The sequence below is a fragment of the Aquibacillus halophilus genome (genome assembly GCF_009649745.1).
GTDB lineage: Bacteria > Bacillota > Bacilli > Bacillales > Amphibacillaceae > Aquibacillus > Aquibacillus halophilus.
The window spans coordinates 1-57,671 of sequence record NZ_WJNG01000003.1 but is presented as its reverse complement, the minus strand read 5'-3'; the positions used below and the strand labels follow the sequence as shown (position 1 = coordinate 57,671).

Below are 57,671 nucleotides of genomic sequence, written 5' to 3'. Positions count from 1 at the left end.
TTGAGATCACCACGTATCTGGTTAAGCGAATTGGATAAGTAATTGAAAGTCTCAGCTACTGCTATTCCCCGTTGTTTTACTACCGAACGCGCACCAGAATCCTCCGGGTTAACAGATAAGTCCTGCAACGATTGCCAGAACTGGTCCATCGTTTTGGACAAGCCTTGTTCAGATGGTTCATTCATAATACTTTCCATCTGCTTCATAGCTTCTGCCCGTGATTGGTAATAGCCCAATTTGCTATTTTCATTTCGATACTGTACATCGAGAAACTTATCTCTGATTCGTTCGATTGATCCAGCTTGAACGCCGCCACCAATTTGTGAATTAACTCTCTCTGTATTACGTGAGCCTGTTAAGGTCGAAACCTGTTCAAAATTAACCCGCTGTCTCGAGTAGCCTTCTGTATTCGCATTGGAAATATTATGCGAGGTTGTATAAAGAGCAGCTTGTTGTGTACTCAGCGCTCTTTTAGCAACCTCTAATCCATGAAATGTCGATGTCATACTGGGTGACCTCCTTTCTTAAGCCTTAGAATCGAATACAGAACGCTTAGTTATTTGATCCGCTCGGTTTTCTGTTTTATTACCGTAGTTTATATTTTTAATTGTTGGGGCAATCATGTCCATTGATAGTTGGATGAACTGAAGGGATTGTTGTGTTAATTGCTTGTTTAATTCTTCTTGTTGCTTCAATTGTAATAGTGTTTCTGCCAATACTGTTGTAACCTTTTCCAAAGATTCTTTTTCAACGCCCTGAAGGTAGTTATCCAACATGACAGAAACAGTAATGGAATCATTATCCAATCCTTGTGATTCAGACCATTTATTAATCATTTCAATTCGCTTTACTTCTAATTGATTAATGGCTTTCACATGCTTTCGTTCCTGTACTAATAAATCCTGGAGTTGCTCCATATTTCCTTGTTTCAAGGCTTCTGTTTTATTTTTTGATACCGTAAATAAGCTGTCGTGAAGTTGAGTCATAGTTGTTAATACTTCGACAATCGATTGAATGGACATATAACGTCCCCCTTATACTTGGTTGCTCCAAAACTCTAACATTTTCTGAGATGTCTTTTTCGGGTCAATGCTATAGTCACCAGATTGAACAGATTGCTTTATCTGATCGACTTGCTTTTGTCTTAGATCGCTTGGTTTATCACTGCCCTGCAGCTGTTTCGCTTGATCAGATATTTGAAGTTGATCCGCTTTAGCTGCTTGTTGTTTCATATCAGCTTGCTTCTGTAATTGTTTTTGATAGGGATTAAAATTCGAATGATTTGGACCTTGTATTTTCAAGATCTATCACCTCTTTCTAGAAAAATTCGCGTTTTACTCTACTATTTATATCGGTTAAAACCTATAAATGTTTAACTATTTATTTTTAAATTTGTTATAGGATACATATGTATGTGACTCTTTTTGTTTATTTTTCTCTGCAACCTGATCTATTTCCTCCTGTTTTTGAAGGTCGCCAACTAACTCGGAGGAACAATCCTTACACAATACCCCTTCATCAATTCCTTTTCCACACTTTTCACATGGATAGTTTAGGTTTGGAAACTGAGAAGCACGTAGACGTTTTTCTTTAACGAACTTCAAAATAAATTGTTCATCAATACCAGTCGCATCAACTATCTGAAGAACGGTAGCTTGTCTGTTTTTGCGTTGCTTGATAAAGTCATAAACAGTTTGAAATGCATGCTCCTCTTCTTTAAAACACTGCTGGCAAAAATCACGTACCCCTTTTACAAATAAATCATTACAACGTGGACAGTTTGCTAACTCACCCATCAGTAGTCCTCCTCAACCCATTTTGGTATCATTATAGCATATCGGTGTTTCGTTGGGGACAACCCTTAAAAAGACATCACCCCCTTGCCAGTGTGAAAGCAAACACCTCGGGGCAGCCTTGGTTTTTCAGTAGCTTAGCTGCATGGCGCAATGTCATTCCAGTCGTATATATATCATCGATTAAAATTACTGGATGGCTTACCTGTACCTTAATCTCAAATGGATTTTTTGAATCAATCCTCTCTTTCCTCGTCTTTTTCGATTGTTTTTCCCCATGAACCCGGCTTAATGGTTTTTGGTAAGGGAGCTTTAGTAACTGAGCTAATGACTCTGCTTGATTAAAACCTCGCTCTAGCATCCGTTCTTCGCTTAATGGGATAGGAACGATAATCGCTTCTTTTTCCCATTTTACGAATCGGTCATCAAAGACATCCTTAAACGTATATTGAAAGATATCCCGCAACAGATAATCACCACGGTACTTCCATTTGGTTACAACGTCACGCAGCATTGGATTGTAGGAGTAGACGGATTGATTAAAGGAAAGAACACCCTGCCATGTGGGATCGTTTTCCCATTTCACACAATCTGAACAAATTGTTTCATCGGATAGTCTACTGCACTTTAGACAATGTTTCCCGTTTAATAATAGAAATCCATTTTCACAGCTTTCACAAATGTTGCGAGTACGTTCCGGTAACAAAAGGTTTGTCCAACTCAATTGAGGAATTACTTCTTGATCACACCATAGGCAATACACTATAGCTTTCCCCCTCGTTTGTTCATTAGATTAATCGACTTAACAGCTTGAACAATCGCATTCGTTTTTCCTTCATGAAAAAAAATTACTTCTCCCGTTGGGTCATTGGGACTTCTTCCTGCCCGTCCAGCAATCTGCACAAGCGCCGCTTCATCAAAAACAGAATGTCCAGCATCGATAACGACAACATCGACAGACGGAAAAGTAACACCACGCTCTAAGATTGTTGTCGTAATTAAAATGGAGAACTCCTTATCACGAAACTGTTGAACTCTTTCTTCGCGATTTGAATCAGAGGCATGAACATGATATATCGGGTTATTTTCAGTTAGATTAAGTGAGAAACTGAGTGTCTCTACCATTTCCTCAGCTAATTTAATTGTTGGGACAAATATTAATAATTGCCGTTTAGGGTTGGACCGATTTTTATACCAAGTGAAAAATGTTTTGGGAGGGTTGTATTTTTTAAGTGAAGATTTTAATTGAAAATCCATTTGTAGAGTGGGGACTGGCAAGGGATGACCGTGAAATCGGACTGGAACAAAAACGGCATTAAGTTTCTTGGATTCAACTCGTTGTCGTTGCTTTTGTCTAGGGGTAGCAGTTAGGTAAATCCGTGCGGCGTCCGGTTTAGCCGCTCTGTTAGCCGCAAAGATTAATGACGGATCGGAATGGAACGGAAAAGCATCAATCTCGTCAATAATCACGATATCAAACGCATGAGCAAATCGGAATAGCTGGTGTGTTGTTGAAATAACTAACTGGCCTGTTCCGTCTTTGTCCTCACTACCACCGTACAGTCCAGAAATATCCGTATCAGGAAATGCAGAGCGAAACCGTGGTAGTATTTCTCGAACAACATCTGTTCTTGGAGTGGCTAAACAAACTCGTTTTCCTTCTTCAATCGATTTGCCAATACCGTCAAACAACATCTCCGTTTTTCCGGCTCCACACACCGCCCAAACTAATAGTTCATCATTTCCACGCTTCATTGTAGTGACTATTTGCTCGGAAGCAGTTTGTTGATAGCGAGATAGTTCTCCTTGCCATTGACAGGCTTTAACTTGCTTCGTCCAACTCGGCAAAGGTCCTGTCCAATAATACAAAGGCTCACAGCTAGTTATTCGGCCCATTTCAATACAGTTTCGGCAATACAAATGAGTTTTTCCGCACTTTGCACAAGGCATGAAAGCTAGCATTCGCTTTTTGTGGACACCACATCGCCTGCAACGATGTCCCCACGGGGTTTTTTCAATTGCAATAACTGGTGTCAGATAATTAATGGATACTAAATGAGTGAAGGTAGATGGTTCAAGAGGGATTTCAGATTGAAGTAATAGCTTACCTGAAAAACGAAGGGAGAAAGTGTCATCAGTAGTGGTATTAGTATTTTTCGAGGTTGGGATCCAGTCATAAGTGGGGGTAAATAAAGACCGAACCGAAGTAAATAAATCATTCATATTCAATTATCATCTCCTAGGGTAGCTAGGTGCCAAGCGTAAGTGGATGACACCTAATAGATAAAAAATAAAAGATAATCCGACGCTAACTAGCACCGGATTAAAGTTTTCGGAATATAGAAGGCTGCTAAAGCTTCTAACCTATAATACTTCTACCCAGCCATTACGTATTGCTGAAACGACAGCCTGTGTACGGTCATTAACACTCATTTTTTGCAGAATATTACTTACATGATTTTTTACTGTTTTTTCACTAATAAAGAGAGTTTCCGCTACGCCTCTATTACTTTTTCCATCAGCTAGTAGTTGTAACACTTCACATTCACGTCTTGTTAATAAATGAAGTGGCTTACGATAGTCGACCATTCTTTCCGATAGTTTATTAGAATTTTCCTCAGACAAGCGACGATACTCTTGCACTAGGTTATGGGTAACCTTCGGGTGCAGGTACGATCCACCGTCACTTACTACCTTAATTGCTTCAATTAAAGAATTCGAGTCCATTTCTTTAAGTAAATAGCCTTGAGCACCGGATTTTAGTGCATGAGTAACGTAATTTTCATCATCGTGGATAGATAAGATAATCACGTTCACATTTGGATGGTGTTTTATTAATTCAGCTGTTGCTTCCACACCATTAATATGAGGCATATTTATATCCATTAACACGACATCTGGGTTAAATTCTTCAACTAGACCTAATGCAGATGAACCATCATCACCTTCTGCAACAACTTCGAAGCCTTGTTCGAATTCCAGAATCCGTTTAACTCCTTCTCGAAACAACTTGTGATCATCAATTAAAACTATTTGGGTTGTCATTTTTGTTCCTCCTATACACCAATGCTTTTCTGTTTTTCGGGTCTATACTTTATGTGAATTTGTTTAGTCTCCTTAAACATGAACTGTTTTACATTATCAGACTTTGTTAATCGATTGATAGTACGACGACCTGAATGTTTTCTAATCGCCATTTTTCTTTATTATACATCATTCGCTAAAAGTTGTATTTATCCTTTAATTTTCAGTTAATGGAACTTGAATTAGAATACTCGTCCCTTTTTTTAACTCGGATTTAATCGTCAGCTTTCCATCAAGCATTTCTACTCGTTCTCTCATCCCCAATAAACCAAAGGATTTCTCCTTTTTCTGATTTATATCAAAACCTTTTCCATTATCTTTAATAATAATTAGAACAATATTATTTTTCATTTCTAGCTTTACTTCAATGTTTGTTGCTGCAGCATGTTTGACTGCATTTTGAACTGACTCTTGAACGAGACGAAACAAGGCAACTTCATATTTAGTGTTTAATCTCTTTTCCTTGCCTAAAGCATTAAAATCAATATTTATGTGATCGTATTCTTCAATATTAGCTAAATATTTTTTTATCGTTGGAATCAAACCTAAATCATCAAGTGCCATCGGACGAAGATCGTAAATTATTCGACGTACTTCATAAAGGGAAGACCTAACCATTGTTCGTACACTTTTAATCTCCTTAATAGCTTCTTCTGGACCTCGTTCTCGGAACGTACGATCAACTATCTCAGAACGGAGTAGTATATTTGCTAACATCTGAGCTGGACCATCATGCATTTCCCTTGATAGTCTCCTTCGTTCTTCCTCCTGGGCTTCAATAATTTTCAGACCAAACTCTTGCTTTTCATGGGCATCTTGAATCAATTCGCTGACCTGGCGGAAATCCTCATTTAAATAGTTTAACACAATCGATATTTTACCTGATAACCCTTCCGCGCGGGTGACTGTATGCCCTAGTGCATTAATTCTACGTTCAATTTCATCTCTTTTTTCCCGGAGATTTTTTTCTTTTTCTCGTTTCATGGTTAAATCTGTCTGCATTTTATGCGTTTGATCATAGATAGCACGAATCTGTTCCTCAGAATAATCATTAAAATGCTTACTAACTTCAGACAAGCGAATACGAGATGATTTTACCTTTTTATCTAGCTCATCACCCTCATCGATTACAACTACAACTTCATTCTTTATTTGATTTAGTTCGTTTTGTAATTTTTCATATTCTTTTCGCGACTCTTCACCTATGTAAAAGATTTCATCCTTGCTATTTTCTACTGCTTCTACCATTTCCTTAATGATTAAATCTAATGCTTTCTCATCTGTTTTTTTCACCATAATATATTCCGCCCATCTAAAAGTCATTGTGGTTATTCCCAGTTTTTAGGGGGTGATTCTGCAAGTCTATTATTTGAGTCTATTAATTAGTTATATGTAATTTAATTATACGCCATCTTAACATTTGCGGCACACCTTTTCTCTCTATATAATAATCTCCTAGGAGGTCTGCTAAAAATGTTAAGCCACTATTACACAGTCAATCTTGAAGGAACAGATGAAATCGTTATACAGAAATCGCGTTTTATCGGTCATGTGAAGCGTGTTGAGACAGAAGAAGATGCCCAGGAATTCATTAAGGAAATAAAGAAAAAACATCACGATGCTAATCATAATTGTTCTGCCTATATGATTGGAGAACATGATCTAATTCAAAAAGCCAATGATGATGGTGAGCCCACTGGTACAGCTGGAGTTCCAATCCTAGAAGTGCTAAAGAAAAAAGAATTAAAAGACACTGCCGTGGTAATCACGCGTTACTTTGGCGGGATAAAATTAGGAGCTGGTGGCTTAATTCGTGCCTATTCAAGTGCCACATCTCAAGCTATTGATACAACTGGTATCGTTATTCGCAAACAGGTGATAGAAATGATTGTCACAGCTGACTACTCTTTATTAGGAAAATTAGAAAATAACCTAAGAAACTCATCAGATTACATCCTTGAAAAGATTGATTATACTGAAAATGTTATACTGACAATTGCTGTTGGGAGCAATCAAGAAGATAACTTCCGTGAATGGATTGTCGATTTATCTAGTGATCAGGTAATGATTGAAAAAGGAAAAACTAAATACATAGAAAATGAAATATAACGTATTGCTTGGATTGTTTATTAAACATTTCAATATTCGTTTTTATTTCCCAGGAAATTTAAATTAGACATCGGAAAATTTCACGTTTAGGTTTCAGAGGCGAGGCACTCGGTATACATCAACGCTTCGCTTAAGCAATTGTTGGTAGTTACCACTACAGTTTAGGTAATTGATGATAGTTTAATTCTTTAATTAGCCGTTGAATAAGTTCTTCTGCATCATCAATTTGTAAGGATTCGGATTGATCAACCAATCTTTTCAGTACACTTTTATATATTTCCTGTTCCTTCAAAATCATCACCTCACTAACACAATTCAAACAATACGCCCAATATATAATATGATATTTTCTCAGTTAAGTTCATCAGGGTACTCCCTAGTTAGAATTCCGTTTAAATCGAATCAACAATATGATTCCTAACCCGATGATTGCTCCAAATGTATCTAACAGCACATCCCCAAAGAATGGTGTTCGATTTGGTGTAAATCCTTGATGAATTTCATCAAAAACTGCATAAGCGATAGTAATAAATAATGAAATAATTAGTAATTCATTTTTTGACATTGACACGGTTTTTATAAAAGCAAAGTAAAGGAGGATCATTAACACCAAAAACACGGTGACATGCGCACCTTTACGAATAAAAAACTCAAGCAAGCCGTTAACGCCGAGGCTTGCAACACTAACTTCTGATTGATGATATGTAAATTTAATCCAATTTAGGTACCTGTCCAAAAAGGATAAATCAATTATATTAGATAAAAAGGGTTTTATATCTTGTTCCTGATATGGTTGTGATGAAGAGTGAAAAATGACTCCCATCCAAATCAAAGGAAAAATCCAATGAATCCACTTACTCATGCTGCACCACCTTATAATCTTTTCTAATATACAACGCTTTTTAAAATGTCATTCTTTATAAGAGATTTTATAAATCATAAGATTTTCAGGATAATCTTTTACAATCACGTGAAATAGCTTGTCCCATCTTTATAAGTATATAAAAAAGCCAAAGAATCTAATTCATTAGCTTCTTTGGCTTTTTCCCGGAAATACTCTGACATATTACATGAACAATCAAATTCATTCGCCGTCTTGATTTTTTCTCCAACGATTAAACTCTAAGAATTCTTTGAATTGTTGTTTAGATACACCAGATTCCATGGCCTCCTGAGCTAGTGTTAACCAATCACCATCTAACTGTTTCTTTAACTCCTCATTACTCTCACTAATTAGAAGCTCATTAACAGTTACCCCTAATACTCTTCCTACTTTTTCTATGAATTGTATTGATGGATTTGATTGAAGATTACGCTCAATTGAACTTAAGTATGATTTGGCTACACCTGCTTTTTCTGCCAATTCTGTTAAAGACATTCTCTTTTCCTGCCGTAATTGTTTTATTTTGTCCCCGATCAAGGCCATTCACCTACTTTCCACGTTATTATATCATAAAATAGGCAAATGGTTCTATATAAAGCACAATTACGACATTTTTTTTATTTTTTGTTTTCTAGCAAAAATAATTTCACTTCTTCTATTGATAATCCCAACTGTTTTGCTTCTTCCATCATCTCAATCCAATCCCTGTCTAAAAGTCTCTTATATAGTAGTTTCATATAAGACTTCCTCCCCAATACTCCTAACGAGGTAGCACGGCTATCTTAGCATTTTACCTTAGACCCGTATCTTTGCGTCCTTATTTTTCAATAAGTTTGCCTTTTACTGAAGAAGCTAATTTCGTATACTAAATATACTATAGTTTTTCAAGCTTTTGGGCGTCTTATTTTGTCGGTTTCTAACTAGTTTTGTAATATTCAGATAAATGCATTTTTCGAAAACCTATTTCTTATTTATTATTAAAAAATCAGTAACGATACTTACAGATTATCAGACTTCTGGCAGTTGAGTTTTTGATAGTGGAATGGTAAAGTTTTATAAAGATATTGTTTTTAACAATTACATTCGAATGGGGTCAATTTAAATGAAAAAGCTTGCTTTCCTCCTTATTATTGTTGGTCTTATTTTTGTTGGATTTGGTGGTTACCAGTATGTAAAGACACAAGCTGCTGAAAAACAGAGTTTAAATCAAGCGAAAGCCATGTTAGGAAAAGATACAACTAAAAAAGATACAGCTGACTTGACTGCTAAGTCGTATGCTCCTAATCAAGGGGAAACTATTGGAATATTAACAATTCCAAGTATTAATGCTGAGTTGCCTATTGTAGAAGGAACAGATCCGGATGAATTAGAAAAAGGTGTTGGGCACTATAATGGAAGTGCATTCCCTCTCCAAAATGACCAAATTGTATTATCAGGACACCGAGATACAGTCTTTAGAGGGTTAGGAGATGTTAAAATTGGAGACAAACTAATTGTTACGCTTCCGTATGGAGAATTCACATATGAAATGGTTGATTCGCAGATTGTTGATGCTGAGGATCGAACGATTATTAAATCTACTGCCCCAAATGAAGAATTAATTCTTACAACTTGTTATCCTTTTTCGTTTATAGGTGACGCACCAGAACGATACATCATTACCGCTATACCTATTAATTAAAAGCTCAAACTCCTTTATTATTCATACTTTATATGGCCTAAACTTTTCTGTTTGTAAAAATTCCCACTACTTACTTTTCTTTGAAAATTTATATAGACTAATTAATTGTTTTTAAGCTATAATTACTTGATTGTTTAGAAATCAGGCTAATAGAAAAGGTGATAAAATGGCAAGTCGAATTGATAACAGACAAATGAAGAAAAAACGCCGCTGGCCGTATTGGGTTGGAGGAATTTTATTAGCAATTATCCTATCAGTTGTAGGTTACGGTTTATATATATTTAATCAGTTGGATAATGCAGTTGAGACAATGCATCAACCATTAGAAAGAGATACCGAACGAGAGAAAGAAATGGAAGGCATTTTCACTAACAAGGAAGCATTTAATGTCCTTCTGTTGGGTGTCGATGAACGTACTAATGATGCCGGTCGGTCTGATACCATGGTATTTTTATCACTGAATCCTAACACAGATTCAATGCTAATGATGAGTATCCCTCGTGATACTTATACAAATATTCCAGGTCGAGGCGATGATAAAATAAATCATGCTTATGCGTTTGGTGGAGCTGATTTAGCTTTAACTACAGTAGAAGAAATGTTAGATGTCCCTATCCACTATTATTCTAAAGTAAACATGGAAGGCTTTGTTCAGGGTGTAAACGCCATAGGTGGTGTGACAGTAAACAATAGCCTAGCTTTTACAGAGGGTGGAACGAATTTCCCTGAAGGTGAGATTCATTTAACAGGTGAAGAAGCCTTATCATTTACTCGAATGAGAAAGCAAGACCCTCGTGGTGATTTCGGTCGTAATGATCGTCAACGTCAAGTTATTCAAGCAGCTATCAGCGAAGCAGCCAGTTTCTCTAGTTTTACAAAAGTTGGAGATATATTTGATATCCTTGGTGAAAATGTAAGAACGAATTTAGACATGAACGATATGCAAACTGTTTTTTCTAACTATCGCAGTACACGTAACAATGTTAAAAATATCCAAGTCAACGGAAATGGTAGCACGATGGGTGGCGTTTGGTACTACGTTGTGCCAGATGAAGAAATGTCACGAATTAAGACCGAGATCAAAGACCATATGGAAGCAACTTAGTAAACTATTATAATGGAAAGAATAGCCACTCATCAATATATGATGAGTGGTTTTTCTGACATATATGGATTCTTTTTTGTATAGGATAGTATCATAGTATTTTGAATTAATAGATTCAGTTTTCTAGATAGATATTAATGGAGGTTAAATATATGCGCAAAATAAGCTTAATGATTTTTATCCTACTACTTGTTATCCTCTCCGCTTGTTCTGAAGAAGAGGTTAAACCTGAAGATAGATTGACAGAATACATACAACAATGGAATGAACTAAATTATTCTTCCATGTATGAGATGATTTTCTCATCATCAAAAGAGGAATATTCGACAGAGCAATTTGTTGACAGGTATCAAAAAATTTACAATGACCTTAATGTAACTAATTTAAACGTAACTTTTGATATCCCTGCAGAAGATGAAGAAGAAGAGAAATCAAGTGAAGAAGATTTAACCAAGACGTTTCCAATCCATGTAGAAATGGATACGTTGGCTGGACCAATTACTTTTGATTATCAGGCCACCATGGTTCAACAAGAGCTTTCAGAGGATGAAATAACCTGGTTTGTTGAATGGGACCCCGGCTTCATTTTTCCGGAACTTAAAGCTGGAGGCGATATCGAAATTATAAATGAATCACCAATAAGAGGACAAATTTTTGATCGATTTCATAATGGGCTTGCCGTTAATGAATCTGTTTTCAACTTAGGTGTGGTACCAGAAAGATTCGCAGATAATCCTGACCAGGAAAAACAGGCCATTGCAGATGCTCTAGATATAGATGTTGAGACGATAGATTCTGCTATCGGCGCTAGTTGGGTTGAACCTCAGCATTTTGTCCCATTAAAAATGATGCCGACAATAACTGAGGAACAAGCAGACCAACTTCATGCTAAAATTGAGCCACTTACTTACCAAGCAACTACTGGTCGTATTTATCCTTATGGGAAAGCAACAGCCCACCTTACCGGATATATTGGGAAAATCACAGCCGAAGAATTAGAAGAGCTTGATCCAACCATTTATTCCGCTAACGATGTAATTGGAAAATCCGGACTAGAGTCCATTTTTGAAGAAAGACTTAAAGGTGAAAAGGGTATAAAGATAGTTGTAAAACAAGAAGGTGAAGAAGACCATGTCATAGCAGAAAAACCAGTGAAAAATGGTGAAACCATCAATCTAACTATTGATGCAGAACTTCAAACAGAAATCTATACATCTTATCAAGATAACGCTGGAACAGCTGCCGCAATTCACCCCAAAACTGGTGAAACCCTAGCACTCGTTAGTAGTCCTTCCTATGACCCAAACGAATTTGCATATGGAATAAGTTCAGCTAATTGGGAAGCAATACAAAATGACCCTCAATTGCCACTGTTGAATCGTTTCAGTTCGACTTTTTCACCAGGTTCAACGATTAAACCAGTTACAGGTGCAATAGGACTTCAATCGGGGACAATCGTCCCAGGGGAAGGAATAGAGATTAATGGGTTAACATGGAGTAATGGGGATTCATGGGGTAATAATCAGGTCAGAAGAGTATCGGAATCAACTGGTCCCGTTGATTTAACCGACGCCCTAGTAAGGTCGGACAATATTTTCTTTGCCAGAAAAGCAATTGAGATGGGAAATGAAACATTTGTCTCAGGCTTAAATCATTTTGGTTTCGGAGAAGATATACAATTTCCTTATCCAATTCAGCAAAGTAAAGTATCTTCATCTGGAGAAATTGATAGAGAAATTTTACTAGCAGATACAAGTTATGGCCAAGGTGAAATGCAAATTAGTGCGCTGCATTTAGCGCTAACTTACACACCATTCCTAAACAATGGAACGATGCTAAATCCTGTTCTTGAAATGGATCAACCTACTGGTGAGGCATGGAAAACGGATCTTGTATCTGGCGAGCATGCTCTGCTGATACAGGAAGCATTGCGAATGGTTGTAACTAGTAGCAAAGGTACTGCTCAAGGTGCTAACATAGCTAATGCAAAATTATCAGGAAAAACTGGTACAGCAGAACTAAAAACATCTCTGGATGATGACAACGGTAAAGAGAATGGCTGGTTTGTTGCTTACCCTGAGGAGCATGATTTACTGATTGCTATGATGGTTGAAGAACAGAATAGCGGTTATGTTGTTAACACCTTGGCTGATATATTTAGATAAACAAGATAGTAAATAAAACAAGAAGAACCAATCCCATTTGGATTAGCTCTTCTTGTTTTATTCTTAGGTTCTTTTCGTAAGTTTTGTTGTTTTTTTATTCGTATTCGATATAAAAAGCGTCGTAACTTTGTCGTGGCTTACCCTCATCCTGTATAGGATGAAGGTTAGCCATCGCTTCGGAAAAACACTTCCTTTCCATGGGGAACGCTTTAGCCTTCTCACGAGAAAAAACGCTCGTTGCGGGGTCTTCAGACTGTTCCTTTCCCATAGGACCAGAAATGACATCCGTGAATTTGCAACACACGAAGAAAATTGCTTTATATTTTCGAGGAGTGTCGCATTTTTTCCAAAGCTTAAAGTAGCTTTCTGTTCAAATGAATTGAACTATAAGAAAACCGTTTATACCATAAAATATGACTACCCTCACGAAGGGGAATTGGTTATATTTTTGAGGATTATTCATGTATATTTTACGTAATTTATTCCTGTTTTTGATAATTACAATAACCAAACAACTAAATATTTACTCTTATATAGTGGTTGATTGAAGCGCAGGGCAGTCGACTCCAGCGGGAAAAGCGACGGCTGAAAATCCCCCAGGAAGTGGTATTCTTCCGAGGAAGTTGAAGCGTTGCCCGCGGAAAGCGACTGCCCGGAGCGCAAGTCAACATAGCAGCCGATTAAGGAAAAGTGAAAAAATCATCAAAAATTTATGTCGCAGTCTATGGATTTTGCGTCAAAACAACAATCTTTTTAAAAAATATCGTATTATTATTTTATTCGAACACTATTTCCTGTTTCAATCGCTTTAAAACAAGCATCAATAACTTTCATATTGTTAGTAATTTTTTCATTAGAATAGCTAGGTTCTTTATTTTCTAGAACGCACTCGGAAAAATGCTCCACTTGCAGCTTATACTGATCACCTGCAACACTAAATTCTTCTACCTCACCGTTATCCTTAGTTACTCGGATAACTCCTTCTCCATTTTCACTAGTATCTGGGCGATAGGCTGAATTTACTTCTATTTTACCAGTTGAACCAAGGACCTCATATAAATTTCTAAAAGTTGCCTCAAAGCTACAATCAAATAATGCTTCTACCCCATTTTCAAAGGATAAAACTCCGGCTACTGTCGTATCAACTTTATACTTTGGATCGGTTTTAGCACTTGCATAAACCTTAACAGGCTCGGCATCCATAATATAACGAATCGAATGGGTTGCATAGCTGCCAATATCATACAATGCACCTCCACCTAAATCTGAGGACATTCGGATATTTGTCTCAGGGTCACCTAAGAAATAAGAGAAAGCTCCTCGCATAGAAGCAACTTCACCAATTACTCCGGACTGAATTAATTGTTTAACCTTTTCATGCTGTGGATGGAATTGATACATGAAGGCTTCCATAAACTGCACCTGGTGATGTTCACATACGTCAATCATCTCTTTTAGTTCAGCTCCATTTAATGCTGCAGGCTTCTCACATAAAACATGTTTTCCATGCTCTGCCGCTTTAATTACCCATTCCTTATGCAAACTATTTGGAAGTGGGATATAAACCGCTTCAATTTCTGGGTCCTCCAATAACTGCTCATAACTAGTATAAGCTTTAGGAATATTTAGTTCTTTAGCAACCTCTTTTGCCTTATCTCCTCTGCTTGCAATTGCTATTACTTCACCGTTTCCTGATCGCTGAATGGCAGGAATAAGTTGTTCTTGTCCAATCCCAGCGGTACTTAAAACTCCCCATTTTACTTGTTTCATAGAATTAGCCACCTTCATTTTTTAATATAGAAAAACTACTAGCTCATCATTAAACATCCTGTTAACTTATAAAGTATATGATAAATGATAGCGTATCCATTTATTATCTTACACTAGTTGGTGATACTTTTACAGAAATTGATAATAGCCTTCACATAATCAGTCGATTGTAGTTAATCACTATAGTGCTTTGACTAGTCCACCATCGACGATAAGCGACTGACCAGTTATATATGTATTTGCTCCTGAACCAAAAAATACAATTGCTTTAGCAAATTCTTCAGGACGACCTAATCGTTTCATCGGAACTGATTGCTCCATTTGAGAATGAAGCTCTTCGAAGCTAATACCAGATTGTTTGGCACGAAGACTATTTAGTTCAACAATACGATCTGTTTCAATTGTACCTGGCCCAACTGTGTTGATTAGTATATTGTCCACAGACAACTCCTGAGATAAGCTTTTTGCTAACCCTACTATCCCTGGTCGGAACGTATTGGACAACATTAAATTATCTAATGATTGTTTAATTGAAGAAGATGCAATATTAACAATATGACCGCTATGCTGACTTTTCATATGTGGTAGCACTTCACGTATCGTTCTTATGAAACTTAGTAAATTGAGTTCAAATGCATGCTGCCAATCCTCATCACTAAATTGATCAAAAGTACCTGCAGGGGGTCCACCAGCATTATTTATTAATACATCGACCGTACCATTCCAATCGACACACTTTTGGACCATTTGTTTAATCTGTTCTGGATTAGTCACGTCACAAACAGCGAAATCTATATGACTATTTCCTGTCTCTTCTTTAATTTCTTCAACTGTCTTCATTAATTCTTTTTTATTCCGACTAGCAATAAGAACACGCGAGCCTTCTTTTGCATATTCTAGTGCAGTTGCTTTTCCGAGGCCTTTGCTTGCTGCAGTAACCAAAACTGACTTTCCAGATAAGTTTAAATCCATTCTTCTCTCCCCTTTAAAGCTAGTTTATTTATATTTTACTAACACTCTCTTTATCTAGCCACTCAAATGAACCGAAAAAATGCAAAAGGGCAGAAACCTCTGGCTTCTGCCCTTTTGCAAATCAGCTTTTTAAATCAGCAATATTGGCCATTTTAATGCTTACATTTCATTAAGCTTATCCGTATATTTTTTAAAATCTTTATAATCCTTATCCTCTAAAGCCATATCTATTAAACGCTTTAAGTTTTCTCGTTCTAACGCAATAATTACTTGATCAATTTCATCTGTCTCAATTGGAGTCGTATCACCATTCAGATAAGGTTGGAGGATCGAATTTAAATGGGTTAAAAAATCCGACAGTTTTAGTAATTCTGACAAGGCTACACGACTGTATTCTTTTCCTTTTTGAAAGACGAAAACATCTTGTTCATTTTCCACTTTTTGAGTTTCTCGATTAATACGTATTTCTCTTGATTCTAGCGGAACAAATTGATATACCTTGTCATCTAATAATAGTGAAAAGTATTGATAAGCTAAAACAACTCGAATGCAATCTGATTCTTCCTTCACATAATAAGGTTTTAACATTTTAACAGACAGCATTCCTTCACCCCCTTTTCAGAAAACGTGCAAGTCAATATTTTTCTTAACCTATCCGAACGAAAAATTAATTCAAAGCCATTAATTGATTTACTGTAGTATATGACAGTAGTTCCTTAGAGGTTAACAATTTAGTGATTTTTGTTATGTTTTTTTGTTTTTCATCTTTTCTACAACGAACAACTATTGAGGGAAAGCAGAAAAAACAACAGGTAATGTTTTTATCATACCAAACTATGATAACGTTTACATTACTAATTTTCAGACAAATTGTGGCAATATTTGCAGAAAGTTTAAAAAAATTGGTAATTAAGTGTTATAAAGCCTTATAGTTCGTTATAATTTACTTATTAGGAATCTGAAGGTGAATTCGATGAAAAAATATAAATTTATTGGTAGTAGAGTTGTTAAAACAGGAGTAGCAGTACTGGTAACGTCATTCATTTGTCAATGGATGGGGTGGCCTGCGGTTTTTGCTGTCATCACTGCAATTGTCACGATTGAACCAACTGTATCTGACTCAATAAAAAAAGGAATTATCCGACTGCCCGCCTCTGCGATAGGATCAGCGTACGCAGTTTTTTTCATTTCCGTATTTGGAAACTCGCCAATAACGTACACAGCTGCAGCAGTCTTCACAATTATTACCTGTTATAAACTGAAGCTACATTCAGGTTTACTTGTAGCGACATTGACCTCTGTTGCAATGATCGAGGTTATTCATGGGAATTTTTTAATAGCTTTCTTTATCAGACTTGGAACAACCTCAATAGGTTTATTAGTGTCTACTGCGGTCAATATGTTTATATTACCCCCTAACTATTCCAATAGCATTCTGATGAATATTCACTCCTTGTTAAAAGCAACTGGTGAAGAATTATTAGATGTTTCCACAAAAATGGTACATGAAGCTTCTACCTATACAAATGAGGCCACCTTGCAGAAATCTTTTTCCCAAGTGAAAAGAAATCTAGATAAGACGGACGTGCTCATTCAATTTCAAAATGAGGAAGGAAAATATCATCGTCTAAATGAGAAAGAAAAAAAGCTTTTTGAAGAGGAAAAAGAAAAAATATCGGCTCTGCGCTTGATTCACTATCATATTGGGAACTTGATTAATACTCCTTTGGTTGATTTATCTTGGACCAAAGAAGAAAGTGCTAATATTTTAGCTACAGTTGAAGCATTAGCTGAATCAATGATTTACCCAGATCGATACAATAAAATCAAACATCAAGAAGAAATCCATAAGTTAATGGAACACTTCTGGATTAGTAAAAGAAATGCAACTAATGAAAAAGAAAATGAGAACCCCACCTTTTTCACGGCCGAGATTATTATTTTATATGAACTTCTATCTATTTATAAATTAGTAGAGAAATTACTAGGAGAAAGTAACACCTTTAAAAAATAAACAAAAAGTAGACTCTTACAGTTTAGACAAAAACTGTAAGAGTCTACTTTTTTTAGTATTATTATTTTCTAATCGAAGACCGTTGTTGCTTGTTTTTATGTAAATAAAGAATCATACCAACGAAGGAAATACACGGAGACTCCTGCGGGATGGAAAGGCATAGATGAGACCCCACAGTGCGGGAGCACGAGGAGGCTCAACAGCCGCCCGCGGAAAGCGAAGTGTATTTCCGGAGTGGTAGTTTCGTCGCAATCATAGGTCTTATGTTTTAAAAAAGCTATTATAAAACAGCTTTAAACTAAACTATTAAGTAACAGAAGACTTTTTCACTTTACTTCTAATCACTATAACTCGTTGGAACACAATAAATAACAACAGTAAAGCACCAATCGCTATTTTAGTCCACCAGGAGCTTAGCGTACCCTCAAAAACAATAATGGTTTGGATAATCCCTAAAATTAGTACCCCAACGACACTTCCCGCGACATATCCTGCTCCACCGGTTAACAATGTTCCACCTATAACAACAGCAGCTATTGCATCTAATTCTAATCCATTAGCATGTAGCCCATACCCAGATAGCATATAAAAGGTGAATACTAAACCAGCAAGTGAAGCACAAAAACCACTTATTACATAAATCATAATTTTCGTTTTACCAACTGGCAGACCCATTAAAACGGCTGATTGCTCATTACCTCCAAGTGCATAAACATTTCGTCCAAACTTTGAGTAATGTCCCACAAAAACTGCAAGGACAACTACAACCAAAGCAATTACAACACTAATAGAAATAAAACTATCCCCTAATGGAATTCTCGAACTGGCCATAAAATCGAAAAATGGATTGTTAATTGCTATGGTTTCAACACTAATTAAATAACTAAGTCCCCTTGCAAGAAACATACCAGCTAGTGTCACTATGAACGGCTGTAAATTAAAGAAATGAATTAAACATCCTTGTCCAAGTCCTATTAGAGAGCCAACTAGTAAACAAATTGGAATTACAATCCATGGTGAAAGCTGAGCATTCATTACCAAGCTTGCTGCCACCATGCTAGTTAGGGCAATTACCGATCCAACCGAAAGATCAATTCCTCCTGATAAGATAACAAATGTCATCCCTACAGCAACAATAATTAGAAATGCATTATCTATAAATAGATTTAAAAATACTTGCGTTGACAAAAATCCAGTATATCTAGTTGATCCAAAAGCGTACATCATAATAAACAACGCAAATGTTGCAAGTAAGGGGAGCTGTCTATAATCTAGCTTTAAGCTTTTCATGATAAAGTCACTCCCTTATCCTTGGTATCCTTTATACCTTTCCTAGTAAATGCTCCAAATACTTTATTCCTGAATTCAGGTGATTGGAGTAGACATACAATCAATACAACTACTGCTTTTACCACAAGGTTTGTTTCAGCCGGTACACCAATCGAATAAATAGTAGTAGTCAAACTTTGAATAATCAATGCTCCAATAATTGTACCCGTCAAAAAAAATCTGCCGCCCATTAATGAAGTACCACCAATTACTACTGCCAAAATTGCATCTAGTTCATACCATAAACCAGCGTTATTCCCATCTGCACTCGCTACATTGGAACTCAAAATTAATCCACCGATGCCAGCACAAAGTCCAGAAAACATATAGACCATTAGAATAATGTTCTTCGAGTTAATTCCAGACAAACGACTAGCACTTGGATTCGCACCAACAGATTCTATAAACAAACCAATTGATGTTTTTCGGGTTAAGTACAAGGCAATCAGGAAAACAAATGCTACTATGAAAATAGACAGTGGAAGCATCAGCAAATATCCACCACCGATAAATTTGTACGGTTCGTAATAAACAGTAGTTATTTGTCCATTCGTTATTAACTGGGCAACACCCCTACCTGCTACCATAAGAATTAATGTAGCTACAATCGGTTGAACCCCAATCCGAGAAACAAGTACACCATTCCATACACCTGTCAAAACAGAAACTCCTAAAGCAAGTACAATGGCTAAAAATAATGGCGTAAGGCTTCCTTCTGGTGAACCTGTAACTGTCATCGCACCTACAGCACCTGACATAGCAATAACTGAACCTACCCCAAGATCAATTCCCTTAGTAGCAATGACAAGCGTCATCCCAATTGAAATCAGCATGAGTGGAGCACCACGGTTTAATATATCTATCAGACTACCAGTAAAACGACCATTTCTTATTTCAACTGTAAAAAAACTAGGGTCAAAGAATAAGTTGAATACTAAGATAAAAACCAATACCATTATTGGCCAAAAAAGTTTTGATTTAGCCATGTCATACCACTCCCCCAGCCATCTGCTTCATAATATCCTGTTGTGTGACTTGTTTACCATTGTCTATCTCGGAAACTTTTTCGCGATCTCTCATCACAACTATTTTGTTGCATGTTCGAAGTACTTCTTCTAATTCCGAGGATATGAATAAAATAGACATGCCATCTTTGCTCAACGAAATCATTAGCTTCATTATTTCTGCTTTTGCTCCAATATCAATTCCTCTTGTCGGTTCATCAAGAATTAACAATTCCGGATTAGTAATTAACCACCTTGCTAACATAACCTTTTGCTGATTTCCACCACTTAAATTTTTAATTAGTTGTTCTGGATTTCGAGGATTAATATTGAGTAACTTGATATATTCATCTGCAATTTCAATTTGTCTCTTCTTAGGAATGTAGTTAAACACTCCATTTATGCCTTGCATTGCTAAAATAATATTCTCGCGAATGGTTAAGTCTGGAATAATTCCTTCAGCTTTTCTGTCTTCAGAACAAAAAGCGATCCCCTTAGAAATTGCTTGTTTTGGTATGTTAAGTTTAGTTTTACTTCCATTTATTTTAATTTCACCTGAGTCTGCTTTATCTGCACCAAATAAAAGTCTAGCCAGTTCTGTTCTTCCTGAACCAAGTAGACCTGCTAGACCGACAATTTCTCCTTTATGTAGGTCTAAATTAAATGGTTCAACACTACCTTTTCGTGCTAATTGCTCAACCTCTAAGAGCACCTCTCCCCTTTCCTTCTTAGCTACTTCATCCCTGTTTGAACTAACAGCATCTAGTTCTTTACCAATCATTTTTGAGACTAATTCAATTCTAGGAAGGTCTTTTGTCATGTATTCGCCAACCAACTCACCATTCCTTAATACTGTAATTCTGTCGGAAATCTCATAAATCTGATCAAGAAAATGACTAATAAATACAATGGCTAATCCTTCATCTTTCAATTTTCGTATCACGCCAAACAACTGATTTACTTCATCTGTATCAAGACTAGATGTTGGTTCATCAAGAATTAGAACTCTGGCAGATACGTTTAGGGCACGACCGATTGCTACCATCTGTTGAATGGCAACTGAGTACGATGAAAGTAATTTAGTCACATCAATCGTTAGGTTTAAACGAGCCAAAACCTCTTCCGCACGTGATTTCATTTCCTTCCAATCAATCCGACCTTTTTTCATTATTTGTCTTCCGATAAAAATATTTTCAACTACTGATAAATTGCTGCATAAATTTACTTCCTGGTACACCGTACTAATTCCTAAATCCTGTGCTTCAAGTGGATTTGCTACATGGATAGGGCTACCTTCAAGTTTAACGGTGCCTTCGTCATTAGAATACACTCCAGTTAATACTTTAATAAGCGTCGATTTGCCCGCACCATTTTCACCCATCAATGAATGAACTTCTCCCGGAAATAACTGAAAGCTCACATTTGACAATGCTTTAACTCCCGGGAATTCTTTGGTAATGCCTTCCATAACGAGTCTTGGTGTTTTCTGTTCTTGCACTATGTTTACCCCCTATTGTAATAAAGCCACTCAAGCCGAAGCACATAAGTCATGTAAAACATAACTTTGCTAAAGACTTAGTGGCTTTGATTACTAGTCGTTATATTTTTTAATATTGACGAGTTGGAAGAAGTTCTTCCGCTTGGTCCATTGTGTACATGCTTTCTTCAACAGCAATACGCTTCGGTACTTCTTCCCCTGCAAGATACTGCTCAATGATTTCAACCATTTGCGGACCAAATAGTGGGTTACATTCAATTGTTACGTTCATTTTCCCAGCAGCCATTGCTTCAAAAGCACCTTTAACTGCGTCTACTCCAATAATAACTATATCTTCAGCGGGCTTTAGGCCATATTCTTCAATAGCTTGGATAGCCCCAATCGCCATATCATCGTTATGAGCATATAAAACATCAATATTGTCACCATCAGATTTTAAGAACGCTTCCATTACTTCTTTTCCTTTTGCACGAGTGAAATCACCAGTTTGAGACTTAGTAATTTCAAAGTTCGGGTATTCACTGATTATTTGTTCAAATCCTTCTTTACGGTCAATTGCCGGAGCAGAACCAACTGTACCTTGTAGTTCAACAATATTTACTTCACCTTCTCCTTCCATTTCTTCAACTAACCAGTTACCTGCTTTTTTACCTTCTTCAATGAAATCAGAACCTAAAAATGTTACCCAAAGTGAATCGTCTTCTATATCAACAGCACGGTCAGAAAGGAATACCGGAATCTTTGCGTCTTTCGCTTCCTGTAAAACCGTTTCAAATCCAGTTTCAACTACTGGAGAGAATACAATTGCATCTACTTTTTGAGCGATAAAAGAACGAATCGCTTTAATTTGATTTTCTTGTTTTTGCTGTGCGTCGGAGAACTTTAGTTCATGACCAGCGTCTGTGATTGCGTCCTGCATAGATGTAGTATTAGCAGTTCTCCACTCACTTTCAGCACCAACCTGTGAGAAGCCAATTACAAGTTTTTCACTAGCTTCTTTGCTGTCGCCTTCTTCTGTGTCTGAACCTGTATCTTCTGTCTCAGTTGCATCCGAGTCAGCACCTGTATCTCCATCTGTTCCTGCCGCTTCCTCATCTGATCCACACGCTGCCAACACAAGTACAAACATCAGCATCAATAACAATAATAGTTTTGCGCTAAGTAATTTTTTCAAACTAATTACCTCCCCTTTTTTATCACCATTCCAGTTACGATTTTCTGAATTGGCGTACCTCAATTATAAAGCGCTTTCAACACCTAAAGAATAGAATCATTTTAGAGAAAATGGGAATTAATTTTTGAATTCCAATTCATTAAATGTAAAAATTGTAATATTATTTTGAAAAATTGCAATTTTTTTTTAATTTAGATATATTCAATACAGAAACATCGATAATAGGATAAAATTATTAGAAAGTAGTAGAGAAAGATGGGAGAATGACAAAATGAATCTGTTTTCAAAGTTGTCCGATCTTTCTTTGCGGGCGAGATTAATTATTATTTTTATAACCCTTCTTCTATGGCTTGCTATTGCAAATATTGTGCAGATTTATCTATTCGTTGGTTATGTTCGTGAATATAATGAGATGATGAAAACAATTACCTTAACCAATTCAATTAATGGGGAATTAAAGGAACAGTTAGATGATGAAATACGAGAAATCGTTTATGGAAAAGTATCCTTTGAGGAAGGTTCTCAATATAACCTTTTATCAACTATGAACAGCAATTTAGATCAAATTGAAGCGGACGACACCCAAGAACGATTTACAGAAGAAATTGCGGACGTTAGACAAATATTAGCTACTAACAAAGAATATATCGATAAACTAGGCGAAGAGATAAAATTTAATCTTCCAGCAGATCAGCGAAACATAACTTATGAATATATTACCATTATTACAGATATTGTGGATGATGAAGTTCAGCAATTACTCCATGCAACACTTCAAGTTAGTGAAGAAGCTAAAACGAATATAGTTGATAATATTAAAAGAGATATTATCCTTTATGCAATTGCCTTTGCAGCAGTAATTTTACTAGCTATTATCTTTGCCTGGTATATTTCGGGTAATATTGTCAAACCTATCCACCGCCTACGGGAAAATGCAAATGAAATTGCCCAAGGTAACCTCACAGTTGATGCAGTTGTTATCCCTTCTAAAAATGAGATTGGGGACTTGTGCCGCTCGTATAACCGGATGTCTAACAATCTTAAAGATATCATTCTCAGTGTTAGAAGTACAAATGATTTGGTGATGCTATCATCCAAAGATATTCATCAGAGTATTTTAGAAAATAGGCTTGCTGGTGAAGAAGTAGCTAACGCAACCCAAACGATTTCTATGAACCTTCACGAACAAGACGAGTTGGTAAAGCAAGCGGTATCTACCTTTGATGAGCTGACCCATAAATACGAAGAGATATTAAGTAAGTCAGTCCAAATTCACCGACACTCAAACAAGTCACTTGAACTAGCAAACCAGGGAGAAATAGAAACTGAAGACTTAATAAAACAAAGGCAAAAAAACGAAATGATAGTTAAGCAAGTAAAGAACGATGCTGTAGATCTTTATGAGACAGTTAACCAGATGGATCGAAACATAAACCTCACTAATCAGATTACAAGAGAAGCAAAACTTTTGTCTACTGTGATTAACACCGGAAAAGGGGATATTGACACAATTTTGGAACGAATTGAACAACTAGCCAAAGAAGCAGAGTTAACATCTCTACAGTATGAGGAAAAGGTAACTCTTGTCCAAAATTTCGCCAAATCGATTACCGAACAAATAGACATCGTCCATAATGAATTAAGTTATAAAAACTCAACAGATAAAATTAGAAATAGTTTTTCATCTATTAATTCAGTTAATAGCAATATACAGTTAGAGATTAATAACTTCACGCGAGAAATGCAGAAGGTTTTTGATCAAATGAATGACATTAACCTTATGATAGGGGATATCGAGCAAAGTTCTAAACTTAGCAAATCCGAGGTAATTAGTATTGCTTCTATGGGTGAAGAACAATTGGCTACATTAGAAGAAGTATCTGAAGCTTCCTATAAATTGGTTGAAAAAATTCAAAAAATGAAGGATAACATTAGACAATTCAAAGTCTAATCACCCTAATGAAAGCGTGTTCAGCTGTGTTATAATAAAACCGACTGGTTGGTATTGAACTATGAATCTAAAAAAGTGGATTTTCTTCAGTTTACGTACAAAAATGCTCGTTATGTTCGTTATATTAACGGTTACCCCGCTTATTTTTGTTGGAATCGTGTCGTACGTAAAATCCTATAATATAGTCTCTGAAAAGTCACATACATTAGCACAGCTTAAAACAGATCAATTAAGCCGGGATATTGATATATTATTTCAAGACATTAAACGATTTACTGAAATTGGCGAGCAAGCTAACACGGTACAATTCTTAATCAATCAGGATGATACTGCTGATGAAGCTAATACCATCTTAAATACGTTGCAATTCTATCGTGAAAGCTATCCATCGAGTGATAGAATCTTTGACATTAGCATTAGTAATAATAATGGGAAAGTGATTAGTGAAAGCAGAGGTGTCTATCTGTTAGAAGAGCCTCCTAGTCAAAGTCCAGAAATAAGACAGCTGATGGATGACCCTACTAAAGTATTATTCGAACCTGTTGTTAGGAATGGCTTTCCAGCAATATCGATGACAACTACAATATTGGGAGATCAGACAAATAAAACAATTGGATTCATTAAAATACTCATTGATGCCTCAGCTATTAAAACCATCCTTGACCAAGGGCTGATTGGCGACTCCGGTTCTTTTCATATTGAGTCTGAAACAGGAGAGGTTTTGTTTCATTCGCCTAATATAGAAGAGGCCATACCTAAGACGGATTGGAATAAAATTGGCGAAAAAAGTAATGGGTACTATACCGATTCCACTTCCACCTTTTTTGTCTTTACTACCTCAGAAATGACAGGTTGGAAAATTATTGGTCACGCACCCGAAAATGAAATTATGCGGGATGCCAATGAAATCCGGAGTTTAATCATACTTAGTGTAACCTGTAGCATTATTTTCACGATTGGACTTTACTTTTTCATTTCTTCAAAATTAATACGTCCTATACGAACCTTGAAGGAAAAGATGAAACAAGCATCGGCAGGAGATTTTGATGTTAAGGTACTAAATAACAATGGATTAGATGAAATTTCTGAACTAGGAACTAGCTTTAACAGTATGATCATAAAAATTAAATCGTTACTTCACAAAAGCATTGACGAGCAAAAACAGTTGAAAGCTGCTGAGTTTCGAGCAATGCAAGCTCAGGTAAATCCTCATTTCCTATACAATACACTTGATACCATCATATGGATGGCAGAAGCGAAAAACACTTCGCAAGTTATCGATGTAACTAAAGCCTTATCGCAATTTTTTCGCATTTCATTAAGTAAAGGAAAAGATTGGATTACCTTAGATGAAGAACTGGAACACATTCGGAATTACCTGATTATCCAAAAAATAAGGTATGAGGATATTCTAGAGGTAACCTTCCATATAAATGAAGACATTCTCGAATACAAAATTTTGAAATTAGCACTTCAACCACTTATTGAAAATGCAATATACCACGGAATAAAAAACAAACGTGGAAAAGGATTCATCCGCATTAAAGGAGATATTAATGCTCAAGGACACATCGTCATTGACATTATTGATAATGGGATTGGAATAACAGAAAGTCGCCTTGATGAAATTCGCACGCAATTGTCTAGAGGCATCCCTTTAAGTAGCGGTAGTGGTGGATTCGGAATGGTAAATGTTCAACAAAGAATAAGGCTATATTACAATGAGCCCTTTGGCCTAACCATCAATAGCTGGTATAGATCAGGTACTCATATCTGTTTAACAATTCCAGCAGAGAGGTGATCGTTTAATGAAAAAGATATTTCTGATTGATGATGAAAAGGTAATACGTGAAGGTATAAAAAATAGTGTTGATTGGGCTAAAGAAGGATTTGAATTTTGTGGTGATGCACCAGATGGTGAAATTGCTCTACCTTTGATTGAAAAGTACAAACCTGATATTGTCATTACTGATATTAGAATGCCTTTTATGGACGGTCTGCAAGTTAGCCGTATTTTACGTGACAGGATGCCTAGAATTAAAGTAATCATCCTGAGTGGACATGATGAATTTGAATATGCTAGAGAAGCGATGCGAATTCAGGTTTCAGAGTATTGTTTAAAACCAGTTAGCGCCCAGGATCTAATCGAGGTATTGCAAAGAGTGTCTGCATCAATAGAGGAAGAAGAATCGGCTAAAAAACAAATGCTAGATTTACAATATCAGGCTAAACAAAACGTAGTTCTTTCTCGTGATAACTTTTTAATTGAGTTATGCAACGGGATCTACTCGACGGCTGAAGCAATTAAGAAGGCCTCAGAGTTAAATATTGAATTAATCTCTAGCTATTATTATGTATTGATTCTAGAGACAGATGTAAAAGAAATCCCTGCTATCGATTGGATCCTAAAAAACTACTCATCTCTCGTATTTAAACGAAGAAAAACACAAACTGTATTTCTTATGAAAAATGAATCCAAGCAACAACTTGAGTTAGAAATTGAGGCAATTAGAGAACAACTCCTTTTAGAACCTGATTCTCTAAGCTTCGGATTTGGAAAAGTAAAGAGTCGAATTCAAGGTATTGCTGAATCCTTTGAGGAAGCTGATAAGGAGAAAAGTTTTTCCGTCCATATTACAGAAAAATACAATGTGGATAATTCAGAAGTTGACACAAAATCCAACAAAGAACTACATCAATTCAATCGAAACGATTTAATCCATTTTCTCAAATTTGGTGATACTAGCAAAATTGATGAATTCTCAGAATCATATTCTTCCTACTTGAAAGCAGCTAACGTTCGTACTCCATTTTTTATTTATTATTTTTTAATGGACTTTACGACAACCATAACTCATTATATTAAAGATCAAAATAATGATACTGATGATATTTTACAACAAATAAACGGCTTAGAAGTTAAAATGAGTTGGATCAAAGAGTATTTCGAAATTGTGGACTATATGAAGGAATTACTAAATCTTGTTATAAATTTCAGGGAACAGGTTAATAGCAAATTCGGAACAATTATTCAGAAAACTAAGGATTACATTCATGATCAGTATAGTGACCCGAAATTGTCTCTCCAAACGATTGCAAAGAAGGTTAATGTGAGCGCCTCCTACTTAAGCCATATGTTTAGTCAGGAAACCGGAGAAACATTAATTGAATATTTAACAAGAATTCGAATTGATCGTGCAAAAGAGTTCCTTAAAACTACCAATGACAAAACATATGAGATTGCTTATAAGGTCGGCTATAGTGATTCACATTACTTTTGCCACTCCTTTAAAAAAATAACTGGTATGACAACAAAACAATTTAAGTCTCATGGCCAAATCATTCCTTTATAAAACCAACATAAAGGGAATTACGCAATAGCTCACTGAACCTCTTCTAAAAAACGGAGGTTCTTTATTTGCCCATTAATAATCGATGTCTACCTGATAGGTTAGCTCCACAAGCTCTGTTCCCTCTACTGTGTACCAATCTCGAGACTGGACTGCCAATAACTGTTCTGATTGAGTCATTTTAAAAATATAAACATCTTCATGGTATGCAGGCCCTTCAATTGTTTCAATTAATTCCAATTGAACTCCTTTTAAAGCATAATAGTCAACTACCTCGTCAGTCCCTATTTCAAAGGAGCTTTCATGTGAGTTAAGTATTGGCTCCCAGCCATCAATCTTCCAATCTCCCTCCTCTTCTACAACATGCACGTTAAATTTCACTCCGGTGTTTATTTCACTTGCTGGACGATAGGCATATATATTTAATCCCTGATTAGTCTGATTTATTTCTTCAGTTACATCTAGCCTCATTTCCCCCTCTAATGGACTTGGTGCATCACAATAACAAAAAAAGGATTCCATTCGTGGAATGACTACATCTCGAATAAATCTTTCCGTAAAATAAGGAGATACAATCGGGCTTACTACTGATTTAAATTCCTCCATTGTCGGTTCAATTTCATCAATCGATTGATACCATCCATTTTCATCAATCGCATCGATTACCGCGCGTTGAACAGTGCCAAGCTCCTCCAATAATAGAATAAGATTCTCTTTTCCTTTATCCAACTCTATGTTTGTTTGCTCCTCGTTATTTACCTTGGGGGCGGCTTGTTTATCAGAATCCTGTTCTTCGTCAATTAATTCGGTTGGCTCTTTAACTATAGTCTGTGATACTGTCAACGTTCGTTCTAAACTTGCGAGCAAATCTTCAACATCTTGTTTACTTACCGGGTAGAATACAACGCTTTTACCACCATTCATTCTAATTTCCAAGCTGTTTTCCATAATCATTACTGTTTCATTAAATCCATCAATCCCTTGATTCAATTCAATCGTGTTATTGTTCACTTGTCCACTCAATGGTAATTCTTCTTCTAAGAGTGTTTCCTCACCTACTCGATACGTTATATAGGAACCCTCAATAGACTTATTATCCTCTGTTATCGTAATAACCTTAATCGTGTCCATACTATTGTTCATATACCCATATTGATCCGTTAATGAGATTTCCTTACTGCATGCTACAAGAAAAAATGTTACAAATAGTAAAAAGGTAAATGTAATATGACTTCTGTTCATTGCTTACCCCCCTAGTAATGAGTTACTGATTTATCTGTATACACGTAATCTATTAATCCAACACTAGTCTATTAACTATCAACAAGATTTAGACCTAGAACTTCATGGTCACAACAAGTCAAGGATTCAACATTTCATTTACTTCTATGGTAAAATTTACAATATTATATTTCTTCCAATTGTATTTCACTTTTATCTAAGACTTCCCTTAGGTTAAAATGGAGAAAACCTACTTAAAAAAGAAGGTGATCGCATGGATGATTTTCAATATGCCGCCCTTAGTGAGACGGCTATTATTATCGATTTCGGAAAGAAAATTACAATCGAAAAAAATACGCGTATTCTTCAGCTGGCTGAACGGTTAGCTAACAATCCTTTTTTAGGTTTTATAGAATCCGTACCATCCTATACAACATTAACTATTTACTATAATCCGTTAGCCTTTAGTGAGAATCCATATAAACAAGTCTGTTTATTAATTGATGATTATTTGTCTATAACTGAACAGTTTCCTTTAGATACCAAAACAGTATCGATACCAGTATGCTATGACCTGTTATTTGGATTTGACTTACAAGAAGTGGCATCAACAAATAAACTTACAACAGATCAAGTGATAAATTACCATAAAAATAAAATCTATCACGTATTCTTTTTAGGATTTACCCCAGGCTTCCCGTTTCTTGGTGGAGTTGATTCTAAAATTGCGACACCTAGAAAAGAAACACCACGAATGAATATACCTGCAGGTTCAGTTGGAATTGCAGGGAATCAAACAGGAATTTACCCTATTGACTCGCCTGGAGGATGGCAAATCATTGGAAGAACACCAGTCTCCCTTTTGCAGATTGATCAAGAGTCACCTACATTGATCCAACCTGGTGACAAGATCAAATTTTATTCTATTACCAAAGAAGAATTTTCAAGTTATTACTAATTAGGGAGGCTAAAGGATGGGACTACGAATCATTGAAGAAGGTTTACTAACAACCATCCAGGATTTAGGAAGGTTTGGTTATCAATCATCCGGCTTCTCGGTCAGCGGACCAATGGATTCCTGGGCCATGCAACTTGCAAATATCATAGTAAACAATGATCCAAGTGAAGCTGTATTAGAGATGAGTTTTATCGGACCAAGTATTACATTTGAAGATTATTCGATTATTTCACTTACAGGAGCTGATATGTCCCCCAAAATTAATGATAAGGCAGTAGAAAATGGAAAACCATTAGCTGTTAAGGCCGGAGATACCCTCCAGCTTCGAACTGCAAAAAATGGAATTCATTCCTATTTAGCTGTTAAAGGTGGATTAGATTTACCCGAATTTCTTAATAGTAAGAGCACATCATTAAAGGTTGCAGTTGGTGGGCTACACGGTAGAAAATTGGATGTTGGTGACAGCTTAGCTATTAAATTCCCTACACACGGAAAGACTTTTAATTGGAGACTTAGTAGTAGGCTTTTTGATTATATTAAACAAGATCATTTAATTATCCGTTTTATTGAAGGCAGGCAATATGACTGGTTTACTGAACAATCCAAACAAAAATTCATGGCAGATTCTTATAGCACGACAACACAATCAGACCGGATGGGATACCGTTTAAAAGGCTCACCTCTTTATTTTAAAAATGATGGACAACTATTAACTGAAGGAACCACCTTTGGGACCGTACAAGTTCCAGCAAATGGGCAACCAATCATATTAATGGCAGATCGGCAACCGACCGGAGGCTATCCAAAAATAGGACAAATCATTCATGCCGATCTTCCAAAACTAAGTCAAACAAGACCAAGCCGAACATTAACCTTTCAAAAATGCAGTTTAAGTGAAGCCGATTTCTTAATGAGAAAAGGTCAACAACAACTTGATCAATTACAAACGTTTAGTAAGCTAAAATGGAAGGAATGGGAACCATGTACACAGTCGATATAAATTGTGATATGGGAGAAAGCTTTGGCAGATATGTGATAGGTAACGATCAGGATATCATTAAGTACATTTCCTCTGCTAACATTGCATGCGGGCTTCATGCTGGTGATCCTGCAATAATGGACGAAACGGTTAAACTAGCGATCAAGCATCATGTAAAAATTGGAGCACACCCCGGTCTTCCTGACATACATGGCTTCGGTCGAAGAGTTATGAACATCACACCTACTGAAGCATATCAGTGGATTACATATCAAATAGGAGCTTTACAAAGCTTTGTGAAAATAAATGGAGGAAAACTTCACCATGTTAAACCACATGGTGCATTATATAATATGGCAGCAAAGGACAAAGCCATAGCTGTAGCCATAGCCGAGGCTATGTTTCAAATTGATCCAACATTAACCCTTTACGGTCCTTCAAACAGTGAATTAACAAAAGCGGGGGAGAAAATCGGGTTAACAGTGAAGCATGAGGTGTTTGTTGATCGTACTTATCAGGATGATGGCACGTTAACTCCACGGACAGAGAAAAATGCATTATTAACCAATAAAGAAGAAGCAATCAATCAAGCTCTTATGATGATTAAAAAACAAAAAGTTATCTCTGTAAATGGTATTGGAATCCCAATAAAAATAGATACGTTGTGCATTCATGGTGATGGGCCTTATGCTCTTGATTTTGCTTCTACACTATACCAACATTTGAAGACCGAGGGGATTCAATTAAACAAATAAGAAGTCCAGTCTTTAGACGTTTTCATCTGGTATCCTTAAGATGATAGACTTTCTAATCATTTAACCAAAGCACGTGACAGATGACGGTTCTAAAGCACGAATTTCACATAGAATATGTACGTGCACTCCATAGGGTAAGTTGATCTCCAACTTAGATGCACGGTAGAACCATCAGTCATTGCTGGTGGTTCTTTTGAGTTTTATGGAGCTTTTCAATTCAAAAAGGAGTAGGTCTCTCACTACATGTGAGTCCTACTCCTTTTTTGTAACAATTACTTTAAATTAATGTTTCAATTTCGCTTTGTTCTTTTAAACTCTCAATTAGTGTACCAAGTTGGCTTCTTTCTTTTTGTTGTACCAATTGTTCTTTTAATTGTTGTTGTACTTCTTCAAAAGGTGGAGCTTCTCCCTCGCCCTGTTGGCTTACTAACTGATCATAATATTCTTGAACTTCTTCTTCTGTTACTTCTGTTCCTGTGATTTCTTGCTCTATATACTGATTTAGCTTAATCTCATAAGCCAATTGTTCTTTTAACGATTGTTCTGTTAATTTAAGTTGTTCAAGCTGTTGCTCAAATTCCTCATTAGTTTCAAATTGTGATTTTATTTCTTCTAAATTTTCGTTAACATCCGAACTTGATGCTTCAATTCCCTTAGATTCAGCCTCTTGCAGTAAAAGTTCTTGTTCAATAAGACTATTTATCGTTTGTTCCTTTACTTGAGCAGCATCACTTGCTTCCTGGCCATACTGCTGAAACATTAATAATGTTTGATTATACATTTGATTATATTTACTTCCATTTATTTCTTCACCATTAACAGTCGCAACAATAGTATCTTCGTCAACTGTTTCAGCTTCTGGAACGTCCGGTGTAGCTTCTTCTTCAGTATCCGGAGTGGTCTCTTCTGTATCTGAAGTAGCCTCCTCGGTATTTTCATCGGTATTTTCTTGTTCAGTTTCTTCCTGGTCACTACAAGCCACTAGAAAGATAGACAGAAACAGAACAACTATCATTAATAGAAATATTTTCTTCATTTTAAAACCTCATTTCATTTTATCATGTTCTATCATTTAAACATGTCCAGCTATTTAAATGCAACCAAAGTCCATTTGTGAAATAACCCCATCAGCTTTTGATCCCCGTTAAAATCGCTTTTTACAATTATTTCTATTATCCAATCACAGACATTTGGTTTTTCTTTTTCATTGATGGAAAAAAAGGGACTAACTACCACGGGTAGTCAATCCCTTTAATTAATAATTTACTATCCTAAAAAAAATGCTCCATATCCTAAGGCAGCTAAAATTATAAATGCAGGGTGTACTTTTAATCTTTCCATAAGTATAAAACTAATCACCGCAATCAGTAGCATTTGCCAAACACCTGAACTAAGATAAGATGTTTTAAAAAAACTAAATGCCATTACTCCTAATAATACAGCAATAGTGGGGCGTATCATCATTGTCATATTTTTGACCCTTGGTGAATCCTTGAATTTTAGTAGAATGCTCAGTAGTACAATCATTAATATAAGTGAAGGCGCCACTATGGCAAACACACCAATAAAAGATCCCAATACCCCACCTTGCTCATATCCTATATATCCGGCCATCTTTGTTGCGATAGGTCCTGGTAAAGCATTAGCCATTGCTAACATTTCACTGAAGTCCTGGACTGACATCCACTCAAAACGGTCAACGACTTCTTTTTCAACTAGCGGTATGGAAGCTGGACCCCCACCGTAGCCGACAATACCAGGTATAAAGAAAGCCAAAAATATTTCCCAATAAATCATTATGACTGTCCTTCCTTCTGGGGTACTTTTGATTTGTTACTATCTTCCTCTTTTTTCTCCGGTTTTAGTAAAGCATATAAAAGTAAAAATGCGATTAAAATTCCCGGATGTAATCCGATCCATTCAATTAACAATAACGAAACTACTGCTAAAATAATCATCAGAATCCATCCAAGCCCTCCTTGGGCATTTTTCAAGAACTGATAAGTTAATACTGCCAGCATCACACCTACAACCGGAACAACTGCTTGTGTCATACCATTTACCCATGGTTGATCACTCATCGATGATAGAAACGTTAAAAGTACTATCATGATCAAAATGGTTGGGACAATGGTTGCTAGTACGGCGTTTATCATTCCTATAATTCCTGAAACTCGATAACCAATATACCCTGCCATTTTAGTCGCGATTGGACCTGGTAATGAGTTACCTAAAGCTAAGACATTAGCAAACTCTTCATCGTTCATCCAACCGTATTTCTCTACCACTTCTTTCTGTACAAGGGGAATTGATGACGGACCACCCCCATACCCGAGCATTCCAACTCGAAAAAAAGCTATAAATAGCTGCCATTGTTTCATTTCAATCAATCCTTTTACCATATTAGTAAGAAGCAATAGTTCCATCGGTACGGGACTCTGTTCCACCATACAAAGTACCAGTATCATTGTCTTTCCAAATAATCTGACCCCTGCCAAACGTATATTTATCTAGGATAACCTCTACATTATGTCCAATTCGTTCTAATCCGCGTAGAAGGTGAACTGGAAAATGCGGTTCAACTAGTACACGTTTATCTTCTATCCATTGCCACCTTGGTGCATCAAGAGCTGTTTGTGGATTTAGTTTAAAGTCAATCATATTCATTACCACCTGCATATGCCCTTGCGGCTGCATAAAACCACCCATTACACCAAATGGTCCTATTGCTTGGTTATCCTTGGTTATAAATCCTGGTATTATTGTGTGATAGGTCCGTTTGCCACCTTTTAGTGCATTGTCGTGATTAGGATTCATGGAAAAGTTTTTACCACGATTTTGTAATGCAATACCAGTTCCTGGCACAACCAAGCCAGAGCCGAAATCGTGATAATTACTTTGAATAAAGGAAACCATATTTCCTTCTTGATCAGCTGTTGCCAAATAGACTGTCCCGCCCTGAGGTGGAGTGCCTGGTTCAGGAGTCAATGCTTCTTCACCAATAAGTGCACGGCGCTGTTTAGCATAAGACTCTGATAAAAGTCCTTCTATTCTTTCTGACATATATTTTGAATCTGTAATGTATTTCTTGCCGTCAATGAATGCTAGTTTCATAGCTTCAATTTGCTTGTGATATGTATCGACCGATTCCTTTTCAGGAAATTCAAAGCCTTTGATAGTGTTCAGAGCGAGCAATGCGATTAATCCTTGGCCATTAGGTGGTATTTCCCAGACGTCATAACCCCGGTAGTTAACAGATATAGGATCTACCCATTCAGGTTTAAAAGCAGCCAAATCTTCTTTGGTTAAAAAACCATCATATTCTTGTGAAAAGGCAGCAATTTTATCAGCAATCTCACCTTGATAAAATGACTTGGCATTTGTTTGTGCAATAGATTTTAATGTCTTTGCGTGATCTGGTGATTTCCACACTTCCCCTATTTTTGGACTTCTTCCATTTGGGGCAAATGTTTTAAACCAATTGTTAAATTCCTCTGATGTCAATTTTTCCTTATATTTGTGAAATAACTTATCCCAGTAATATCCAAGAGTTGGGGATATCGGATATCCTTGTTCTGCGTATTTAATTGCTGGTTCAAGCACCTCTTCTAAGGTTAATTTACCGAATCGTTCTGACAGTTCTGCCCATGCTGATGGAGCTCCAGGTACAGTCACAGGAATCCATCCATGCAAAGGCATCTCCTCATGTCCAAGACTCTTAACCTTGTCGATTGAAATACTTTTTGGTGCAGGACCACTAGCATTTAATCCATGTAGTTTCCCTTTGGTCCAAACAAGGGCAAACGCATCACTCCCTATTCCATTTGAGGTTGGCTCAACAACTGTTAATGTTGCAGCAGTTGCTATTGCCGCATCAATCGCATTCCCTCCCTTTTCAAAATATCTAATCCTGCTTGCGCAGCTAACGGTTGTGAAGTAGCTACCATCCCTTTATTTGCTACTGTTGTCATTCGCTGGGATGGATATGGATAATGAAGGGTATCAAATTTAAATTTAGTCATCTGCCCACTCCTCTCTAACAAAAAATATACCATTTCGTAATCTTTATATTTAAATATATTACGTTTGTTAATATATATGTTATAATTAATTAACAAATGATTAGATTAATGTTTTTAATTATATAAGAAAATTCAGAAAAAATAAAGGGTTTTTAAATTTTATATTGTTTTAAACTTAGTACACTAAAACTATAGATTCCGACGTAACTGCTATGTTGATTTTCGCTCCGGGCAGTCGCTTTCCGCGGGCAACGCTTCAACTTCCTCAAGAAACCCGCTTCCTTGAAAAAGGAAATCACTTTTTCTGCGTGCGGTGTTGATTCAAGAAGATAATTCAAGTCCTGCGGGATTTTCAGCCGTCGCTTTTCCCGCAGGAGTCGACTGCCCTCCGCTCCAATCACTATCTTATAAGCAAAATAGCAGTTGGTTGGTTTATTCTAGTCAAACACAACACTATAGCTTAAAAAACACACGTAGATTTTTAAAAATATAAGTGATTTTTTGTGCCGTAATTCTTTGTCGAAGCATTACTTGTCTTCCAGGAAGGAGAGTCCTGTTACCATAGCTACATATTCTGATTACGCTGGTTAAGACTTTCTAATTAATTGAGTAGTGATACTTTTGGAATAAACGTTGTTTGAGTTCATCTCACTTAAACAGAAAGCTATTCAAAGCTTCGGAAAAATGCGACACTCCTATGGGAAAGGAACAGTCTGAAGACCCCGCAACGAGGGTTTTTCTCGTGAGGAGGCTGAGGCGTTCCCCATGGAAAGGGAGTATTTTTCCGGAGCGATGGATGATCACCCATCTTATAAAGGTTGGGATAAAGTCACGACAGAGTTATGTCGTATTTTTCATCAAGTCCGAAATTTAAAGCGAAAATAGCAAAATAGAAAGAAGGTGAAGATTTTGAGTTTAGACAATACAGACAAGAAAATTTTAGATCTTCTTATTGAAGACGGCAGAATTTCATATACAGACATCGGTAAAGAACTAAAACTATCACGCGTTGCTGTTCGTTCTCGAGTCAATCAGCTAATAGAAGAGGGTATTATTGAAAAGTTCTCATGTATCGTTAATAGCGAAAAAATAGGCAAAACTGTTTCTGCCTTTTTTGAAGTGGATTGTGAGCCAGCACACTTAGTAGATGTTGCTGAGAATCTTGTTAATCATCAAGCTGTTGCCAGCTGCTACCAAATGACAGGGCCTAGCACACTACATATGCATGTTCTAGTCAATGATTTTAATGAACTTGAAAGTTTTATTAATAAGGAATTATATGCATTAGAAGGAATAACCCGTGTGGAAAGCCATATATTGTTGAGGCGTTTCAAAAGCCGTAGCGGACTCAAACTTTAATTCGGTATTAAAAAGCAAAAAGATCGTTGTAACACTTATCTTAAAGTGTTACAGCGATCTTTGCACGACCTACTAACAGCTAGTTAATTTGCTGCTCTTGTTTCATGTATCCTATATGATAATCTATGAAATACTTGATAGAGTATAAAAGCTAATACACTTCCAAAGATTAGCAGGAATATTGGCACAAAATAAGTTAAGATTAACACAATGCTAATTAGCAACATACAGAGAATCGTATGAAAAATGTAGCTAATTGAAATAAATAGTGCATTTTTAATCGTATGCAGGATGGTAAGTTCATAATTTACTAGAATAAAAAAGATATAAATTGTAGTAAACATGTATAGCATCGTCACGAAAATCAGGAGAGTTAGCAGAACCATTCTACCCATAAATTCAACCTGTAACATGATTGCAAAATCTAGATACAGAATGACTGCAGCAATACTCCAGATGATTCCGATTAGAAAACTTTTTTTGAAATTACCTTTAAATTCTTTCATAAACAAAGACAACATGCCCGCCTCTATGCCTTCAGATGTCCATTTTCTTACAACACCAAATAAAGCTGCTGTAGCTGGAAAGATAGTTATAATTGGAATACAGAAAATTAGCCATAGTATGTTTATCAGTAAGAAATGAGTGAAAATATCCAGTATCTTTAAAAAGATATTCTCCGACTTATCCATATGATCACCCTCTTGTTTGCATCTTCATATAACTAGTTCCAACTAAACATGATTCACGAATAACTAACTCTGGATCAACTAACACAGAACTAGGCTCTGTATTATTATTAATAAGGTCATGAAGCATATGAGCAGCTAATCTGCCCATTTTATCCTTATCCTGTTTCACAGTTGCTAATGGAGGATCGCTATAACGACAAGCCTCAATATCGTCACAACCAATTATTTTTATATCTTCCGGGACCTTTAGACCAGCTTCCTTTATTGCTCTAATTGCTCCAAGAGCCATCATATCAGAAGCAGCAAAAACAGCTTGCGGAAAAGGACGTTGTGCAAGGATTTGCTTCATCGATTTATATCCAGTATCTTCAAAATAGTCACCATACTGCATCCAATGATCACGCATTGTCATTCCAAATTGGTTCATATTATTAATGAATGCTTCTTTGCGAATGTTAGAAATAATCGAGTCCTCTGGACCACCTATAAAGGCTACCTCTTTGATTGAATTAAGGTAAAGATGTTCAACTACCTTTGCAGAAACCTTACTATTGTCTGTCGTCACAAAGCTTGAACTTGGTCCGCTTAGCTCAATGTCTACACCCACACAAGGAATATTGCTTTGGTCTAGTTCATAAACAGCTTCCTCAAGATGTTCCCCAGCAATAAGAATACACCCATCTAATTGAAAGTGTTTACAGCGTTTAAGGTAATTTTCTCTATCATTACTAAATTCGTTGTTTGAAAAGATAAGTATATCGTAACCTAATTTTCCGATTGCTGATTTAAAAGCGTTAACCACTTGGTTAAAAAACGGGTGATTAAACTCAACATTAACTTCACCAGCATAAATTAAACCAATAAGATTAGACCGCTTGGTTGCTAATGATTTAGCTGAAAAACTAGGTTTGTAGCCTGTATCTTCAATTATTTTCATTATTTTTTTAATTGTTTTTGGACTAATACTTCCGGTATTATTTATTACTTTGGATACCGTTCCTGGTGATACACCAGCCATCCTTGCAATGTCCTTTATCGTAAGCTTCATTTGAAATCCCTCTGTTTGTTAATGTTCTATTCTAGCTTTTTACCGCTCCCTCAGTCAAACTGGCAATGAATAATCGATTCAGTAAAAGGAATACGATTATCAATGGGACAGTTGCCCAAAATGTTCCGGATAAGATCATTCCATTATCCCGAACATAGTTATCAATTAATCCACGTAAAGCGACTTGAATCGTGTGAGAAGATTCCTCACGTAAAACGACTAAAGGCCACAGAAAATCGTTCCATACATACATGAATTTAATAATCGCTAGTGTTGCAAAAGCTGGAATGATAACTGGTATTGCAATGTTCCAGTACACTCTGAAGTTTGTACAACCATCAATTTTAGCTGCATCTACTAGCTCATCAGGAACGTTACTGCTAATGTATTGTCTCATCCAAAATATACCGAATGCATCAATAAATCCCGGAACAATAATTGCTTTTAAATCATTTAGCCAATCGAGTTTCGTGATGATAATATACTGCGGAATCAATCCTAATTGTGGTGGTATCATCATTGTAACCAAAATAGCTACAAATAATATATTTCTTCCTTTGAACTCAAACTTTGCAAATGCAAATCCAGCCAGTGAACATAAGAATAACACACCGATTGTTATTACGGAAGAAACAATTAGCGTATTCCAAATGGCCCCAAAGAAATCTATTGTGTTGATAACATTTGTAAAGTTTGTTACCAACTCACCACCCGGGATAAATGCTGGTGGAACTCTATTAATTGCATCATTTGCATTTGTTGCCATTACAAACATCCAGTATAATGGAAAAATCGATAGGACGGAAGCAATGGTCAGCAACGCGTACACAAATACTTTTGCAAGAGAAATTTTTTTAGGTTGTTTTTTTTCACTCATGTGCTAAGCCCTCCTTATCGCCCAATCCGATTTGCAACAAATACGTTAATTGAGGAAATGATAATGATTATAACGAACAAGATAATTGCCGCAGCTGATGCTGGGCCAAATGCTAAGTTTGTAAATGCTTCACGATACAGGTAAAGAACTACAGTTATACCTTCTTCCCTGTATGTTCTTCCAATGAAAATTAATGGTTCAGTGAATAGTTGTAAAGCACCAATTGTTGATGTAAAGACAGTTAAAATAATAATTGGTCGAAGCATTGGAATTGTAATATATTGAATCTTTTGTCTAATTGTTGCCCCATCAATCGTTGAAGCTTCATATAATTCATTTGGAATTCCTTGTAAGCCAGCAAGGTAAATAATTGTGTTATACCCTACCCAACGCCAGAATACCATGGTTGAAATTGCTACTTTAACTCCCCACTCAGTTGTTCCCCAACTAATTGGATCGATACCGAATAACCCAACAATGATGTTAAATAATCCAAAGTCTTGATTGTTAAACATAATTCCAAAAACAATTGCTACAGCTACGGTTGACGTAACATAAGGCATGAATATTGATACACGGAAAAAGCTTTTCGCTTTGATTATTGCTGAATTTAATGCATATGCCAAAATTATACCTATTAATAACTGTGGGAGTGTTCCTAAAATCCACATAAATAACGTATTAGTTAGTGATTTCCAGAAAAGAGGATCAGTTAAAATCCATTTGAAGTTTTGAAATCCAACGTATTCCATTTCTCCAAAGCCATTCCACTTTTGAAATCCGAGGTAAAAGCTAAAAAGAATTGGAAACAATCCAAAAATGGCAAACAAAATAAAGAATGGAGAAATATAGAGATATCCTGAAATTGCTTCTTTTGCTTTTTCACTTAAGGATGATCTTTTTTTTGTTGGAGGCAGTTGTTTGTGTGCTTGTGTTTCAATTTGTGCCACTTTCTTTCTCTCCTTCCATTGATTTCAAGCGGCCTATGGATAAACCACAGACCGCTTGATTATCATCCTTACTGTCTTTCTAATTGTTGTTCAATACGCTCTACAGCTGCATCCCACTCTTCTTGTGGATCCGCGCCTTCTACAGCAACGTTTGTAAGTGCTGTAGTTAGCTCAGCATTAACTGTTGCGTAGTTTACACCCATATATACAGGTACTACAGATTTAGCAGCTTCTGCTAAAATTTCTGCTGTTGGAGCTCCACTGAAGTATTCATCAGTAGTAGCTAAGAATTCTTCTGATTCATATACTTCTGGTGCTGAAGGGAATAATCCCATGTCGTTAAATGATTTTAATTGTTGTTCTGGAGCTGTTAACCAAGCAATGAAATCATAAGCAGCTTGTGGATGCTCAGATTCTGCAGGGACTGTTAGGAATGAACCACCCCAGTTACCTGCACCTTCAGGAATGTTAGTTAATGACCAGTTACCACCAGCATCTGGTGCATTACCTTTAACTACACCAAGCATCCAACCAGGAGCACCAGGCATTGTTGCATAAGTACCTTCAGCCATTGCACTACCCCACTCTGGAGTCCAAAGTGCATTTTGACCAATTAAATCTTCACCAATCATCATTGTAGTAAAGTCATATGCTTCTTTAACAGTATCTTCAATGATAAGTTCATCATCTTCGTTAAAATATTGTTGTGGCTGTTGGTCACGAATTGCGTTAAATACTAACTCAGGAGCATCAGCAATCGGCTTGCCAGTTTCAGCTTTAATTGTTTTAGCTGCTTCATAGTAGGCATCCCAAGTATCAATTTCGGCTGCAAGTTCAGCAGGATCAGTCGGTAAACCAGCTGCTTCGATTACATCTGTACGATAAAACATTGTAGTAGGACCAATGTCAGTAGGAAGACCTACTTGGAAAGAACCGTCTACACTTTGTGCTTGTTGCCATTTCCAGTCTAGGAAATTACCAGCTACATCTCCAGCACCATAATCATTTAAGTTATGAAAGCTGTCACTTGCGTTAAGGAATCTAGCTACTTCACTTACTTCAATCATCGCGATATCTGGCGCACCACTACTAGCGGATAGTGAAGTGAATAGGTTGTTGTGAATATCAGCCATTTCACCTTCATTAAGTGTAATTGTTACATGAGGATTTTCTGTTTGATATTCCTCAATTAATTTATCGTATCCTGTACTACCAAAAACCCACATATCTAATTCTACTGGTTCAGCCTCTTCAGCCTCTCCGCCATCGTCGCTACCAGCATCAGTTTCTGTTTCTGTTTCAGTTGAAGTATCATCCTCACCTGAAGCACCACTGTCATCACTACATGCAACTAAAGCAAATACTAGTACTGAAAAAACGACTAACATTAACCACTTTTTCATAATTTTCTTACCCCCGTTTTCATATTTTCATAGTAGAAACAATTACTACTACAGATTTCCTACTATCCTTTACTGCGACTAAGAATAAAGGAAATCGGTTTCCTGATGACTTAAAAAAAGATGGTTTTTTTCCGATGTAGCGTGTTGTAATCGCTTTCTAAGTTGATTATATTACTAGATTATTACAGAATCAAGGATTTTTTTGAATTCCCTATAAATAAATTATTTTTATAAAGAAAACGGTTTCTTAAATTGGTGCCTAGTTTCCTTATCGCTCTAACGTTTCCGTGTATTTGATTAAATATGCAAAGAAAAAAGAAAAAATAAAAAGAGGCCTTTTGGCCTCCCATATATTTGGCATAACAATTAATCAATTTTAGCAATAGTTCTTGTTTCTTTTACCATTTCAGATTTACATAAAGGACACTTTGGTTCTTCTTCAAAAGAAAAACTTTCTCTCATCCAACCAGCGCAAGACTCGCTAGTGCATGACCATACCACTGTTTCAACTTCTGGTACTGGTTCTCTTTTATTGTTATAGTAAGCCATACTACATCTCCCTTTCTGGGTTCTGTATTATATTATACATTATTTTCTGTTGAAAACAAAATGACGGAACGATAACTACGTAACTTTATATATGTGAAATTATATTTCGCCTCACTACGAACCAATAATAATAAAAAACTGCTCGCATATAAAGTAATTACCCTTCAAAGATCACATGATACTGACAGACAGAAGTAAGCTCTGGTTATTCTTACCCCTATCCTTATCAAGAATATTATTGATTGTAACATTTAGGATTTCAATTTGTCTTCAGCTGGTGTCAGGGGAATTAATTTGCAAAAATGTACACTGTTGAATAATTCATGATAAAATTAGATTAATACGTAACCGAACAAAAAGGAGAAAATAATGAATTTTTTAGGGTACCAAGGTGGACTATTTAAATTATTTGAATGGATTTCAAAGTTTGCTTATGTCAATGTATTATGGATGGCTTTTTCTTTTATCGGATTAATCATTTTTGGTTTTTTCCCTGCTACCATTGCTATGTTTACGATAGTAAGAAAATGGATTATGGGCGATACCGACATCTCTATTTTCAAACAGTTTTGGAGCATATATAAACAAGAGTTTATTAAGAGCAATTTATTAGGTTTACTTTTAATACTTGTTGCTGGAATTATTTATGTTAACCTAATTTATATCGAAGCAAATACAGGTAATTTATTAGTGTTAACTCACATCCCTCTATACCTTTTTATGTTTGCATTTATTTTAACGGTTATCTACCTATTTCCTGTATATGTTCACTATGATGTTAAATTTTTTCAGATGTTCAAAAATTCCTTTCTCATCATGATTATTAACCCAATTTACACCCTAATGATGATATTAGGAATTATTGGTACATATTATGGTTTATCACTTGTTCCTGGCTTGATTTTTTTCTTTGGTGGTAGTGCACTCACATATATCATAATGTGGCCCTCCTACCAAGCATTTCAAAAAGTTGAAAAGAAAAAGGAAAAAACAGTTGAAACTAATAGCTAACCTTTAACAAGAGTTTATTTAAAAGGCCAGCATTCCTAAACCATAGGAATGCCGGCCTTTATTATTTCATATAATCCTTATTTTTCGTCTAACCAAAGAATGCTAGTTACTCCACGTGGATAGTATTTACTTCCGATAATTTCACCTGATAAAATCTGGTCACTCCAGCTCCACACTGATAAAGACGGATGTGTTAACCATTCGACATGGGCCGCATCAGCCCTTGCTCCTTTTTCATCCCATTTCAAGCCAAGAATCTTACGTGCAATAAACTGAGAAAGATAAATCTTACTTAGCCAAGAATTGTTACTAGTCGAAGAAATTTTCCATCCACCGTCTTCAAATAAGCATATGCCATCCTGTAGAACTGTCTCAAAATGCTTTTTCAACGTTTTAATGTAATCCCCAAAACGTCCGTTAGGATCAAGCGCTTCTTGATTATTTGTATATAACGGGAAAATTAAACCTTCAATTGCCGGAATAATCTTTGAGTCATTTCCTTCACCAATAACTGCCGGTACGTAGCCTCCAGGCGTCACATTACTAACGATTGTCGAAGCACATCGAACTGCCTGTTCACCGGCTACATTAGCTAAATTTTCTTTGCCATGGTCACGGAACAATTTCTCAAGCGCCACATATGAAGCCCATGACTTTCCAGCTAGGTAAATATTGTTTCTTGCCTGACCCAAGGATACATCTAAGCTATCATAGGTTGTTATTTCAGCTCCACCCATAACACGAGAGGAGTCTAAACCCATAATTCCATTACGTTTATCTGGATCTGGATGATCACGGTTTAACATACTATCTAAACATTGCTCGAAGACTTTTATATTGTCACTAAACCATTCATTATCACCAGTTTGTTCTACATACACAGCTGCCGTTAAAATCCAATTAACTAATTGCTCATGTGTCATATGAGAGAAACAACCATCAATACCGTAAAGCTCATAAGAAGAATACTGTGGACGAGAAATTGTATTCGCTACCCCCATATCGTGTGTAAAGCTTATTCCACCTGGATATTCTGTATCATCGTTAGGAAAACGAACTTTATCTTCGTAGCTAAATCGGTCAATAAACATATTTAACTCATTTTTAACTGTCCATGGATTCATCTTTAATTCAAAAAAAAGTTGATCAACGGTAAGGTCAAATGTATTCATCATTCGATATTCACCTTCATTGACTATCCAAAAAGGATCACCATCTACATTTAGTAATTGGGTACAACCATAGTAGCTTCGTATTGAATGTGCCATCATGAATTTTTGATCTTCAGATAGATGTGACCCTTCTAACAATTGGTTTGCTTTTCTAGCACGAGTGGCTAATCTATTAAAGTTATTCAGTGTAAAACTAGCAACGTCTTCTATATTAGTAAAATACTTTGTGTAATAGTAGGATGCGTCAAGGCCAGCAGTAACTAATCCCCCGCGATAAAAACTAACTGCAAACTGATAGGTACGACATTCACCTGCTGGAACATCCATTACCAAAGCAGCAAATGGGCCTAGTCCAAACGTCCAGTTTTCCTGAAGATCGGTTGTCAAAATATTTTCTAATGTAAAATGCTGTGCTGACTTAACATCTGAATCTGATGAAGTAATTGCAGTTAACCTTCCTTGCCCAATTCCTGATATATTCTCAAGTGTGTCATCTAATCTTCTCATGGAACTATAAACATCACTACCTTCATAGCCAAAAAATGCTCTGCGTGGTTTATCACCTCTGGAATTATCGATAGTTAACTCCGCTAATACCGAAGGAACAAGTGCAATCTTCATTTCCTCATCGGATGCTGTTCCTGGTTCAGGTACTGACTCTACTTGAGAATATATAGTAAATTCCAAATCACCGGCCTTCCAGCTATCTGTTCCTAACTGAAAGTCGCGTTCGATTTCTTCTTTAGCAAAAGGGAAAATAATTTTAGGTTTATCTGGATCAGGATCAGGATTTTCAACATCATAGCGCTTACTTTCATCATCTTCACCATTATTAAAGAAAGGTAATGCATCATAATGTCCTTGACGATTAGACGACTCTACTCCGATATAAACATTTTTACGGGGAGATCGACCAAGTTCTAAGTCCAACCCACCTCCGGAACCTGGGAATCCAAGGGTAAAACTTGAAAATGATCCAATCGGTGAATGATGTGCATTAAAAAAATTGTTTTTCGGCATATTTTTGCATCTCCTTATGTACTCATAATCATTTATATTTTAATAAAATTCAATTTTCCAATAAATTAAGCTTTAAATTAGGCTTACTCCGGTTAATACTGGAGTAAGCCTAATTTAAATAAGTATAATTTAACCTTTCACAGAACCAGCAGCTATTCCTTCTACAATACGATTACTTAAGATAAAGAATGCAATTAAGACTGGAATGATACTGATCATTAGGGTTGCACCAATCGCTCCCCAGTCAGTTAGATATTGACCGATAAAGTTTTGAATACCAACAGTCAATGTTTTGTATTTATCAGAACTAATAAATGTGTTTACAAATACAAACTCATTCCAATTGTAAATCATATTGATAATAGCTGTTGTGGAGATAACAGGTGTTGTAATTGGCAGAGTGATTTGGAAAAAGATACGGTGAATTGAACATCCATCCATAACGGCTGCCTCTTCTACCTCACGTGGTAACGTGTAATAGAAGCCTAACATGATCATAATAGTTAAAGGTAAATTATATGCTGTGTACGTTAAAATAATTGAAAGCGGATGATCAATAAGGTTTATGTCTAGGAAAAACGAAAACAATGGAATCAAAGCGGAGTGAATTGGTACCATCAGTCCAACCATGAACAATCCTAGAGCCAATTTATTAAGTTTCCACTCCATTCTAGTAATTGCAAATGTAACAAAACTAGCGAATAGTATTGTTAAAATAACAGCTGTTACTGTTACAAAAACACTGTTGAAGAAATATGAACCTACTCCACCATCTACCCAAGCTTTCACATAATTTCCCCACTGTGGATCTGATGGTAAAGCAAATGGGGATGTACCGAACACTTCTGCATTCGTCTTCAAAGAGAAAAAGAACAACCAAATAAGTGGGTAAATTTGGAATATAGCAACTAAGACCAATACTAAATAAAGGAGGCCTAGTCCAATTCGATTACCTAAACTAAGTTTTGTTTTATCATTTGTTTCTAAAGATGCTTGTTTACTTGTCATTTTAGACCCTCCTTATTAGTATTGAATTTCTTCATCAGAAGTTGTTAATTTACGGATTAACCAGGTAAGAAGTAAACATATCACTAATAATGCAAATCCAACCGCACTACCATATCCAAAGTTGTAAGCACCGAATGCTTCTTTATACATGTAAGATGCCATTACTTCACTTGCTCCGTTTGGTCCTCCACCAGTCATTACATAAATTAAATCAAAATATTTCAATGATCCGACAATAGCAAGAACAATAGTAACTTTAATTACTCCTGCAATTAGTGGCACCTTGATCTTCCATGCGATTTGCAATGGATTAGCACCGTCGATTCGTGCTGCTTCCACTAATGATTCAGGAATACCTTTTAATGCAGCAGAATAAATAATAATGTAGAATCCAGCATATTGCCATATAATCGCAATGAAAATTGAGAATAGAACAAGATCCGGATCTGCTAACCATATTGGTGTATTTTCTACACCAAAAAATTCAAGTAAACTATTTAGCATTCCATTGTTTGGATCATAGATTTTTAACCAAAGTTGCGCAATTGCAACAGAAGACAGTAACATTGGAATTAAATAAATCTTTCTTAACAGTTCAGATCCCTTTAGTTTGTTAGCTAGTACTAGAGAAATGAGTAAGTATGCACCTAAACTTAATGTTGAGAATGCGGCTAATAAAAAGGAATGATACGCACTATCCCAGAATTTAGCATCTTGCATTAACGCGATGTAATTTTCTAATCCTATGAATGTCATCGCACCAATTCCATCCCAATCCATTAAGCCATAGTAACCAGACATCATAATTGGAACATATACGAGGGCTAAAATTAAAATTAGAGCTGGTAGTGTGTAAAGTGCAATAACTAACTTATTCGACATAACTTGCTTCATATAATAATTCCTCTCCTTTCTTATTGTAAGGCATTTATGTTTGTGAAGAGTACTAAGTGTACCTTGTGTTACCCTCTTTTAATTTTTAAAGAATACCTAGAAACTAACTCTTTTGTTGTTTTAGCTTCCATTTTTCCCACTTTACTAATCGGCAAAGTGGGAAAAATGGAAGCTTCACCTTGAAGGTGAAGCTTCAACATATTATTTTTACTCTTCAGCTGCAAGTGCTTCTTCTTGTCTAGCAGCAAACTCTTCTGGAGTTACTTCGCCACCAAACAACGCTTGAATCATATCCAAGTGTACTTGTGCTACAGCTGGGCTCATTTGAACATCAGCATAAAGTGTGATGTTTGACGCTTCGTTTAAATCATTAAGAACGTCAATGTACATTTGTGGTAATTCAATACCTTCTGTATCAACTTTTGTTGCAGGAATAACACCAGCATTAGTTACAGCTTGTTCTCCCCATTTTTCAACAAAGAATGAAACAAAGTCTTTTGCTTCTTGTTTAACTGGTGAATCTTCAGCCACAAACAATCCAACACCAGGTCCACCTACATAACTATTAACATCTCCACTTCCGTCAACAGTTGGGAATTTGAAGTATCCAACATTATCTCTAAATTCTTGAGGATTATTTTCATCAGTAGTCCACTGAGGAAGATCCCATGTTGCCATCAAATACATAGCTGCCTGTTCATTAATGAAATAACCTTTTGCTTCATCATTCGCTAAACCGTTATAACCTTTTACAAACGCACCCATATCTACTAATTCTTGTACTTTTGCCGCCGCCTCAACTAAAGCAGGATCTTCAAAGCTACCTGAACGGTTGATTGCATTTGTAAGCGTTTCTTCTCCACCAATACGGTCAGCTAAATACATATACCACATAGAACCAGTCCAGCTATCTTTGTTACCTAGAGTTATTGGAATAACGTCATTATCAACAAAAGTTTGAACTGCTGCTTTTAATTCTTCAAAAGTTTCTGGTACTTCTACACCATATTCTTCGAAAATTGCCATGTTATACATAACTGGTGTAATGTTCAACTCAAGTGGTAAACCATAGGTTGTACCATCTATTGCATAAGCTTCAGTTGTACCTGGTACAAATGAATCACTATGGTCGTTTTCAATTACATCATCTAACGATGCAAACATGTTGCCGTTTACATAAGGCTCTAAAAATCCAGCAGCCCATGTCATACCTACATCTGGTAATTCATTTGAAGAAGATAATACTTTTAATTTATCTTTATACTGTTCATTACCAAGAATTTCCGGTTCAACTGTAACACCTGGGTTTGCTTCTTCGAATTCAGCAATTATATCGTTAACAATCAAGTGATGTTGTCTAGAACTTCCTTCTGGCCATAAGTGCATGAAACTGATTGTTTTTTCTTCTACATCAGAACCACCTTCATTTCCTGATTCTGCTTCATCGGTTCCACCACCAGCACATCCTGCAAGTGTTAACATTATTAATGCTATTAATCCTAAAATATACGGAAACGCTTTCTTATTCAAAATAATTACCTCCTATTTGGTGTTTTGCTACAACTAAAGTCTATCACCATGAGAGGGCTTACGTAAGGTAACTACGATTGGGTAAAGTACTACTATCTTTAGAAATCGTTTTCATTTCCCTTACGATAAGCATTTGGTGTCATACCCTCATATTGCTTGAAAAGCTTTATAAAGTATTTAGATGTATTGTAGCCAACTTTCTCTGCAATCTCTGTCACTGGTAATGTCGATGTCATTAATAAGTTTTTGGCATGTTGTAAGCGTATCCTTGTCAAATACTCGCTAAATGTTACATTAGTCTGTTCCTTGAAAAGAGCACTAAAGTAACTTGAGTTCAAATGAACATGGGCAGCAACTTGTTTTAATGTAATCTCCATATTAAATCTTTCATCGATAAACAAGATTGCATCAATAATCGATTTACTGTATATTTTGTTACCATCATTATAATTATTCATATCAGCTAACTTTTCATCTACGACTTTTTGAATTAATCCTGTTCTTGTTTGTTTTTGTTCCACTTGAACCGCCTGCTCTACCGCTTCAATTAGCTTTTGTTTACTAACTGGTTTTAGTAAGTAATTTACAACACCAAGTCTAAGTGCTTGTTGTGCATAAGCGAATTCAGAATATGCAGAGATAATAATGACTACGGGATTCCTCTCCTGTTTTTTTAGGGTCTCTAATAAATATAGACCACTCATTTCTGGCATACGTATATCTGTTATTAGCAAACTAATCTTATTTGCCTCAATTATTTCGATTGCCTCTTCTCCTCCGGCTGCACTCAAAATGAGGTACTGACCATTCGCCCAATTTTCTAATGTTTTTTTGATACCTTGTCTGATCCTTGGTTCATCATCGACTATTAAGATTGTTTTCGTGTGCATTATTCCATTCCCCCATAAATAGGTATATCAAATGAGACACTTGTCCCTTTATTTATTTCACTTTCTATCACTAACCCATCCAGGTTCTCTTTTTGATAATATAATTGAAGTCTTTTTTGTACATTCGAAATAGCAATTCCATTGCCTTTAACTGAAGAAACGCCTTCATTCATCGATTGGTATAACCAATTCACTTTTTCTTGATCCATTCCTGGGCCATCATCGATAACTTTGATACTTAGCATATTTTCAACTTTTGATTTCTCAATAATAACTGAAACATGACAGGTTTGAACTGTGTTACCTGCACCATGCAGGATTGCATTTTCAACTAATGGTTGTATGATTAATTTTGGAATTTTAACTTTCTCCCATTGCTCAGGGACAAGTTTTTTCCAAGTTAATCTGTCTCCAAAGCGCATTTCCATGATTTGGATATACCGTTCCGCATGCTCCATTTCTTCTTTAATAGTTACCCATTCTCCCTTATTTATGTGAGTGATTGTGTACCTAAACAAACCAGACATTGCAAAAACAAGCTCTGCAAGTTCTTCCTCATCTTTTTCCTCTAATGACCAATAGAGTGAGTCTAAGGTATTGAACAGAAAATGTGGGTTTATTTGTGCTTGTAATGCCTTTAATTCTGTTCTGCTTCTCGTAAGCTCTTTTTCGTACACCATTTGTATTAAATGGTTTGTCTCTTCGACTAATTGATTATAAGTATTATTTAACTCATTAATTTCATTTGTTGATGATATCTTTGGGTTTAATGTTAAGATACCTTCACTAGCCTTCCTCATTGTTGTTGTTAGCTTTATAATCGGACGGGTAATTACGGTCGACAAAAAGAAAGAACAAACTGTGAAGATCATAAATCCGACGACGCCTGATACAATAATAACTGTTCTCAAAATTGAAATACCCTTAGTCAGGGCGCTAACTGGAGTAAGGATAGCTAAGGTCCAACCAGTGAGATTTGATGACTGTTTAGTTAGTATATAGTCATTGCCTTCTATCTGGATTGTGTCTTGATTACTGTTTAAGACTTTATTTATATCGCCATTATAGTTAGACACAATGGTATTTGAATTTTGATCAACTAGGATCGTATATTCATTATCTTGCTCATTATTTAGTTGAAAGTAGTTTTTATTAACTCTTACTAATAAGTAACCACCGTTACTGAAATTTTGGTCCATCAAACTAACTCTTCTAATTGCTAAATAGGAATCAGAATCTTCATCTTGTCCAATCCATAGTATTTTCCCCTTAAGCTCATCCGCTCTCTCGACTAGCCAAGGATCTATTCTATTGGTTAAACTACCTTCCCCTAAAGGAATGATTTTCTGATAATCTTTTGTATATATCTCAACGGTATATATACCGTCAGCATTTGCGTGGATGGTGTTGATTCTTTCCATTAATGCTTGCCTTTGATTGAAGGTTGCGTCATTTCCTTCTACTTCACTTAACAAGAGGTTTTGAACATCTTCATTGGTAACTAATTGTTTTGTTATCATATTTAATTGTTCAAATAGAGACTCAAATCTACCATTTGCTTCAATAGCGACTTGTTGAATTTGATCTTCCGCGTTATTCTTTAATAACATTGATACACGGTTAAAAGTCAATATACCAACAATTACTAATACAATGACCATAACAAATAGAAATACAATTAATATTTGATTACGCAGTGTATTCCACTTCTTTAATAATGAAAGCAATATAGTCCATCCTTCTCGGTAATACGATTTTTTTTGCTAAATTCGACATAACTAATTTTTATTGATTAGTTTACCATGAAAGCTAGGTATTGTGTTAGGTACGAACTAATTTTATAGATGAAAAGAAGAAATGATATAATCATTTCTTCTTTTCAGACTCTTAAAGGTTTTTTAACTAAAATCTTTAACCTGAATACACTTCAACATAAGAAAATTTAATTATATCCTGTTCCAATCAAACCCGATTTCTTTTAACAAAGCTCTTGTCAATACCATATGTCCTGCAGCAGTTGGATGGACACGGTCCCAAGCAAGTGTTGCAGAATATAGTTCTTTCAGTACATTATTAAATCCGTCCTGGGTATCAACAAGAATACAGTTATTTTCTTTAGCTATATGTTTAACAACCTCACCATATTGATCCATTGTTTGACGCATTGCATCATTAACATTACTTTCTAGATAATAAGGTGTCATTAATATTAATCCTTCTACTTGTGGTTTAGTTTCCTTTACCAATTTTCTAAGTGTTTGCTCATACTCTTCTATATAAACATGTCTATCTTTAATAAAAGGAGTGTCATATTGTCGCCATACGTCATTGATCCCAATCATAATCGATAACCAATCAGGTTTTTGGTCTAAGACATCCTCTTGCCATCTTGCATTTAGATTTAGAACGTTATTACCACTAATCCCTTTATTTATTACTCGAATACCTAACTCTGGATATACAGATTGTAGAAGAGCGTCTACATAGGATACATATCCTTGTCCCAAAGCACCAAATAATCCTTCTCCTTCCGGCTTCGCTCTGTCACAATCTGTAATAGAATCTCCGATAAATAATAACTTTTGTCCTTTTTCAAACTTCATCTAATATCTCCCTCTCTACTTCAACATTTAGTATAAGTGTTAATTTACAATGGTTATATGAGACCAAGTTTTTAACTATTATTTGATCTTGATAGTCTCAAAAGTTCGCTTACTGTTACGAATTGGTAGCCTTGGTTATCTATTTCTGTGACCAGATTCCTAACAGCTTCTATTGTTTGTGAGCGATCTCCATACCCATCGTGAAAAATAAGAATGCTACCATTTTTGACATGTTTAAGGCTTTTGGACAATATATGCTCTACCCCTGGTTGCTCCCAATCTTGTGCTTCCATGTTTAGTGCCCCAATCACACTGTATTCAAATTCCTCTACTACAGTCGCGGTGTCCTGATTATAGTCTAAATAAGGTGGACGGAATGTGGTTGGCTTCTTTCCTGTCATTTCTTTTATTAAGTTTTCAGTTTTAACTAATTCATTAAAACAGTCATCTGAACTCAATTCCGTCAATTTAGGGTGCGAGTATGTATGGTTTCCTATTTCATGTAAATTCTCAGAAACGGCTTTTACCACTTCAGGGTGCTTTATCATTTCTTCTCCTATCATAAAAAAAGTAGCTTTACCGTCAACTTTCCGAAAAATTTCTAACAGTTGTGAAGTATAAAGTGGATTAGGTCCATCATCAAATGTTAGCGCTACTTGCTTCTGAGATGTTTGAACGTCATTAATAATGTTAGGTTTATTCATAGTAATGCTCTCCTTTTAGTTTCACAAAATTCACTAGTTTTTCAATGAAATTTTACATGTTTAATCATGAAAACTCCATATATATGATTGGATAAAAAGATGGTGCCCCTAAAGTTTTAGCTCTAGGGACACCAAATTTGATTTACGCTCTTCTTCTATTACTTAATAGGAAGAAAGCTGCTCCTGCTATTAACAGAGTAAAGCCCACCACTAACCAATTAAATGTGCTAGTTGCTGTGTCTGGCAGTTCTTGGCCGTCTTCAACCTGCGGATCTTCTGTGTCTGGACTATCTTCTCCAGAAGTTTCAAATACAGTATACGTACTGAAGTGATCTACTTCTACTGTGATAGATCCATCTTTGTACGTACCTCCTACTAGTTCCCAAGCCTTGCTATCTGGGTTCCAATAGAAAACTTTAACATTATCCGGATTATCAACCTTGCTAGTGTCTACTGAGAAAGTGAGTGTTACTTTTCCGGAAAATTCACTAATTTCTTCTCCACCTTGTACGATCTTAAAATCGTAGACAGCACTTAAAGCACCATCAATATCTTTCATTTTCGTAATTTTGATATCTACTGCTTTATTACCGTTAGTTAGTAAAGAAGCTGGTATTTCAACCTTTACATCCTTTTTAGTAATTGTTATAGTAGCATTCTTTTCTTTTAATTCTTTTATTTGTTCCTCAGTAAATGAAACTACTATAGAGGAATCATTTTCGCTTAAGTCAACAATTAATTGACCGTCCTTCTTTACCTTCTTAACTTCTTTTATATCGACTGTTGCAGTTTTATCTTTTACAACTGGTTTAACAACTACAACATCTTTACTTGGCTTTTCTGGTGTTTCTCCACTATCTCCCGGTTCTTCACCTGGATCTGGAGTTTCTCCACCATCACCCGGATCAGTACTATTGTCACCAGCAACTAGATTAAGTACACCAAACACAGATGTATCTTGGTATCCGGTACCAGCCGTATCGTTCCACGTGGCAGCACTTTGACGGGCCCCATCTTTTGCGTCATTAATCTGTACATCAAATCCAATCTCCGTATCGTTTGCTGGAGTAATCGAATCTAATGGAATCTTCACTTCAACAGTGTAGTTTGTTCCATCAACCTTAGTTGCTGATACAAAACCATCTGCAATGCTTGGTGGATTGAAGGAAGTTTCATTGTCAAAGTTAACTCTATACTGACCATCATCATCTTGGTACGACGATGTCTTTTCATTGTTCTGGTCAACAAAGACTTCGATTGAGTCTTGCTCCCATGCATTTGCATTTGATTTATCTAGTTGAGCATCGCTAACGTTAACTAGAACATATAAGTTTTCATTATCCCAAAGTGCTTTCGTTACACCAGAAGCACCTTGCCATGCCATTTGATATTGATTAACTGGCAATTCTGGAGCATCGCTCCAAATATCATCAACAGAACCATCAATGGATGGAGTACCATATAAAGCATTCCCTTGCTTTATTACTTTTTCTACTGGTTCATTTTCAGCAATATATTTTTCTGGATCAATTACTGCATAGTACGCCTCTTTAGCTTGTAAGTCAGCATCAAATAACAATGGACTTTGTGCTGCTCTCCAGCTTGTTGCATCGTTTAATCCCCAGAATGTTACACGAGCGATATCACCTGCATATTCTTTATAGAGCTTAAACAATTGAGCATATAAGTAAGCTTGCTCGACTTCTTGTGCTTCCGTAAGCACATTGTCACTTCCAGCAGTAACATCAAGCTCAGTTACACTTACTTCACTTGTAACACTAGTAAACTTCTCTAGTGATTTTTCTACATTTTCTGGATTAGTATTTAAGTTGTAGTGCGCTTGCATACCCATACCATCAATTAGAAGTTCTCCATTATTTTCAGCTTTATACTCTTCATTTATTTCTTTGATCATTTGATAGATTGCTTCAGCTTTGTTCTGATTATCATCGTTATAATCGTTGTAATAAAGCTTTACATCCTTACCATTCAGTGCTTCTTTAGCAGCTAAGAAAGACTCTTTTACATAGTCAGTTCCGATAGCTTTTAACCAGCCAGAATTACGTAATGATGCTTTCCAATCAGATGGATTTGGAGGATTATCGTTCATTGCTTCGTTCACAACGTCCCAAGAAATCACTCGATCACCAAAATGTTCAACGGTCGTTTTAACGTGGTTTCTTAAATTTGCAAGAGCTTCCTCTCTCGGTAAAGGATCGCCGTTTGCATCAGTGTGAAGTGATTCCTCTGACTGCTGATGCCATACTAATACGTGTCCAACCATGTCTAGTCCAGCTGAATGAGCATCAGTAACAAGTGCATCTTCTGCAGTGAAATCAAATTCAGGATAAGTGCCATATGCATAACCTGGTTTCATTGCATTCTCTGCTGTTACAACATTGTGGTGCATTGTTAGAAGTTCAAGTCTAGTACCTTCAAATTCTTTAGCAGAAACTGCGTTACCAATTAAGAAATCATTTTGATACACATCTTTTATTGGTGTTAGGTCTTTCTGAACTTCAACTGTTCCTGTTCCAGTAGGCTCAAAGCTAATATCATCAATATAATAAGATGCTGTAGCATTATTCGAGCTTTCCACATAAATAGTTACATATTCGTCTCCAACACTGCTATAACGGTAAGTACCTTCGAACTGAACCCAGCCGTCTGCAGCGGTAACTGTTTTTCCTTCAAGGTTATTATAACTAGCACCGTCGCCACTTCCAACTTGTGTAGATAGTTGAAGCTGTGAACTGTCAGGTGAAATCAACTTAACCCATGCTGTTATCTTATATTCAAGACCCTTATCAATAAACTGCTCTACACGTAATGATGGTCCATTCCATGCTTGCTCTCTATCTTCCACTTTCAATGCGTAAGAGCCATCAGCAGTATTGTTTGCCTCATCAGTTACTGTAAGTGTTTCTACTTCACCTCTAGCTTCGAATCCAGCTAAATCTTGATCTTCAAAAGTAACCGTTTCGAATGGTAAAGCATCTGGTCTATCATCCTCTGGCGCCGGCTCTTCCCCACCTGAAGTTGCCTCCTCAGTGATAAGGATATCCCCAACGTAGAACGGAACTGTTGCTCCTTCTCCATTTGATTGGACTCGAAGCTTGGAATCTGCGCTAGTATCTACGGTAAATTCCTTTGTCAACGTAAACGCTTCTCCGGCTACAAAATTCACATTGGATAACCATGTATAACTGTCTACGGTTGAAAGAACTACTTGTGCATCAGTTGGCACAGTTACATCACTGTCTACATAACCCGTAACAGTTACTGTGTAGGTCTTTCCGTTTTCTAATCCTATGTCTGTGAAATTGAAATCAGCTGCAGAGTAATCATTCTGTCTGTCACTCACATATAAAGCTGTTCCATCATCATTACCTGCGAAAGTCTTATCAGTCACCTGTGTTAGGCTAGCACCGCCGGATTGTACAGCAACACCTGGACCATCAGCAAAGGATTCATGATAAACTTCTGTATCTGTTACCGGTGCAGTTGTTTTGTCGGTTGTAATCATAACGTCTCCGACGTAGAACGGAACTGTTGCTCCATCTCCATTTGATTGGACTCGAAGCTTGGAATCTGCGCTAGTATTTACGGTGAATTCCTTTGTCAACGTAAACGCTTCTCCGGCTACAAAATTCACATTGGATAACCATGTATAACTGTCTACGGTTGAAAGAACTACTTGTGCACCAGTTGGCACAGTTACATCACTGTCTACATAACCCGTAACAGTTACTGTGTAGGTCTTTCCGTTTTCTAATCCTATGTCTGTGAAATTGAAATCAGCTGCAGAGTAATCATTCTGTCTGTCACTCACATATAAAGCTGTTCCATCATCATTGCCTGCGAAAGTCTTATCAGTCACCTGTGTTAGGCTAGCACCACCGGATTGGACAGCAACACCTGGACCATCAGCAAAGGATTCATGATAAACTTCTGTATCCGTTACTGGTGCAGTTGTTTTGTCGGTTGTAATCATAACGTCTCCGACGTAGAACGGAACTGTTGCTCCTTCTCCATTTGATTGGACTCGAAGCTTGGAATCTGCGCTAGTATCTACGGTAAATTCCTTTGTCAACGTAAACGCTTCTCCGGCTACAAAATTCACATTGGATAACCATGTATAACT

52 protein-coding genes, 1 pseudogene and 1 riboswitch (1 of these 54 running past the window's edge) are annotated in these 57,671 nt (G+C 36.3%); of the genes and pseudogenes, 13 read left to right on the top strand and 40 right to left on the bottom strand.

Features of this window, described 5'->3' with window-relative positions; genetic code table 11:
- The 8 genes from flgK to GH741_RS04660 form a co-directional block, all read right to left on the bottom strand.
- Positions 1-506: the 5' portion of a flagellar hook-associated protein FlgK gene (gene flgK / locus GH741_RS04695; RefSeq protein ID WP_153735628.1), read on the bottom strand. It extends 1,051 nt beyond the left edge of the window; only the first 506 of its 1,557 coding nucleotides appear in the window; it begins with the start codon at positions 504-506; the stop codon falls past the left edge of the window.
- A gap of 18 nt (positions 507-524) precedes the next feature.
- A complete protein-coding gene (locus tag GH741_RS04690; RefSeq protein WP_153735627.1) occupies positions 525-1,022 on the bottom strand; it encodes a flagellar protein FlgN in 498 nt (165 codons plus the stop codon).
- A 12-nt stretch (positions 1,023-1,034) separates the two neighbouring features.
- Positions 1,035-1,301, bottom strand: coding sequence for a flagellar biosynthesis anti-sigma factor FlgM (gene flgM / locus GH741_RS04685; protein WP_153735626.1), 267 nt, complete (start codon positions 1,299-1,301; stop codon positions 1,035-1,037).
- 75 nt (positions 1,302-1,376) lie between these two features.
- The gene (locus GH741_RS04680) at positions 1,377-1,796 is read right to left on the bottom strand and encodes a TIGR03826 family flagellar region protein (protein WP_153735625.1); all 420 of its coding nucleotides are present in this window, start codon (positions 1,794-1,796) and stop codon (positions 1,377-1,379) included.
- 76 nt (positions 1,797-1,872) lie between these two features.
- Complete coding sequence (locus GH741_RS04675) at positions 1,873-2,556, bottom strand: ComF family protein (protein WP_338079243.1); 684 nt, start codon at positions 2,554-2,556, stop codon at positions 1,873-1,875.
- Entirely contained in the window at positions 2,556-4,016 is a 1,461-nt protein-coding gene (locus GH741_RS04670; RefSeq protein ID WP_153735767.1) for an ATP-dependent helicase ComFA, read from the bottom strand. Before GH741_RS04670 ends, GH741_RS04675 begins: the two co-directional genes overlap by 1 nt.
- Positions 4,017-4,157: 141 nt before the next feature.
- Positions 4,158-4,838, bottom strand: a complete 681-nt coding sequence (locus GH741_RS04665) for a response regulator (protein ID WP_153735624.1) — start codon at positions 4,836-4,838, stop codon at positions 4,158-4,160.
- A 195-nt stretch (positions 4,839-5,033) separates the two neighbouring features.
- On the bottom strand, positions 5,034-6,173 hold the full coding sequence (locus GH741_RS04660) for a sensor histidine kinase (protein ID WP_153735766.1): 1,140 nt from the start codon (positions 6,171-6,173) through the stop codon (positions 5,034-5,036).
- A gap of 177 nt (positions 6,174-6,350) precedes the next feature.
- On the opposite strand from GH741_RS04660, the gene GH741_RS04655 reads away from it, so the two are divergent.
- A complete protein-coding gene (locus GH741_RS04655; protein ID WP_153735623.1) occupies positions 6,351-6,986 on the top strand; it encodes a YigZ family protein in 636 nt (211 codons plus the stop codon).
- Between the two features lie 154 nt (positions 6,987-7,140).
- Here the strand turns inward: GH741_RS04655 and GH741_RS04650 are convergent, their stop codons facing one another.
- The 4 genes from GH741_RS04650 to sinI all read right to left on the bottom strand — a co-directional run bounded on the left by GH741_RS04650 (position 7,141) and on the right by sinI (position 8,606).
- Positions 7,141-7,278 (bottom strand): hypothetical protein, encoded by a 138-nt coding sequence (locus GH741_RS04650; protein WP_170287561.1) that lies wholly within the window; start codon positions 7,276-7,278, stop codon positions 7,141-7,143.
- An 84-nt stretch (positions 7,279-7,362) separates the two neighbouring features.
- Positions 7,363-7,848 carry a VanZ family protein gene (locus GH741_RS04645; RefSeq protein WP_153735621.1) on the bottom strand — a complete coding sequence of 162 codons (486 nt, stop codon included), beginning with the start codon at positions 7,846-7,848 and terminating at the stop codon, positions 7,363-7,365.
- A gap of 222 nt (positions 7,849-8,070) precedes the next feature.
- Entirely contained in the window at positions 8,071-8,406 is a 336-nt protein-coding gene (locus tag GH741_RS04640) for a helix-turn-helix domain-containing protein (RefSeq protein ID WP_153735620.1), read from the bottom strand.
- An 80-nt stretch (positions 8,407-8,486) separates the two neighbouring features.
- A complete protein-coding gene (sinI, locus tag GH741_RS04635) occupies positions 8,487-8,606 on the bottom strand; it encodes a DNA-binding anti-repressor SinI (protein WP_153735619.1) in 120 nt (39 codons plus the stop codon).
- 27 nt (positions 8,607-8,633) lie between these two features.
- Positions 8,634-8,717, bottom strand: a riboswitch (cyclic di-GMP riboswitch).
- Between the two features lie 254 nt (positions 8,718-8,971).
- On the opposite strand from sinI, the gene GH741_RS04630 reads away from it, so the two are divergent.
- From GH741_RS04630 to GH741_RS04620, 3 genes are all read left to right on the top strand, one after another.
- Complete coding sequence (locus tag GH741_RS04630; protein ID WP_153735618.1) at positions 8,972-9,550, top strand: class D sortase; 579 nt, start codon at positions 8,972-8,974, stop codon at positions 9,548-9,550.
- A 166-nt stretch (positions 9,551-9,716) separates the two neighbouring features.
- On the top strand, positions 9,717-10,655 hold the full coding sequence (locus GH741_RS04625) for an LCP family glycopolymer transferase (protein ID WP_276608211.1): 939 nt from the start codon (positions 9,717-9,719) through the stop codon (positions 10,653-10,655).
- Positions 10,656-10,807: 152 nt separating this feature from the next.
- A complete protein-coding gene (locus GH741_RS04620) occupies positions 10,808-12,820 on the top strand; it encodes a penicillin-binding transpeptidase domain-containing protein (protein WP_153735617.1) in 2,013 nt (670 codons plus the stop codon).
- 771 nt (positions 12,821-13,591) lie between these two features.
- Here the strand turns inward: GH741_RS04620 and GH741_RS04615 are convergent.
- The 3 genes from GH741_RS04615 to GH741_RS04605 form a co-directional block, all read right to left on the bottom strand.
- The gene (locus tag GH741_RS04615) at positions 13,592-14,590 is read right to left on the bottom strand and encodes a Gfo/Idh/MocA family protein (protein ID WP_153735616.1); all 999 of its coding nucleotides are present in this window, start codon (positions 14,588-14,590) and stop codon (positions 13,592-13,594) included.
- Positions 14,591-14,770: 180 nt separating this feature from the next.
- Positions 14,771-15,562: an SDR family oxidoreductase gene (locus GH741_RS04610; protein ID WP_153735615.1), complete on the bottom strand. Its 792-nt coding sequence runs from the start codon at positions 15,560-15,562 to the stop codon at positions 14,771-14,773.
- Positions 15,563-15,721: 159 nt separating this feature from the next.
- Positions 15,722-16,165 carry an IDEAL domain-containing protein gene (locus GH741_RS04605; RefSeq protein WP_153735614.1) on the bottom strand — a complete coding sequence of 148 codons (444 nt, stop codon included), beginning with the start codon at positions 16,163-16,165 and terminating at the stop codon, positions 15,722-15,724.
- A gap of 370 nt (positions 16,166-16,535) precedes the next feature.
- Here GH741_RS04605 and GH741_RS04600 point away from each other — a divergent pair, with 370 nt between their 5' ends.
- Positions 16,536-17,576, top strand: a complete 1,041-nt coding sequence (locus GH741_RS04600; RefSeq protein ID WP_153735613.1) for an aromatic acid exporter family protein — start codon at positions 16,536-16,538, stop codon at positions 17,574-17,576.
- A 306-nt stretch (positions 17,577-17,882) separates the two neighbouring features.
- On the opposite strand, the gene yjfF is transcribed toward GH741_RS04600, so the two are convergent.
- From yjfF to GH741_RS04580, 4 genes are all read right to left on the bottom strand, one after another.
- Entirely contained in the window at positions 17,883-18,866 is a 984-nt protein-coding gene (gene yjfF / locus GH741_RS04595; RefSeq protein ID WP_153735612.1) for a galactofuranose ABC transporter, permease protein YjfF, read from the bottom strand.
- Positions 18,863-19,891: an ABC transporter permease gene (locus tag GH741_RS04590; RefSeq protein WP_153735611.1), complete on the bottom strand. Its 1,029-nt coding sequence runs from the start codon at positions 19,889-19,891 to the stop codon at positions 18,863-18,865. The genes yjfF and GH741_RS04590 overlap by 4 nt, the downstream gene beginning before the upstream one ends.
- 1 nt (position 19,892) lies before the next feature.
- The gene (locus GH741_RS04585) at positions 19,893-21,407 is read right to left on the bottom strand and encodes a sugar ABC transporter ATP-binding protein (protein ID WP_338079242.1); all 1,515 of its coding nucleotides are present in this window, start codon (positions 21,405-21,407) and stop codon (positions 19,893-19,895) included.
- A gap of 109 nt (positions 21,408-21,516) precedes the next feature.
- A complete protein-coding gene (locus tag GH741_RS04580; RefSeq protein ID WP_240795416.1) occupies positions 21,517-22,581 on the bottom strand; it encodes an ABC transporter substrate-binding protein in 1,065 nt (354 codons plus the stop codon).
- Between the two features lie 271 nt (positions 22,582-22,852).
- Between GH741_RS04580 and GH741_RS04575 the strand changes: the two genes are divergently transcribed.
- The 3 genes from GH741_RS04575 (at position 22,853) to GH741_RS04565 (ending at position 27,885) form a co-directional block, all read left to right on the top strand.
- Positions 22,853-24,532, top strand: a complete 1,680-nt coding sequence (locus tag GH741_RS04575; protein ID WP_153735610.1) for a methyl-accepting chemotaxis protein — start codon at positions 22,853-22,855, stop codon at positions 24,530-24,532.
- 61 nt (positions 24,533-24,593) lie between these two features.
- The gene (locus GH741_RS04570; RefSeq protein WP_153735609.1) at positions 24,594-26,333 is read left to right on the top strand and encodes a cache domain-containing sensor histidine kinase; all 1,740 of its coding nucleotides are present in this window, start codon (positions 24,594-24,596) and stop codon (positions 26,331-26,333) included.
- 7 nt (positions 26,334-26,340) lie between these two features.
- Positions 26,341-27,885, top strand: a complete 1,545-nt coding sequence (locus GH741_RS04565; RefSeq protein ID WP_153735608.1) for a response regulator — start codon at positions 26,341-26,343, stop codon at positions 27,883-27,885.
- A gap of 72 nt (positions 27,886-27,957) precedes the next feature.
- Here GH741_RS04565 and GH741_RS04560 read toward each other — a convergent pair whose 3' ends face one another.
- The gene (locus GH741_RS04560; protein WP_153735607.1) at positions 27,958-29,124 is read right to left on the bottom strand and encodes a hypothetical protein; all 1,167 of its coding nucleotides are present in this window, start codon (positions 29,122-29,124) and stop codon (positions 27,958-27,960) included.
- A 253-nt stretch (positions 29,125-29,377) separates the two neighbouring features.
- Here GH741_RS04560 and pxpB point away from each other — a divergent pair, with 253 nt between their 5' ends.
- The 3 genes from pxpB to GH741_RS04545 are packed head-to-tail and all read left to right on the top strand — an operon-like array spanning position 29,378 to position 31,795.
- The gene (gene pxpB / locus GH741_RS04555) at positions 29,378-30,061 is read left to right on the top strand and encodes a 5-oxoprolinase subunit PxpB (RefSeq protein WP_153735606.1); all 684 of its coding nucleotides are present in this window, start codon (positions 29,378-29,380) and stop codon (positions 30,059-30,061) included.
- 16 nt (positions 30,062-30,077) lie between these two features.
- Positions 30,078-31,061: a 5-oxoprolinase subunit C family protein gene (locus GH741_RS04550; protein ID WP_153735605.1), complete on the top strand. Its 984-nt coding sequence runs from the start codon at positions 30,078-30,080 to the stop codon at positions 31,059-31,061.
- On the top strand, positions 31,043-31,795 hold the full coding sequence (locus GH741_RS04545) for a LamB/YcsF family protein (RefSeq protein ID WP_153735604.1): 753 nt from the start codon (positions 31,043-31,045) through the stop codon (positions 31,793-31,795). The genes GH741_RS04550 and GH741_RS04545 overlap by 19 nt, the downstream gene beginning before the upstream one ends.
- Before the next feature lie 277 nt (positions 31,796-32,072).
- On the opposite strand, the gene GH741_RS04540 is transcribed toward GH741_RS04545, so the two are convergent.
- The 5 genes and pseudogenes from GH741_RS04540 to GH741_RS04520 all read right to left on the bottom strand — a co-directional run bounded on the left by GH741_RS04540 (position 32,073) and on the right by GH741_RS04520 (position 36,155).
- Positions 32,073-32,831 (bottom strand): SurA N-terminal domain-containing protein, encoded by a 759-nt coding sequence (locus GH741_RS04540; RefSeq protein WP_153735603.1) that lies wholly within the window; start codon positions 32,829-32,831, stop codon positions 32,073-32,075.
- A 230-nt stretch (positions 32,832-33,061) separates the two neighbouring features.
- Positions 33,062-33,592 carry a chromate transporter gene (locus GH741_RS04535; protein WP_153735602.1) on the bottom strand — a complete coding sequence of 177 codons (531 nt, stop codon included), beginning with the start codon at positions 33,590-33,592 and terminating at the stop codon, positions 33,062-33,064.
- Positions 33,592-34,176 carry a chromate transporter gene (locus GH741_RS04530; protein ID WP_153735601.1) on the bottom strand — a complete coding sequence of 195 codons (585 nt, stop codon included), beginning with the start codon at positions 34,174-34,176 and terminating at the stop codon, positions 33,592-33,594. The genes GH741_RS04535 and GH741_RS04530 overlap by 1 nt, the downstream gene beginning before the upstream one ends.
- 22 nt (positions 34,177-34,198) lie before the next feature.
- Positions 34,199-35,817: pseudogene (locus GH741_RS04525) on the bottom strand (gamma-glutamyltransferase family protein).
- 152 nt (positions 35,818-35,969) lie between these two features.
- The gene (locus GH741_RS04520; protein ID WP_153735600.1) at positions 35,970-36,155 is read right to left on the bottom strand and encodes a hypothetical protein; all 186 of its coding nucleotides are present in this window, start codon (positions 36,153-36,155) and stop codon (positions 35,970-35,972) included.
- A 571-nt stretch (positions 36,156-36,726) separates the two neighbouring features.
- Between GH741_RS04520 and GH741_RS04515 the strand changes: the two genes are divergently transcribed.
- Entirely contained in the window at positions 36,727-37,176 is a 450-nt protein-coding gene (locus tag GH741_RS04515) for an Lrp/AsnC family transcriptional regulator (protein WP_153735599.1), read from the top strand.
- Between the two features lie 83 nt (positions 37,177-37,259).
- On the opposite strand, the gene GH741_RS04510 is transcribed toward GH741_RS04515, so the two are convergent.
- The 6 genes from GH741_RS04510 to GH741_RS04485 form a co-directional block, all read right to left on the bottom strand.
- Positions 37,260-37,868 carry a YesL family protein gene (locus GH741_RS04510; RefSeq protein WP_153735598.1) on the bottom strand — a complete coding sequence of 203 codons (609 nt, stop codon included), beginning with the start codon at positions 37,866-37,868 and terminating at the stop codon, positions 37,260-37,262.
- Between the two features lie 4 nt (positions 37,869-37,872).
- The gene (locus GH741_RS04505; protein WP_153735597.1) at positions 37,873-38,916 is read right to left on the bottom strand and encodes a LacI family DNA-binding transcriptional regulator; all 1,044 of its coding nucleotides are present in this window, start codon (positions 38,914-38,916) and stop codon (positions 37,873-37,875) included.
- Positions 38,917-38,947: 31 nt separating this feature from the next.
- Entirely contained in the window at positions 38,948-39,793 is an 846-nt protein-coding gene (locus tag GH741_RS04500; protein ID WP_153735596.1) for a carbohydrate ABC transporter permease, read from the bottom strand.
- A 14-nt stretch (positions 39,794-39,807) separates the two neighbouring features.
- Positions 39,808-40,743: a carbohydrate ABC transporter permease gene (locus tag GH741_RS04495; RefSeq protein ID WP_420809384.1), complete on the bottom strand. Its 936-nt coding sequence runs from the start codon at positions 40,741-40,743 to the stop codon at positions 39,808-39,810.
- A 68-nt stretch (positions 40,744-40,811) separates the two neighbouring features.
- A complete protein-coding gene (locus tag GH741_RS04490; RefSeq protein ID WP_153735595.1) occupies positions 40,812-42,146 on the bottom strand; it encodes an ABC transporter substrate-binding protein in 1,335 nt (444 codons plus the stop codon).
- A gap of 366 nt (positions 42,147-42,512) precedes the next feature.
- Positions 42,513-42,695, bottom strand: coding sequence for a cold-shock protein (locus GH741_RS04485; protein WP_153735594.1), 183 nt, complete (start codon positions 42,693-42,695; stop codon positions 42,513-42,515).
- Between the two features lie 369 nt (positions 42,696-43,064).
- Here GH741_RS04485 and GH741_RS04480 point away from each other — a divergent pair, with 369 nt between their 5' ends.
- Complete coding sequence (locus GH741_RS04480) at positions 43,065-43,706, top strand: YesL family protein (protein ID WP_153735593.1); 642 nt, start codon at positions 43,065-43,067, stop codon at positions 43,704-43,706.
- A gap of 77 nt (positions 43,707-43,783) precedes the next feature.
- Here the strand turns inward: GH741_RS04480 and GH741_RS04475 are convergent, their stop codons facing one another.
- From GH741_RS04475 to GH741_RS04435, 9 genes are all read right to left on the bottom strand, one after another.
- A complete protein-coding gene (locus GH741_RS04475) occupies positions 43,784-45,898 on the bottom strand; it encodes a glycoside hydrolase family 52 protein (RefSeq protein ID WP_153735592.1) in 2,115 nt (704 codons plus the stop codon).
- Between the two features lie 129 nt (positions 45,899-46,027).
- The gene (locus GH741_RS04470) at positions 46,028-46,906 is read right to left on the bottom strand and encodes a carbohydrate ABC transporter permease (RefSeq protein ID WP_153735591.1); all 879 of its coding nucleotides are present in this window, start codon (positions 46,904-46,906) and stop codon (positions 46,028-46,030) included.
- Positions 46,907-46,921: 15 nt separating this feature from the next.
- Positions 46,922-47,800 carry a carbohydrate ABC transporter permease gene (locus GH741_RS04465; protein ID WP_153735590.1) on the bottom strand — a complete coding sequence of 293 codons (879 nt, stop codon included), beginning with the start codon at positions 47,798-47,800 and terminating at the stop codon, positions 46,922-46,924.
- Positions 47,801-48,007: 207 nt separating this feature from the next.
- On the bottom strand, positions 48,008-49,333 hold the full coding sequence (locus tag GH741_RS04460) for an extracellular solute-binding protein (RefSeq protein WP_420809386.1): 1,326 nt from the start codon (positions 49,331-49,333) through the stop codon (positions 48,008-48,010).
- Between the two features lie 95 nt (positions 49,334-49,428).
- A complete protein-coding gene (locus tag GH741_RS04455) occupies positions 49,429-50,220 on the bottom strand; it encodes a response regulator transcription factor (protein ID WP_153735589.1) in 792 nt (263 codons plus the stop codon).
- Positions 50,220-51,947, bottom strand: coding sequence for a cache domain-containing sensor histidine kinase (locus GH741_RS04450; protein WP_153735588.1), 1,728 nt, complete (start codon positions 51,945-51,947; stop codon positions 50,220-50,222). Before GH741_RS04450 ends, GH741_RS04455 begins: the two co-directional genes overlap by 1 nt.
- Before the next feature lie 219 nt (positions 51,948-52,166).
- Entirely contained in the window at positions 52,167-52,823 is a 657-nt protein-coding gene (locus GH741_RS04445) for an SGNH/GDSL hydrolase family protein (protein WP_153735587.1), read from the bottom strand.
- A 71-nt stretch (positions 52,824-52,894) separates the two neighbouring features.
- The gene (locus GH741_RS04440) at positions 52,895-53,527 is read right to left on the bottom strand and encodes a polysaccharide deacetylase family protein (protein WP_153735586.1); all 633 of its coding nucleotides are present in this window, start codon (positions 53,525-53,527) and stop codon (positions 52,895-52,897) included.
- Between the two features lie 142 nt (positions 53,528-53,669).
- Positions 53,670-57,620, bottom strand: a complete 3,951-nt coding sequence (locus GH741_RS04435; RefSeq protein ID WP_240795415.1) for an endo-1,4-beta-xylanase — start codon at positions 57,618-57,620, stop codon at positions 53,670-53,672.
- Positions 57,621-57,671 lie beyond the last annotated feature (51 nt).

What these genes read in the sequence shown, in the direction of transcription:
- GH741_RS04690 (WP_153735627.1), bottom strand. Translation starts at nt 1,022, where the DNA reads ATGTCCATTCAATCGATTGTCGAAGTATTAACAACTATGACTCAACTT.
- GH741_RS04680 (WP_153735625.1), bottom strand. Translation starts at nt 1,796, where the DNA reads ATGGGTGAGTTAGCAAACTGTCCACGTTGTAATGATTTATTTGTAAAA.
- GH741_RS04670 (WP_153735767.1), bottom strand. Translation starts at nt 4,016, where the DNA reads ATGAATGATTTATTTACTTCGGTTCGGTCTTTATTTACCCCCACTTAT.
- GH741_RS04665 (WP_153735624.1), bottom strand. Translation starts at nt 4,838, where the DNA reads ATGACAACCCAAATAGTTTTAATTGATGATCACAAGTTGTTTCGAGAA.
- GH741_RS04660 (WP_153735766.1), bottom strand. Translation starts at nt 6,173, where the DNA reads ATGGTGAAAAAAACAGATGAGAAAGCATTAGATTTAATCATTAAGGAA.
- GH741_RS04655 (WP_153735623.1), top strand. Translation starts at nt 6,351, where the DNA reads ATGTTAAGCCACTATTACACAGTCAATCTTGAAGGAACAGATGAAATC.
- GH741_RS04645 (WP_153735621.1), bottom strand. Translation starts at nt 7,848, where the DNA reads ATGAGTAAGTGGATTCATTGGATTTTTCCTTTGATTTGGATGGGAGTC.
- sinI (WP_153735619.1), bottom strand. Translation starts at nt 8,606, where the DNA reads ATGAAACTACTATATAAGAGACTTTTAGACAGGGATTGGATTGAGATG.
- GH741_RS04630 (WP_153735618.1), top strand. Translation starts at nt 8,972, where the DNA reads ATGAAAAAGCTTGCTTTCCTCCTTATTATTGTTGGTCTTATTTTTGTT.
- GH741_RS04625 (WP_276608211.1), top strand. Translation starts at nt 9,717, where the DNA reads ATGGCAAGTCGAATTGATAACAGACAAATGAAGAAAAAACGCCGCTGG.
- GH741_RS04620 (WP_153735617.1), top strand. Translation starts at nt 10,808, where the DNA reads ATGCGCAAAATAAGCTTAATGATTTTTATCCTACTACTTGTTATCCTC.
- GH741_RS04615 (WP_153735616.1), bottom strand. Translation starts at nt 14,590, where the DNA reads ATGAAACAAGTAAAATGGGGAGTTTTAAGTACCGCTGGGATTGGACAA.
- GH741_RS04610 (WP_153735615.1), bottom strand. Translation starts at nt 15,562, where the DNA reads ATGGATTTAAACTTATCTGGAAAGTCAGTTTTGGTTACTGCAGCAAGC.
- GH741_RS04605 (WP_153735614.1), bottom strand. Translation starts at nt 16,165, where the DNA reads ATGCTGTCTGTTAAAATGTTAAAACCTTATTATGTGAAGGAAGAATCA.
- GH741_RS04600 (WP_153735613.1), top strand. Translation starts at nt 16,536, where the DNA reads ATGAAAAAATATAAATTTATTGGTAGTAGAGTTGTTAAAACAGGAGTA.
- yjfF (WP_153735612.1), bottom strand. Translation starts at nt 18,866, where the DNA reads ATGAAAAGCTTAAAGCTAGATTATAGACAGCTCCCCTTACTTGCAACA.
- GH741_RS04590 (WP_153735611.1), bottom strand. Translation starts at nt 19,891, where the DNA reads ATGGCTAAATCAAAACTTTTTTGGCCAATAATGGTATTGGTTTTTATC.
- GH741_RS04575 (WP_153735610.1), top strand. Translation starts at nt 22,853, where the DNA reads ATGAATCTGTTTTCAAAGTTGTCCGATCTTTCTTTGCGGGCGAGATTA.
- GH741_RS04570 (WP_153735609.1), top strand. Translation starts at nt 24,594, where the DNA reads ATGAATCTAAAAAAGTGGATTTTCTTCAGTTTACGTACAAAAATGCTC.
- GH741_RS04565 (WP_153735608.1), top strand. Translation starts at nt 26,341, where the DNA reads ATGAAAAAGATATTTCTGATTGATGATGAAAAGGTAATACGTGAAGGT.
- GH741_RS04560 (WP_153735607.1), bottom strand. Translation starts at nt 29,124, where the DNA reads ATGAACAGAAGTCATATTACATTTACCTTTTTACTATTTGTAACATTT.
- pxpB (WP_153735606.1), top strand. Translation starts at nt 29,378, where the DNA reads ATGGATGATTTTCAATATGCCGCCCTTAGTGAGACGGCTATTATTATC.
- GH741_RS04550 (WP_153735605.1), top strand. Translation starts at nt 30,078, where the DNA reads ATGGGACTACGAATCATTGAAGAAGGTTTACTAACAACCATCCAGGAT.
- GH741_RS04545 (WP_153735604.1), top strand. Translation starts at nt 31,043, where the DNA reads ATGTACACAGTCGATATAAATTGTGATATGGGAGAAAGCTTTGGCAGA.
- GH741_RS04540 (WP_153735603.1), bottom strand. Translation starts at nt 32,831, where the DNA reads ATGAAGAAAATATTTCTATTAATGATAGTTGTTCTGTTTCTGTCTATC.
- GH741_RS04535 (WP_153735602.1), bottom strand. Translation starts at nt 33,592, where the DNA reads ATGATTTATTGGGAAATATTTTTGGCTTTCTTTATACCTGGTATTGTC.
- GH741_RS04530 (WP_153735601.1), bottom strand. Translation starts at nt 34,176, where the DNA reads ATGAAACAATGGCAGCTATTTATAGCTTTTTTTCGAGTTGGAATGCTC.
- GH741_RS04510 (WP_153735598.1), bottom strand. Translation starts at nt 37,868, where the DNA reads ATGGATAAGTCGGAGAATATCTTTTTAAAGATACTGGATATTTTCACT.
- GH741_RS04505 (WP_153735597.1), bottom strand. Translation starts at nt 38,916, where the DNA reads ATGAAGCTTACGATAAAGGACATTGCAAGGATGGCTGGTGTATCACCA.
- GH741_RS04500 (WP_153735596.1), bottom strand. Translation starts at nt 39,793, where the DNA reads ATGAGTGAAAAAAAACAACCTAAAAAAATTTCTCTTGCAAAAGTATTT.
- GH741_RS04490 (WP_153735595.1), bottom strand. Translation starts at nt 42,146, where the DNA reads ATGAAAAAGTGGTTAATGTTAGTCGTTTTTTCAGTACTAGTATTTGCT.
- GH741_RS04485 (WP_153735594.1), bottom strand. Translation starts at nt 42,695, where the DNA reads ATGGCTTACTATAACAATAAAAGAGAACCAGTACCAGAAGTTGAAACA.
- GH741_RS04480 (WP_153735593.1), top strand. Translation starts at nt 43,065, where the DNA reads ATGAATTTTTTAGGGTACCAAGGTGGACTATTTAAATTATTTGAATGG.
- GH741_RS04475 (WP_153735592.1), bottom strand. Translation starts at nt 45,898, where the DNA reads ATGCCGAAAAACAATTTTTTTAATGCACATCATTCACCGATTGGATCA.
- GH741_RS04470 (WP_153735591.1), bottom strand. Translation starts at nt 46,906, where the DNA reads ATGACAAGTAAACAAGCATCTTTAGAAACAAATGATAAAACAAAACTT.
- GH741_RS04465 (WP_153735590.1), bottom strand. Translation starts at nt 47,800, where the DNA reads ATGAAGCAAGTTATGTCGAATAAGTTAGTTATTGCACTTTACACACTA.
- GH741_RS04455 (WP_153735589.1), bottom strand. Translation starts at nt 50,220, where the DNA reads ATGCACACGAAAACAATCTTAATAGTCGATGATGAACCAAGGATCAGA.
- GH741_RS04445 (WP_153735587.1), bottom strand. Translation starts at nt 52,823, where the DNA reads ATGAAGTTTGAAAAAGGACAAAAGTTATTATTTATCGGAGATTCTATT.
- GH741_RS04440 (WP_153735586.1), bottom strand. Translation starts at nt 53,527, where the DNA reads ATGAATAAACCTAACATTATTAATGACGTTCAAACATCTCAGAAGCAA.